This window comes from Streptomyces sp. NPDC054842, assembly GCF_053611025.1.
On sequence record NZ_JBSGZN010000001.1, the window covers coordinates 1 to 57,671 of the forward strand.

Genomic DNA, 57,671 nt, shown 5'->3' on the forward strand with positions numbered 1-57,671 from the left:
CTCCCGCCCGCCCGGACCGCAGGGAACGACGGCCCGCAGCCGCCCTCGCACGGGAGGGGCCGTGCCGGTACATCAGATGGCCGTCGGGTACGGGACCTACGCAACCGAGGAACGCTGGTAGCAGAGGCCGACACCAACTACCGACGGCCGGATGTACCGGCACGGCCCCGACCCATCACCGGCGGAAAGCGCCCGACGCCCACACGCACCCGCCCGCCCGAAGCCCGGCCGCGTCGGCGTACCGGCCCGGCCCGCGCGGACACTAGGGTCCCCGGGTGATCCGACGGAACGTGACCCTCCGCGCACTGGGCGCGAACCCCGCCGTGGCGGGCACGCTGCTCGCCCTGTCCCTCACCGCCTTCGTCGCGCTGTGCGTCCTCCAGCGCGCGCCCATGGCGGACGCCTTCGTCTACCGGGCGGAGGGCGCGGCCGTCGTCACCGGCGGCGACCTGTACGCCTTCACGGTCACCGAGTGGCGGCTGCCCGCCACGTACCCCCCGTTCGCGGCGCTCCTGTTCGTGCCCGCGGCCTGGCTTTCGCCGCTCGCCCTCAAGGCGGCCTTCCTCGCCGGTAACACCGCGCTGCTCGCCCTCCTCGTCCGGCTCTCCCGCCGCTTCGCCGGACTGCCCGCGAGCACCCCCGCGGTGTGCACGGCCACCGCCCTCGCCCTGTGGCTCGAACCCGTCTTCCAGACCGTGCTGTTCGGCCAGATCAACCTGGCGCTCGCCTGCCTCGTCCTGTGGGACCTGTGCCGCCCGCCGGGCGCCCCGGGCCGGGGGATCGCCGTGGGTGTCGCGGCCGGGATCAAACTGACCCCCCTCCTCTTCGTGGCGTACCTGCTGTGCACCCGGCGCCCTCGACCACGGCCGGGGGCGCGGTCCAGGGACGGACTGACGGCGCTGACGTCCTTCGCGGGCACCGTCCTGCTCGGCGCGCTCGCGCTGCCCGCCGCGAGCGTCGACTTCTGGACCCGGCGCCTCTTCGACACCGACCGGGTCGGCAAGGTGTGGATCGTCGACAACCAGTCGCTTCAGGGGCTGCTCGCGCGGGCCCTGGGCGACCCCGCGCCGGGCACGGCCTGGGCGCTGGTGGCGGTACCGGCCGCCTGCGCCGGCCTGCGGCTCGCGTGCCGTGCCGCCGACGCCCGCGTCGGCGTGCTGCTCACGGCGGGCACCGCGCTGCTCGTGTCGCCGGTCAGCTGGTCCCACCACTGGGTGTGGTGCCTACCGCTGCTCGCGGTCCTGCTCGCCGACGGGCGCACCGTCCTCGCGGCGCTGACCGCCGCCGTGTTCACGGCGCGCACCCTGTGGCTGGTCCCGCACCGGGGCGACCTGGACCTGCACCTGCCGTGGTGGCAGCAGCTCCCGGCGTCCCCGTACCCCCTGCTGGCGGTCGGCCTCCTGGCGGCGGCGCACCGCCGCCGACGCCGGCCCCGCGCCCCGGTTGAGTACGCCGACCCGCGTCCCCTGAGTATCCGCACCGGTGTGCCGGTACCGCGCGGGACGATGCAATGCGGGCATGACGACACCGCACCTCGCGTCCCGGCCCACCGCACCGCGGCGGACGACCCCGCCCCCGGCGGATGAACCGCACCGCCGCGCCTGGATCGCGCCCGTCACGGCCTCCGTGCTCCTGCTGCTGCTCGGCCCGGCCGCGCTCGCCCTCGGCGGCCTCTCCTTCATGGCCACGGACAGCTGCGGCCCCGACCACTGCTCCCAGGCGCTCACGGACTCCCTGGCCGTGATCGGGTGGCTCCTCTACTTCGGCGGCCCGATCACCAGCGTGTTCCTGATCGCGTCGTGGGCGCTGCCCTGGAAGCGGCGCTGGGCGGGCACCCGGGCCTGGGCCGCCTGCGGCGCCCTGCTGCCGCCGGTGACGGTGCTGTTCCTGGTGTTCACCCTGCCCGCGCCCTGACCGGCGTCAGCTGTCCGCGAGCAGCTCGTCCGCGTCCACGATCCGGTACGCGTACCCCTGCTCCGCCAGGAACCGCTGGCGGTGCGCCGCGAAGTCCTGGTCGATGGTGTCGCGGGCCACGACCGAGTAGAAGTGGGCCTGGTGGCCGTCGGCCTTCGGCCGCAGGACACGGCCGAGGCGCTGCGCCTCCTCCTGCCGCGACCCGAAGGTGCCCGACACCTGGATGGCGACCGTGGCCTCCGGCAGGTCGATCGAGAAGTTCGCGACCTTCGACACCACCAGGACGCTGATCTCGCCCTGCCGGAACGACTCGAAGAGCTTCTCGCGCTGCGCGTTCGACGTCTCGCCCTTGATGACCGGGGCGTCCAGGTGCTCACCCAGCTCGTCGAGCTGGTCGATGTACTGGCCGATGACGAGGATCTGCTGCCCGGCGAACTTGCGCACCAGCGCCTCCGTGACCTTCCGCTTGGTCGCGGTGGTCGCGCAGAACCGGTACTTCTCCTCGGTCTCCGCGGTGGCGTAGGCGAGCCGCTCGGAGTCGGTCAGGTTGACCCGGACCTCCACGCAGTCGGCGGGCGCGATGTACCCCTGCGCCTCGATCTCCTTCCACGGCGCGTCGAACCGCTTCGGCCCGATCAGCGAGAAGACGTCCGACTCCCGGCCGTCCTCCCGGACCAGGGTGGCGGTCAGGCCGAGCCGGCGCCGCGCCTGGAGATCGGCGGTGAACTTGAAGACGGGCGCGGGCAGCAGGTGCACCTCGTCGTAGACGATGAGCCCCCAGTCCCGCGAGTCGAACAGCTCCAGGTGCGGATAGACACCCTTCCGCCGGGTCGTCAGCACCTGGTACGTCGCGATGGTGACCGGCCGGATCTCCTTGCGCGTACCGCTGTACTCGCCGATCTCCTCCTCCGTCAGCGACGTCCGCTTCACCAGCTCGTGCTTCCACTGCCGGGCCGAGACGGTGTTCGTGACGAGGATCAGCGTGGTCGCCTTGGCCTGCGCCATCGACCCGGCGCCCACCAGCGTCTTGCCCGCCCCGCAGGGCAGCACGACCACACCGGAGCCGCCGTGCCAGAAGTTCTCCACGGCCTGCTTCTGGTACGGGCGCAGCGCCCAGCCGTCCTCCGCCAGCTCGATCGGGTGCGCCTCGCCGTCGACGTACCCGGCGAGGTCCTCCGCCGGCCAGCCCAGCTTCAGCAGCGTCTGCTTGATCTGCCCGCGCTCCGACGGGTGCACGGCGACCGTGTCGGCGTCCAGACGGGCCCCGACCAGCGGCGCGACCCGCTTCGACCGCAGGATCTCCTCCAGCACCGGCCGGTCCGTCGTCGTCAGGACCAGCCCGTGCGCCGGGTGCTTGCTGAGGGTCAGCCGCCCGTAGCGGTCCATCGTCTCCGCGATGTCCACCAGCAGCGCGTGCGGCACCGGATAGCGGCTGTACTGCACGAGCGCGTCCACGACCTGCTCGGCGTCGTGGCCCGCCGCGCGCGCGTTCCACAGCCCCAGCGGCGTCAGCCGGTAGGTGTGGATGTGCTCCGGCGCCCGCTCCAGCTCCGCGAACGGGGCGATCGCCCGACGGCACTCGTCCGCCCGCTCGTGGTCGACCTCGAGGAGCAGGGTCTTGTCCGACTGGACGATGAGGGGTCCGTTCACGCGAGTGCCCTTTCCGGTCCCGGCCCGCATCCGAGGCGTGCGGCCAAACGTCCAGTGTGCCGTACCGGGCTCCGATCAGGTCGAGGCCGCCGTCAGGGCCGCTCGTCGGCCAGCTCCGCGACACCCGTGACCCGGTGCAGCGGATAGGTGCGCACCTCGTCCGCCGTGTGGTCGTACGCCGTCACGAAACCGCCCTCGACACGGACGGGGGCGATGACGCGCTGACTGGCGGCGCCCTCCGCGTTCACGTACCCGATCCACAGGCTCTCGCCGGTCAGGACCGCGGCCTGCATCGTGGCCAGGGTCTCGGCGGGGCTCGTGCGGGGCAGCTCACCGGCGGCGGCCGGGTCGGCGTCCGGAGCCGTCCTGCGGGGCGCGGTCGACGCCAGGTCACCGGCGCGGACGGCCCGGACCGCCGCACCCAGCAGGGTCGCGTCCGGCACCGGGGGACCCTCCGGGACCGGCTCGGGAGCCGACCGCGGCGGCGTCCGGCGGGCATGCGCGCGCGTGATCAGCACATCCCCCTCCGCCGATTCGGCCGCCGGCGCGAACCCCATCGCCCGCAGCCCCTCCAGCAGCGCCGCCGGTTCCGCCTGCGCCGCCAGCACGGTCGGCGCGAGCCGCCGCAGCCGCAGACCGGCCGAGCGCTTGTCGGCGAGGATCTCGTTCAGCATCGCGTCGTCGTCGCACCGCACGTACGCCGACGCCGCGCCGATCCGCAGATGGCCGTGGCGGCGCGCGACGTCGTCGATCAGATAGGCCAGCGGCTGCGGCACCGGCGTACGCGAGTGCTCGGCCAGGAACGCGTGCAGGTCCGACGCCGCCCGGCCCGCGTCCAGCGCCCGCCGCACGGACCCCGGCGTGAACCGGTACACCGTCGCGCCGCCCTTGGACTCGACGTCGGCCAGCACCCCCAGCATGTCGGCCAGCGGACGGCGCAGCGGCCCCGGCGCCACCGCCGTCAGGTCCGCCTGCAACAGCACGTGGTCCAGCGGCTCCGGCAGCAGCGGCGCCAGCAGCCGCGCCGCCCTTTCCGCGTCCGCGGCCCGCTCGGCCGGCGTACGCGACACCGGCACCCCGGCGCCCGCCGGACGGCGCCGGTGGACCGGCAGCCGGTCACCCGGGCCCGACGGCTCACCGTCCCCGGAGTCCCCGGTGCCGCCGGCGTCCCCGGACGGCAGTCCCAGCAGCGCCCGCCCGTGCGACGACAGCGCCCCCCGCCCGGTCACGCCCAGCGACTCGGCCTCCGACAGCGTCCACCGCGCCAGCCGGGTGCGCAGATCGTCGTCCGCCGCCGGCCGGGCACCCCGCAGCGGCCGCTCCCACCGCAGCCGGGCCAGCAGGGAGTCCGGATCGGGCGAGGCGCCCTCGGGCAGCGTGCCGACCAGGGCGAGGACGCGCTGCCGGACCTCGGGCGCCGCCGAGCGGTCCAGACCCGGGCCCAGCGCCGAGAGCGTCCGGTCCTTCGCGTCCCGCCCACCGACCAGTCCGGCCGTCCGGGTCGCCGCCAGCCACGCCGTCGCCAGCCGCGCCCAGCGCTCGGCCGCGGGCAGCTCCAGCCACTCGTCGTACGCCGGCGTGGCCGCGTACCGCTCGTCGGTGTCACCGTCCGAGGCCAGCAGCCCCGCCGCGTAAGCGAGTTCGACCCAGAAGGCCGCGACGGGCTCCGGCACGTCCAGCGCGACGGCCGTCCGCTTCAGGTCCCGCACGCTCAGACCGCCCGCGCGCAGCACGGCCGGGCCTCCCTCGTCCCAGTCCTTCAGCAGCTCCTCCACGGTCGCCAGCGCCGTGTACGCCTGCCCGGCGGCCGTCGCGTCCACCATCTCCGGACGGTGCGTCGCCGCGGGCCCGACCACCGGCGGCAACGGCTGCGTCTCACGGTGCGCGCGGCCCGCCCGCAGGTGCAGGGCGACCTCCCGGGGCAGGACGACCGTGCCGGGCGCCGTCGGCAGCAGCAGCCCGCGGTCCAGCAGCAACCGCAGCCGGGGCGCCGGGTCCGCGGTCACCTGTCCGTACGGCGGGCCCCACACCAGCCGGGACAGCACCTCCAGCGAGTCGGCCGGGACCTCGTCGAGCAGCGCCGACATCCGGCCGCGGTCCGTGAACAGCTCCGTCAGCGCCGCCACCGCCGACACGGAGTCGTGCGTCGTCGGCAGCCCGGCCGCCGTCACGATCTCCTGGATCCGGCCCGGCGACATGCCCGCCGCCGCCTCCGCGACCGTCGGCCCGAGCCCCGTCGGGGACGGATGCTGCGGGGACGGCGCCAGCAGCTCACGGGCGGTGCGGACCAGACGCAGACGGTCGTCGGGGCCCCACACCAGCGCCTGTTCCCGCAGCGTCCCCAGGGCCTGCGGGAGCGCCCCCGCGGTCACCGGGTCCCGGTCGTCGCCCGCCATCAGCCCGAGCAGGTCCTCGTACGCCGCCGGCTCCGGAGCCACCGCCAGGGCCTCCGCCGTCTGCAGCGCGAACCGGTCCAGCCGCTCCAGGGCACGCACGACCGAGGCACGCGTACCCGCCCGCGTCGCCAGCTGCGTGAGGTCGGTGGGCACCGGCGTGATCAGATCCGGGCGGGCGCGCAGCAGCGCGGACAGGGAGGCGTCGCTCCGCGCGCGGAGGGCCTCCGCCAGGGAGCGCGGCGCGTTCCCCGCGGGTGCGGACTCCGTCGTGGGCTGCTCCTCGGTGCTCATCCGGCCAACGGTAGCGGTTGCGCCCCCCGCCGCCCCGTCCCGTCTCGCCCCGGACGACGCCCCGAACCCGCCCACGGCACCCCGAAGCAGCCGTGACCGGGCAGCGAGTGGCGGCCCGGGCGCGTGCGCCGCGCCGCCGTGCCCGCGACGCGGGGACGGGCGCGCCACACGGCCAAGGGGGCCACTGGGAGGACGGGAACCGCCTCCTCCCGGCGGCGGATGGGCCGCCACGGGACGGGAACAGGCGGCCGGGGCGGCCCACCCGGTACCGTCGGGTGGGCGGGGAACACAACGCACGCGCCCCGGAGGGGACTTCGTGGGGATCGAGAGTGACCAGCTCGTCTTCGACTACCTGAGCCGGGTCGGGGACCTGGCCCAGCAGCGGCAACTGCCGTCCGCGACGCGGATGCGGCTGGTGTCCGAACTGCGCGGCGAGATCGACCGGCGCCGGGCCAAGGCGCCCGTCGACAGCCCGGCCTCCGTCCGCCGCATCCTGGCCCGCCTCGGCAGCCCGGACGAGGTCGTCGCCACCGCCGCCGGCACGACACCCGGGGCCGAACCGCCGCCGGACGGCCCCGAGACCCGCGCCGCCGTCCCCGTCCAGCGCACCCGCGACCGCCGCGACCGCCCGGCCGACGACCGCCCCCGGGGCCTGCGCCGCGCCGTCCCGCGCCCCCGCCCCGCGGAACCCGAACCCGCCCCGGAGCCCCGCGACATCCCGTCGCCGCCCCACCTCGCCGGCACCCACGAACTCGGCGACAGCGCCACCCAGCCGGACTGGTGGCGGGTGGACGCGCACACCTTCGGTCCCGGCGAGAGCGTGCCGGGATTCGTCGGCGGAGTCGAGATCCCCGAGATACTCAAGCCGCCGCCGCGCGAACCGGAGACCCCCGCCGGCGACAAGACCCCGGCCGTCCCCGCCCAGGCCCCCGCCCCGGCGACGGAGGAGACCGTGGAGGCCGCCCCCGCCCGCCGCCGACGGCTGCTGCCCCGGCTCGGCGGCGGCAGCCCGACCAACCCGCTGCTGCTGCTCGCCGCCGCCCTCCTCGTCGTCGGCGCCGCCCTCGGCAACTGGGTCGCCCTCGGCCTCGGCTGGCTCATCGCCTACACCTCGCGCCGGCTCACCCCCGCCGAGGCCAAGTGGGCGGCCCTGGTGCTCCCCGGGCTGGCCGCCACCGCCGGACTGGTCTGGCTGTGGGGCCGTACGGAGGGCCGCTGGGGCGACCCCGTCGCCGAGGGCCACCTCAGCGACGCGATGGCCGAGACCTGGCCCTGGGTCGTCCGCGGTGCCGCCGTCGCCTCGGCCCTCTACCTGGCCTGGCGCTCCCAGCGGCGCCGGTAGGCCCTGGACCGTGCCGTTCCGGCCGGACCGGCGTCACGGCGCCCGGCCGAGGCCGCCCGAGGCGCACCCTGCTCACGTCCGGCGCGGTCGCACGGCGGGACCCCCGGTCCACGCGTCGGACGTCCCGGCCGGCCGGTCCGGCCCGCTCGGCACAATGGCCCCCATGACTTCGCGCGCGCCGACCGTCGGCTTCGACCTCGACATGACCCTGATCGACTCCCGCCCCGGCATCCACGCCTGCTACCGGGCGCTCTCCGCGCGGACCGGGGCGTACATCGACTGCGACCTGGTCGTCACCCGGCTCGGACCACCGCTGGAGGACGAGCTCGCCAACTGGTTCCCGGCCGGACAGGTCGCCGCCGTGGCCGACCTCTACCGCGAGATGTACCCCGAACACGCCATCACCGGCTCCCTCGCGATGCCCGGCGCCCGGGAGGCGGTCGAGGCCGTGCGCTCGGCGGGCGGCCGTGCCGTCGTCGTCACCGCGAAGTGGGAGCCCAACGCCAAACTGCACCTGGAGCACCTGCGCATCGACGCCGACGCGGTGGTGGGCAACCTCTGGGCCGAGCAGAAGGCGGCCGCGCTGCGCGAACACGGCGCGAGCGTCTACGTCGGCGACCACACCGGCGACGTCCGGGGCGCCCGCCTGGCGGACGCGTACTCCGTGGCCGTCGCCACCGGCCCCTGCGACGCGGCGGAGTTGACCGCCGCGGGAGCGGACGTCGTCCTCGCGGACCTCACGCGGTTTCCGGCCTGGCTGAGGAGCCACACGGCAGGCTGATCCGGGCGGCACGGGCGACGTGTTCGCGCCGAGCGCCGCCGGCGGTCCGGGGCGCCCCCGCTAGGGCCTGTCCGACCATTCCCGTCTGCCTCGCAACGCCATGCACGCACTCTCGCCGCACCGGGCGCGGACCCGAGTACGTCCAGTACGAGGCTCTGCGCCCGGCACTCCCCCAGCCTCCGGCCGGGGGACCCCCCAGAGCACGCACCTGACGCCGCGAGGCCGCCCTCCGGGCGACGACGGGAAATGGTCAGACAGACCCTAGGAGCGCGAGGCGCGCGAGGCGCGCGCCCGGCGGCGGCCCGCCGCCAGCGACTGGAACACCCCGGCTCCGGCCAGCAGGAAGCCGACGCCCATCAGCATGCTCAGACCGAACATGTACGTCGGAAAGGGCGTCGTGCCGAGCAGCAGCGGGGCCACCGTGACCAGAGTGGCCACGGCGCCGACGAAGAAGACGACGGCACCGGCGCGGATCAGCCAGTCACCGGGCTCCGCGGAATTCGGTTGGGTTTTGTCACGCACTCCACCAGGGTAGTTCCCAGCCCGAAGGAACCATCCGGCGACGTCTTGTCACCGGCCCTCGGACCATTAGCCTTGGTACCGGCGGGTCCGACGACCCGCTGTAGTGCTATCCGGGGCAGTTTCCGGGCAGTTGCCCGCGCCGTTGTCCCGGTCCATTTCCGCGCAGTTCCCGACGAGTACGAGGACGAGGACAGAGTGCCAACGGGCAAGGTCAAGTGGTTCAACAGTGAGAAGGGCTTCGGCTTTCTCTCCCGCGACGACGGCGGCGACGTCTTCGTCCATTCCTCGGTCCTGCCCGCCGGAGTCGATGCTCTCAAGCCGGGTCAGCGGGTGGAGTTCGGCGTCGTCGCCGGCCAGCGCGGCGACCAGGCACTCTCGGTGACGATCCTGGACCCCACCCCCTCGGTCGCCGCGGCGCAGCGCCGCAAGCCCGACGAACTGGCCTCCATCGTCCAGGACCTGACGACCCTCCTGGAGAACATCACGCCGATGCTGGAGAAGGGCCGCTATCCCGACAAGGCCTCCGGTCACAAGATCGCCGGCCTGCTGCGGGCGGTCGCCGACCAGCTCGACGTCTGAACCTCCGCGGGCCGGACGGCCGGGGAGCCGCACGGCGCCCCGGCGGTCCCCCGCCGGCCGGCTCAGGGGAAGTTCAGCGCCTCCGGGCCGAGGGGCGGTACCAGTCCCTCGGCCGCCGCGCGGGTGAGCAGCCCGCGGACCGCGGCGTAGCCGTCCTCGCCCAGATCCGACGTGAACTCGTTGACGTACAGGCCGATGTGCTGGTCCGCGACGGCCGGGTCCATCTCCTGGGCGTGTTCCAGGACGTAGCCGCGGGAGGCCTCCGGGTCGTCCCAGGCGGCGCGGACCGAGGCGCGGGCCGACTCGGCGAGGCGCTTCAGCCGCTCCTCGCCCAGCGACCGCTTGGCGATGATCGCGCCCAGCGGGATGGGCAGGCCCGTGGTCCGCTCCCAGTGCTCGCCCATGTCGGCGAGCTTGTGCAGCCCGTAGTCGCCGTACGTGAACCGCGCCTCGTGGATGACGAGTCCCGCGTCGACCCGCCCGTCCCGTACGGCCGGCATGATCTCGTGGAACGGCATGACGACGACCTCGCCCACCCCGCCGGGCAGCGTGTCCGCCGCCCACAGCCGGAACAGCAGGTACGCCGTCGAGCGCTCGCTGGGCACGGCGACCGTGCGGCCGGTGAGGTCCGCCCCCGGCTCGCGGGTCAGCACCAGCGGGCCGCAGCCCCGTCCGAGCGCGCCGCCGCAGGGCAGCAGCGCGTACGTGTCGAGGACGTAGGGCAGCACGGCGTACGACACCTTCAGCACGTCGGACTCGCCGCGTTCGGCCATGCCGTTGGTGATGTCGATGTCCGCGAAGGTCACGTCGAGCGGCGGCGCGTCGGGGACGCGGCCGTGGGCCCAGGCGTCGAAGACGAACGTGTCGTTCGGGCACGGCGAGTACGCGATGCGGACGGGCGCGGCGGATTCAGTGGCTGCGGTCATGTCGGTTCCAACTCTCCAGTACGGGCGCGAGCTTCCCGAAGGCCTCCGTGAGCGCGGCGAGGGCGTCCCCGATGCGCCAGGCGGCGCGGTCGCGCGGGCCGACGGGATTGGAGACCGCGCGGATCTCCAGCACGGGCACGCCGTGCAGGGCGGCCGCCTCCGCGACGCCGAAGCCCTCCATCGCCTCGGCGAGGGCGCGGGGGTGGCGGGCGCGCAGCTCGGCGGCGCGGGCGGCCGTGCCGGTCACCGTCGAGACGGTCAGGACCGTTCCGAGGGCGGCTCCGGTGGCCGCGGCGAGGTCTCGTACGAGTGATTCCGGGGGGTGGTGGGTGACGGTCCCGAAGCCGAGGGCGGTGACGGGGACGAAGCCGTCCGCGGTGTCCGCGCCGAGGTCCGCGGCGGTGATCTCGTCGGCGACGACGAGCGAGCCGACGGGCGCGCCGGGCTGGAAGCCGCCGCCGATGCCCGCGGAGACGACCAGGTCGTACGGGGCTCCGCCGAGCGCGGCGGCGGTGAGCGCGGTGGCCGTGGCGGCGGCGGCGAGGGCGGGGCCGACGCCCGCGGCGAGCAGGTCGTGCCCCGGCGCCCGGCGCAGGGTCACCCCGGGGAGCGGGACGTCGTGCGGGGCCGTGTCCCGGCCCGGGGGTGCGAACGCCCGGGCCACCGCGTCCCGTTCGGCGGGAACCGCGGTGGCCACGAGGACACGCGTGCGAGCCGTGCCCGGGAGTTCTGCGGCGGACGTGATCAGGCGTCCTTCTTCAGCTTGAACGACCACAGGCCGGTCGCGGCCTTCTCGTCGCCCTGGCGGACGGAGATGAGCGTCGAGTCGCCGCTGGCGCCGTACTCCGCGTTGAAGAACACGCTGCCGGGGATCGTGCGGTACGTCTTCTTGCTGGAGTCGGTCAACGGGCGGCCGTTCATGAGGATCGTCCAGCCCTCGTCGGCGACGTCCGGGTCGACACCGAACCGGACGGTCTCGTCGGGGTCGACCTTGATGGACTTGATGTCCTTGGACTTCAGGCAGTCCGCCAGCTCGGAGGTCTTGAGGGCCTTGCCGTCGTCGTAGCAGTCGGTCTCGGAACTCACCGAGTTCTTGCCCACCGTGACGGTGGCCAGCGGCGTCGGCTTGTCACAGGCGGACAGGGCGAGAAGCCCGGCGGAAACGGCGCCGACAGCGGCGACGGCGCGACGGCGGCGCGCAGAGGAACGCAGGGAGGTCATGGCGGAAGGCTATCGGGCAGGTCCACCGGTCCCCCCACGTGGGGTGCGGCGTGCCGCGGGGTGCGGCCAGGCGGCGGTGCGGGCCTCTCCCGGGGGTGGCGGCGGAGCCGCCGGGTGGGGCGAGGGGCGGGGGCGGGCTGGTCGTGGGGTGCGGGGGGTGTTGGGGCCGGGGTGGTGACGGCGTACGGGGGTGTCGGGTTCGGGGTGGGCGTGGCGGGCGCGCGTTGCGGCCGGCGTGTCGGCGGTGGTGGGGCGTGGGTGGGGTGGGGCGTGGGTGGGGTGGGCCGGGCCGTCCTGTGCGGAGGCGCGTGAGTGTGGCGGCGTGGGGTCAGGAGAGGCCCTGGCGGGGGCCCGGGTGCCGGGCCGTGCGGAGCAGGCCCCGCACCGTGGTGAGCCAGCCGACGGCCACGATCGCGGCCGCCACGCTGAGGCCGAGGGTGCCGTTCAGCGGCAGCATGATCCCGATCGCCCCGCCGATCACCCACGCCACCTGGAGCAGCGTCTCGGAGCGCGCGAACGCCGACGTGCGGACCAGTTCCGGGACGTCCCGCTGGATCAGCGCGTCCAGGGACAGCTTCGCGAGTGCCTGCGCGAACCCGGCCACCGCGGCCAGACAGGCCACCAGGACCGCCCCGAAGAACACCGCCGCGGTGATCGCCGCCGCCAGCACGAACGCGACGACCGTCACGATGATGATCTCGGGGGCGCGTGATTTCAGCCAGGCCCCGACGGCCGTGCCCAGCGCGTTGCCGGCGCCCGCCGACACGCCCACGATGCCCAGCGAGACGGCCGCGCTCTCGCCGGTCAGCGGATGCTCGCGCAGCAGGAACGCCAGGAAGAAGATCAGGAACCCGGACAGGCAGCGCAGGGACGCGTTGGCGGCGAGCGCGTGCGTGACGGCCGTACCGACCGTGCGCAGCCCCGGGCGCCGGGCGCCCTTGCGCAGGTGCGGTCCGTGCAGGTGCTGCTCGTCCGCCGCCAGCAGCGCCTTGTCCTCGCCTCTCGCCGAGTCCACCTTGGGCGGCAGCGAGAACGACAGGAACATCCCCGCCATGAAGATCACGAAGGCTCCGTAGAGCGGCCATCGCGCCCCCACCGCCTGAAGGCCCGCCCCGATCGGCGCGGCGACACCGGTGGCGAGGAGCCCGCCCAGGGTGACCCGGGAGTTCGCCTTCACCAGCGAGAAGCCGGGTGGCAGGAGCCGTGGCACCACGGCGCTGCGCACCACGCCGTACGCCTTCGAGGAGACCAGCACCCCGAGCGCCGCCGGGTACAGCTCGATACCGCCCGTCACCACCGCGCCGGACAGCAGCAGCGCCAGCAGCGCCCGGGCCAGCATCGCGCCCGCCATCGCCGCCCGGCGCCCGTGCGGCAGCCGGTCCAGGAGCGGGCCGATCACCGGCGCGAGGAGCGTGAAGGGCGCCATCGTGATGGCGAGGTAGAGGGCGACGCGGCCGCGGGCCTCGTCCGTGGGGACCGAGAAGAACACCGTCGAGGCCAGCGCGACGGTGATCATGACGTCGCCGGCGCCGTTCACCGCGTGCAGTTCGATCAGCTTGCCGAGGCCCGACTCGCCCGCGCCGTGCGCGTGGGTCGCCTTGCGGATCCCCCGTGCCGTACCGGTCACCGGGAAGTGCAGGGCACGGCCGACCGCGCGGACGGAACCGCTCATCCGGCCCGATCCGCCACTTCGGATGCTGCCCCTGGAACCACCGGTACCGGTGGTGCCCTGGGGCGACCTCGCGGCTGCCACCCCGTCATAGTGCCCCGAGAACGGCGAAGGTAGTGCGGTTACCGCGCGTATGGGCCTGTACGGCGGTGTGCGGGTGGCTCCGTGCGGGGGTGAAATGCCGGGGATGTGCGGTGCGGGAGGGCGGGGGAGCGGGGCCCGGACGCGCGCCGGGGGCGGCCCGCGGCCAACCCGGCCGCACGCCGGTGTGGGCCCAGAGCCCAGGAGAAGGTAGCGTGCGTAGCGCGCCTGCGGCGGTTGTTCTCGGCCGCGCGCCTCTCGGCCATCCCGCAGAATGGATGGCGTAGGTGCGCCCGAGCGTGATCGGGCGCGGACGTCGACGCGGCCCTTCGGTCCGCTCCGTCCGCTCCCTCGCCGGGTACCGGCGCACCCGTGAGACGGCGTAGGAGAGAAGCGATACCTGTGAGCGCGACAACGCGAAGCCGCACCCCCGACCGTCTGTGCGCCGAGGCCGTGAGTCTCGCCCGTGCCGCCGCCGAGGAGGCCGCCGCACCCGGCGTCGTCGGTGAGCACGTGGGGCTGGTCTCCGAAGGGGACCGCGTTGTCACGCACTTCTTCGAGTGCAAGGACTTCGGCTACCGGGGCTGGCGCTGGGCCGTCACCGTCGCCCGGGCCTCCCGCGCCAAGGTCGTGACCCTCGACGAGACGGTGCTGCTGCCCGGGGCGGACGCGCTGCTCGCGCCCGAGTGGGTGCCGTGGAGCGAGCGCCTGCGGCCCGGGGACATGGGCCCCGGGGACCTCCTGCCGACCGAGGCCGACGATCTGCGTCTTGAGCCCGGGTTCTCCGGCGAGGACGAGCCGCTGCCGAACTCGGCCGTGTCGGACGAGATGGCCGAGCTGGTCGAGGCGGAGGACGCGGAGGTGACCGGCGGGGGGCCCGCGAGCCTGCCGGTGGCTCCCACCCGCGGTTCCATCGCCTCCGTGGCGGAGGAGCTGGGGCTGCGGCGGGCGCGGGTGCTGTCGCGCTACGGGCTGCACACCGCGGCGGACCGCTGGGAGGAGGCCTACGGGCCCAAGACCGCGATGGCGCAGGCGGCACCGGCGGCGTGCGTCAGCTGTGGCTTCCTGAACCGGGTCGGGGGCTCGCTCGGTCAGGCGTTCGGGGTGTGTGCCAATGAGTTCTCGCCGGCGGACGGGCGGGTCGTGTCGCTGGCGTACGGGTGCGGGGGGCACTCGGAGGCGGCGGTCATGCCGAAGCCGCCGCGGCCGGCTCCGCCGGTGATCGACGAGACGAGGGTGGACCCCTTCCCGCTGCGGCCCGCCCCGGACTCCGGGTCCGTCCCGGTAACGGAGGACGAGACCTCGGCGGAGCTGGGGCACTCGTAGGTTTCTGGCGGTGCGGTGCGCTGTGGTGCCTTGCGGTGCCCTAGACGCCTTGCGGGGTGCTGCGGGGGCGTGCGGTGCCTTTCGGGTGCGGCGGTGCCTTGCGGGGAACTGTGGTGCGCTTCGGTGGGCGTCGGGCGCTTTCCGCCGGTGGTGGGTCGGGGCCGTGCCGGTACATCCGGCCGTCGGTAGTTGTCGTCGGCCCTCGTCACCAGCCTCGGTTGCTTACCTCCCGTACCCGACGGCCATTTGATGTACCGGCACGGCCCCTTCCGCCGGATCGCGGCTGCGGGTCGTCTTCGCCCCGGTTACGGGTAAGCCGGCGGCGCCCGACCGGCTGTGGCCGTGCCTTCGTTCCGGCTGCGGGCTTGTGTGCGGGGACGTCCAGCTCCCTGGTGGTCCTGGCTCGGTTGCCCGGCTGCGGGTGATCGTGTCCCCTTGGCGCCGCGCGGCGGCGCTCCCCGCCGAGGTTCTGGCGGCGTGAGGCCGGTCGCGGTGGGCTTTCGGTGTCGGGGGCGCTCAGTGGCTGGGGGGGCGGCTCGGGGTGTTGGTTGCGGGGGGAATGTGGGTGCCGTGTGTGGTGGGGGCGGGGCGTCGCATGGGGGGCGTGGGGCCGGGCAGGGGGCCTGGGGCGGCGGGCCGGGGAAAGCCGCGGTCACGGTACCTTCGTGCCGTGGCCGGCCTAGGGCCTGTCTGACCATGCCCGTCGTCGCCCGGAGGGCAGACGGGAATGGTCAGACAGGCCCTAGCGCTCGCGGCCGCGCCACACGAGAGGGAGAGTGAACCGTGAGCAAGTTCGTGCGGCCGGCTGCCGAGGGCGCGGACCCGTTCGGGACGGCGCGCCTGCGGCGCGGAGTGCTGGATGCCTGGGCGACCAGCCCGGCCCGGTTCCGGGAGGACGCCAACGCCGAGGAGGACCTGGCCCTCGGCGGCTACCGCGACAGACTCGTCGTCGAACTCGCGCAGAACGCCGCCGACGCCGCGGCCAGGGCCGGAGTGCCGGGCCGCCTGCGGCTCACCCTGCGGGACGGCGTGCTCGCCGCCGCGAACACCGGCGCCCCGCTCGACGCGACCGGCGTCGAATCGCTCTCCACGCTGCGCGCCTCCGCCAAGCGGGACGCCCACGACACGGCCGTCGGGCGATTCGGCGTCGGCTTCGCGGCCGTGCTCACGGTGACCGACGAGCCCGCCGTCCTCGGCCGCCACGGCGGGGTCCGCTGGTCCCTCGCCGAGGCCCGCGAGCTGGCGGACGAGACCGCCCGGCACAGCCCCGGGCTCGGCGACGAGATCCGCCGCCGGGACGGCCATGTGCCGCTCCTGCGGCTCCCGTTCGCCGCCGAGGGCTCGGCCCCCGACCCCTACGACACCGTCGTCGTGCTGCCGCTGCGGGACGCCGCCGCCGCGGACCTCGCCGAGCGGCTCCTGCGGGACGTCGACGACGCGCTGCTGCTGGCCCTGCCGGGCCTGGCGGAGGTCGTCGTCGAGACCGGCGACGGGGACGTCCGCACGCTGCGGCGCCACCCCGACGACGACGGCGTCACCGTCGAGGACTCCCGCGACGGCACCACCCGCTGGCGTACCGTCTCCCGCCACGGCGACCTGGACCCCGCGCTCCTCGCGGACCGCCCCGTCGAGGAGCGGCTGCGCCCGTTCTGGTCGGTGACCTGGGCCGTTCCGGTCGGCTCCGACGGCGGCCCGGCCCGCCCCCGGACCAGTCCCGTCGTGCACGCGCCCACGCCCAGCGACGAGCCCCTCGGGGTGCCCGCGCTGCTCATCGCCTCCCTGCCGCTCGACACCACCCGGCGGCACGCCGCGCCCGGTCCGCTGACCGGGTTCCTGGTGGAGCGGGCGGCGGACGCCTACGCCGAACTCCTCGCCGCCTGGCGCCCGGTGGGCGCCGGCATCATCGACCTGGTGCCGGGTCCGCTCGGCAAGGGCGAGCTGGACGGGGCCCTGCGTCAGGCGATCCTCGACCGGCTGCCGCGTACCCCCTTCCTGCCGCCCGCGGCCGAGGCGGAGGTCGCCGACGTTCCCGTCGACTGGGCCGGCGCCGAGGAGATCGCCGCGCCGGCCGTCGCGCTGCGCCCCCGGGACGCCGAGGTCGTGGAGGGCGCGGGCGCCGACACCGTCCGCGTGCTCGCGGAGGTGCTGCCCAGCCTGCTGCCGGCCGGACTCGAACGGCGGGTGGAGCTGCGCACGCTGGGCGTGGCCCGGGTGCCGCTCACCGAGGCGGTGGACCGGCTGGCCGGTCTGGAGAAGGAGCCGGGCTGGTGGCGGCGGCTCTACGACAGCCTGGCGGGCGTCGACCCGGACCGCCTCTCGGGACTTCCCGTGCCGCTCGCGGACGGCCGGACGACCATCGGGCCCCGCCAGGTGCTCCTGCCCTCCGGCGACGGTCCGCAGGCGGCGCCGGAGGCGCTGGCCCGGCTCGGGCTGAAGGTCGCCCACCCCGAGGCCGCGCACCCGCTGCTGGAGAAGCTCGGCGCCCTGCCCGCCACGCCCCGCGCCGTCCTCACCACCCCGCAGGTGCGGGCCGCCGTGGCCGCCTCGCTGGACGACGAGGGAGGCTGGGACCAGGAGGGCCCGGACGCCGAGGAGCTCGCCGAGACGGTGCTCGCGCTGGTGCGCGACGCCGCCCTCGATCCCGGCGAGGAGCCGTGGCTGGGCGCTCTCGCCCTCACCGACGAGGACGGCGAACTCGCCCCCGCCGGTGAACTGGTGCTGCCCGGCAGCCCGTTCGCGCAGGTCATGCGTGAGGGGGAACTCGCCCACGTGGACGCCGGGTTCGCCGAGCGCTGGGGTGAGCAGCCGCTGGCCGCGTGCGGTGTCCTCGCCGATTTCGCCCTGGTGCGCGCCACCGACGTGGTCCTGGACCCGGACGAACTGGACCCGCGCGAGGGCGACTTCGCGGAGCCGGACGACGCCGGTCTGCTGGACGCCGTGGACGTGTGGTGCGAGGACGTCCTCGACGGCTTGCCGGACACGCCCGTGCCGCCCGTCGCCACGGAGATCGTCGCCGTACGGGACCTCGACCTGGTGGACGACGAGCGCTGGCCGCAGGCGCTGACGCTGCTGTCCCGGCCGCCGTTGCGGGACGCGCTCACCCAGCCGGTGCGCGTCCTGCTGCCGGACGGCACCCACGAGATCGTCCGGCCGTACACCGCCTGGTGGCTGCGCGGGCACCCGGTGCTCGACGGGCGGCGCCCCGCGGGACTGCGGGCGGCGGGCGGCGACCCGCTGCTGCACGGGCTGTACGACGAGGCGGACGCGAGCGGGTTCGGGGACGAGCAGGTCCTGCGGGCCCTGGGCGTACGGACGTCGGTGGCCGCCCTGCTGGACGAGCCCGGCGGCGCGGCCGAGCTGCTCGACCGGCTGGCCGATCCCGGACGCGAGGTGTCGGCGGCCCAGCTGCACGCCCTGTACGGCGCGCTGGCCGAGCTGGAACCGGAGAAGGTGACGCTTCCGGAGGAGCTGCGGGCCGTGGTCGACGGGCGGGTGACGGTCGTGGACGCGGCGGACGCCGTGGTCGTCGACTCGCCCGATCTGCTGCCGTTCACTTCCGGCATGCCGCTGCTTCCGGTGCGGCCCTCGCGGGCCGCCGAGCTCGCCGAGCTTTTCCAGGTACGGCGGTTGAGCGAGTCGGTGACCGGCGAGGTGACGTCGGAGGGCGTCGAGCACGACGTGCCGGAGCCGGTACGGGTGCTGCTGGGTCCTTCGGTCCCGGCGACGTACGTCGAGCACGAGGAGCTGGTGGTCGACGGCACCGAGCTGGACTGGCGCCGCACCCGGGACGGGGTGCTGCACGCGTCCACCCTGGAGGGTGTCGCCGCCGGACTCGCCTGGGCGGCCCGCCAGTGGCCGCGCCGCTTCGAGGTGGCCGCGCTGCTCGAAGACCCGTCCCGCACCGACGAGTTGGCGCGGGACCGCTGGTTCGACTGAGGGGGAGCGGGGTCGCGTGCCGGCGGTGCGCGGCCCACCTTCTGTGATCTTGGTCATGCGTGCACAAAAACTTCACGTGGCGTACAACCATTCGCCGCCCCCGCGAATCTGATCACCCGAGTCAACAGACTCTCACCGACGTGGACCCCGCGTGATGACGACAACCGCGGGGTCCCTTTCTCCACATGGGGAACGCATGCGCATACGAGCCACCGTGGCCGCCGTCTCCGGCGCCCTGGCCCTCTCCGCCCTCGCCGTGCCCGCCGCGCAGGCGAGCGGACCCTCGTTCGACCACGACGACCTGCTGAAGGCCACGCAGGTCGCGCGCCAGGCCGAGTCCGGCCGGACCGCCTTCACCGGGTCGACGGGCGAGGACGGCGAGCCGTACCTCCTCGACCTCTCGTTCTCCGCCGTGAAGGTCAACGGCGGCAAGCCGATCGTCGCCGGCACCAGCAAGCAGGTCACCGCCCCGGTCACCTACACCGTCACGCACGGCGCCGACGTCGACATCACCGCCGACGACTTCCTGATGGACGTCGAGATCTACCGCGGCTCCTACGACGACCCGGCCAACGTCCTGATCGGCGACGACTGGCCGATCTGCACCGCGACCTCCGCCACCGTCGCCACCTGCAAGGGCACCATCGACATCTACCCGGACGTCGAGCTGACCAATTCCGACGCCACCACCTGGAAGGCCATCGGCTACGCCGTCGCCTTCAACGGCGTGAACCCGGACGACGAGAGCGCCGACTGGAGCAAGGTCGGCTACGTGGACCAGGACGCCCTGACCACGACGAAGCTCCAGCGCTACTCCAAGCTCACCGTCAACGCCTCCCCGGAGCCGGTCAAGAAGGGCCGGACCATCACGGTCACCGGTGCCCTGACCCGCGCCAACTGGGAGACGCACACGTACAAGGGCTACACCAGCCAGTCCGTGCAGCTGCAGTTCCGCAAGAAGGGCACGGACACCTACAGCACCGTCAAGTCGGTGACCTCGTCCTCCACGGGCAGCCTGAAGACGACCGTCACCGCCGCCACCGACGGCTACTTCCGCTACAGCTTCGCGGGCACCTCGACCACCCCGGCCGTCAAGGCCACCGGTGACTTCGTCGACGTGCAGTAATTCCCGGCTCCCGTAGGGGATCACGCGGGGAAGCGGCGGTCGACCCACTTCCACAGGAGTTCCAGGACGACCGCCGCCACCGCCGCGACCCCCACGGCGAACCACGGCATCACCGAGCCCACCAGCTTCAGCGCGAAGAAGTGCTGGAGCGCGGGCACGATCAGCACCAGCACGAACGCCCCCGCCATCGCCGCCACCAGACAGACCCGCCACCAGGTGTACGGCCGGGCGATGATCACGAGCACCCACATCGAGATCAGGAAGAGCGTCAGGGTCGCCACGCTCGTCTCGGCGTCCAGCGCCCCCTCCCCGCGGTAGTAGTGCCGGGCCATCAGGTATGTGACGAAGGTGGCCACGCCGGCCAGCACCCCGCCCGGGACCGAGTAGCGCATCACGCGCCGGACGAAGTGGGGTCTGGCCCGCTCCGTGTTCGGGGCGAGGGCGAGGAAGAACGCCGGGACGCCGATCGTCAGCGTGGAGAGCAGGGTCAGATGGCGCGGCAGGAACGGGTACTCCACCTGCCAGCACACCACCAGCACCGCCAGCAGCACCGAGTAGACCGTCTTCACCAGGAACAGGGTGGCGACGCGGGTGATGTTGCCGATGACCCGGCGGCCCTCCGCGACCACCGAGGGCAGCGTCGCGAAGCTGTTGTTCAGCAGCACGATCTGCGCCACCGCCCGGGTCGCCTCCGACCCCGAGCCCATGCTCACCCCGATGTCGGCGTCCTTGAGGGCCAGCACGTCGTTCACGCCGTCCCCGGTCATCGCCACCGTGTGGCCGCGTGACTGCAGCGCGCCCACCATCTCGCGCTTCTGCCGCGGGGTGACCCGCCCGAACACCGTCGCCTCGTCCAGCGCCTTCGCCATCGCGTCCCGGCCCTCGGGGAGCCGGCGCGCGTCCACGGTCTCGCCGTCGAGCCCCAGCTTGGCGGCCACCGCGCCGACCGCCACCGCGTTGTCGCCCGAGATCACCTTGGCGCGCACGTCCTGCCGCTCGAAGTACCGCAGGGTGTCCGCCGCGTCCGGGCGCAGCCGCTGCTCCAGGACGACCAGGGCGGTGGGCCGTACGCCCTCGGTGACCCGGGGGTCCTCCAGGTCCCGGGAGGCGCGTACGAGGAGCAGCACCCGCAGCCCCTGCTCGTTCAGCCGGTCGGTCTCGCCGAGCGCCGGGTCGCCGGGGGAGAGCAGCACGTCGGGGGCGCCGAGCAGCCAGGTGCTGCTCTCGCCGTCGCCCTCGCTGAAGGCGGCCCCGCTGTACTTGCGGGCGGAGGAGAACGGCAGCGACTCGGTGCAGCGCCAGTCGTCGCTGTCCGGATAGGCGGCCGCGATCGCCCGGAGGGAGGCGTTGGGACGCGGGTCGGACTCGCCGAGCGCGCCGAGCACCTTGCGTACGTGGGTCTCGTCGCTGCCGTCCAGGGGGCGCAGCTCGGTGACGTCCATGCCGCCCTCGGTGAGGGTGCCCGTCTTGTCCAGGCAGACCGTGTCGACGCGCGCGAGGCCCTCGATGGCGGGGAGTTCCTGCACGAGGCACTGCTTGCGGCCGAGCCGGATGACGCCGATCGCGAAGGCGACGGAGGTGAGCAGGACGAGTCCCTCCGGGACCATCGGCACGATGCCGCCGACCGTGCGCGCGACGGAGTCCTTGAAGTCGTTCTGCTTGACCACGAGCTGGCTGACGACGAGCCCGAGCGCCGTCGGGACCATCATCCAGGTGACGTACTTGAGGATGGTGGAGATGCCGGAGCGCAGCTCGGAGTGGACGAGCGTGAAGCGGGACGCCTCCTCGGCGAGCTGGGCCGCGTAGGCCTCCCGGCCGACCTTGGTCGCGGTGAACGCGCCGCCGCCGGCGACCACGAAGCTGCCGGACATCACCTCGTCGCCCGGGTGCTTGACCACGGGGTCGGCCTCGCCGGTGAGCAGCGACTCGTCGATCTCCAGGCCCTCGGCCTCGGCGCAGGTGCCGTCCACGACGATCTTGTCGCCGGGGCCGATCTCGATGACGTCGCCCAGCACGATCCGCGAGGTGCCGAGCGGGGTGGCCACGCCGTCGCGGCGGACCGTCGGTCTCGCCTCGCCGATCACGGCGAGGGAGTCCAGGGTCTTCTTCGCCCGCCACTCCTGGACGATGCCGATCCCGGTGTTGGCGAGGATCACGTAGCCGAAGAGGCTGTCCTGGAACGGTGCCACGAACAGCATGACGAGCCAGAGCACGCCGATGATCGCGTTGAACCGGGTGAAGACGTTGGCCCGGACGATCTCCCGCAGGGAGCGGCTGCTGCGGACGGGGACGTCGTTGACCTGGCCGCGCGCGACCCGCTGGGCCACCTCGGCGGCGGTGAGCCCGCGGGCCCGTCCGGGCAGGGGCACGGGATGCACAGGATCGAGTTCGGCGCCCGCGTCGATGTGCGTCATGGATTCGACGGTACGTGCGGACATACGGCTTCACCCGCCGAGTGCGCCAAAGATCCGACCAGGGGAGGACGGGGACGGCGCCAAGTGATGCCCTGGGTGTAGGGGGTCCCCGGTCACTCCGCGGGGGCGGCGGTCACTCCGCGGGGGCGGCGCCGCGGGCGGCGTCCTCCCGCTTGATCGCCGCGTCGCGCTTGCGGACGTACCAGATGCCGATGAGTCCGAGGCCGGCGCCGGCCAGGCAGGTCCACACCCACCAGGTGTGCCCGTGGTCGTCGAACCAGCCGTAGAAGGGGAGCTGCACCAGGAAGAGGACGAACCAGAGGATCGTGCCGCCCGTGATGGTGGCGACGACGGGGCCCTCCAGGGGCTCCGGCGCCTCGTGCTTGGGGGTCCACTTCGCCATGGGCACAGCTTACGAGCACGGCGGGCGGGCTCGTCCGGCGCGGTCCGCGGGCGGTGGCGGAGGGACCGCTTCCCCCGTATACCAAGGGTCTACGCGCGGAGATAGCGATTTGGGCCTCATATGTTCATACTGAAACGGCTTGATGCTGGCTCTTTCTGTTCGTACGAAACTCCAACAGAAACGTCGATGAAACCTCCCGGTGATCATCTGACGGCCAGACTCGATCATGTTCCGCCGCGCACCTCTCCAGGCTCGGCCCCGCCCGAGCGGGGCCCGCTCACCGCCCGGCGCCCGTCCTGGCCCCTCCGGGCCCCGCACGTATGAGGTTCCGCATGTCCACCTCGGCCACCTCGGCCCCCGCTCCGGAAAAGCAGCCGTCCCCGCGGCCCGCGAACGGCGCCCTCGACCGCTACTTCAAGATCTCCGAACGGGGCTCGACGACGGGACGCGAGGTCCGCGGCGGACTCGCCACCTTCTTCGCGATGGCCTACATCATCGTGCTGAACCCGATCATCCTGGGCAGCGCGAAGGACATGTACGGGCACCAGCTCGACAACGGCCAGCTGGTCACCGCGACCGCCCTGACCGCGGCCTTCACCACGCTGCTCATGGGCGTCATCGGCAACGTGCCGATCGCGCTCGCCGCCGGACTCGGGGTCAACACGGTCGTCGCCCTCCAGCTCGCGCCCCGCATGTCGTGGCCGGACGCCATGGGCATGGTGGTCCTGGCCGGCTTCATCGTGATGCTGCTGGTGGCCACCGGTCTGCGGGAGCGCGTGATGAGCGCGGTGCCGCTCGGCCTGCGCAAGGGCATCTCGATCGGCATCGGCCTGTTCATCATGCTGATCGGCCTGGTGGACTCCGGCTTCGTCTCGCGCATCCCCGACGTCGCGCAGACCACCGTGCCGCTCCAGCTCGGCGCCGACGGCCACCTCAACGGCTGGCCCGTCCTGGTCTTCGTCCTCGGCGCGCTGCTCACCCTCGCGCTGATCGTGCGCAAGGTGCCGGGCGCGATCCTCATCTCGATCGTCGCCATGACCGTCTTCGCCGTCGTCGTCGAGGCCGTCGCCAAGGTCCCGTCCTGGGGCCTGACCACCCCGAAGTGGCCCGGCAACCCCGTCGCCACCCCGGACTTCGGCCTGGTCGGCGAGGTCAGCCTCTTCGGCGGCTTCGGCAAGGTCGGCGTGCTGACCGGCGTGCTGTTCGTCTTCACGGTCCTGCTGTCGTGCTTCTTCGACGCGATGGGCACGATCATGGGCGTCAGCGACGAGGCCAAACTGACCGACGCCCAGGGCAACATGCCGGGCATCAACAAGGTCCTGTTCGTGGACGGCATCGCGGTCGCCGCCGGCGGCGCCAGCTCCTCCTCGGCCACCACCTGCTTCGTGGAGTCCACGGCGGGCGTCGGCGAGGGCGCGCGCACCGGCTTCGCGAACGTCGTCACCGGCGCGCTCTTCGCCGTGGCGCTCTTCCTCACCCCGATCGCCACGATGGTCCCCTCCCAGGCGGCGACCCCGGCGCTGCTCGCGGTCGGCTTCCTGATCATGTCCCACTCGGTCAAGGACATCGACTGGGCGGACTACACGATCGCGATCCCGGCGTTCGTGACGATGCTGATGATGCCGTTCACGTACTCGATCACCAACGGCATCGGCATGGGCTTCATCACCTTCGTGGTGCTGCGCCTCGCGGTCGGCCGGGCCCGGGAGATCCCGGTGGCGATGTACGTCGTGGCGGCGGTCTTCGGCTTCTACTACCTGATGCCGGCGCTGGGCCTGACCTGATCCGTCTCCCGCCGTACGGGTACGGGGTCACGTGACTCCGTACCCGTACGGCCACGGGGTCACGTGACCCCGTAGAACTTCTCGGTCTCCTCGACCGCGGTCTGGAACCGCTCGTCGAAGTCATCGCGAACGAGCGTCCGGACGACATAGTCCTGGACGCTCATTCCTCTTCTGGCGGCGTGCTGGCGGAGCCGGTTGAGCAGCTCCCCGTCCATGCGCAGGCTGAGCACACTGGTCCCCATGCCGACGAGGGTCGCGGGACTCCGGGCGGCCGCGGGTGTCTTTCCGTGCCCGGCTCACTCGAATGAGTGACTCATGGGTTCAGTGGTCCGTTTCACGGGCACCCGGGTGGTCTTTAGTCAGGGTAATGAGTTAGGCTAAAGAACATGCCTGACCTCACCCATGGCGACGACGCTGCCGCCGTGAACTCCCTGCGCTCCGCCGTGATGCGCCTGTCCCGCCGGCTCAAGCACCAGCGGGTCGACGAGTCGCTGAGCCCCACCGAGATGTCGGTGCTCGGCACCCTCGCCCGCTGCGGCTCGGCCACCCCGGGCGAACTGGCCCGCAAGGAGCACGTCCAGCCGCCCTCGATGACCCGCATCGTGGCGCTGCTGGAGTCCAAGGGCCTGGTCAGGCTGGAGCCCCACCCCGAGGACCGGCGCCAGAAGGTCGTCACGCAGACCGAGCAGGCCGAGGCCATGCTCGAGGAGAGCCGCCGCCGGCGGAACGCGTGGCTGGCCGGGCTGGTCGCCGCCCTCGACGAGGACGAGCGCGCGAAGCTCCGTGCCGCCGCCCCCGTGCTGGAGAAGCTCGCGCACCTGTGACCGGCGGCGCACCGCCGGACGACACCGAGACCGTACGAACCCGCTTAGGAGGCGAACGCTGTTGAGTTCGGGACCCGGAGCAGACTCCGCCCCCGCACCAGCCACCCCCGACACCCCGCACGACCCCCCGACCGCCAGGTCGTCGATGTTCAGCTCGCTGAGGATCCGCAACTACCGCCTGTTCTTCACCGGCCAGGTCGTCTCCAACACCGGCACCTGGATGCAGCGCATCGCCCAGGACTGGCTCGTGCTCAGCCTCACCGGTTCCTCCGCCGCGGTCGGCATCACCACCGCGCTCCAGTTCCTGCCGATGCTCCTCTTCGGGCTGTACGGCGGTGTCCTGGTCGACCGGCTGCCCAAGCGGCCGACGCTGCTGGCCACCCAGACGGCCATGGGCCTCACCGGCCTCGCCCTCGCCTTCCTGACCCTCTCCGGACACGTCCAGGTCTGGCACGTCTACGTCGCGGCCTTCGCCGTCGGCCTCGCGACCGTCGTCGACAACCCCGCCCGCCAGTCCTTCGTCGCCGAGATGGTCGGCCCCGGCCAGCTCCAGAACGCGGTCAGCCTGAACTCCGCGAACTTCCAGTCCGCGCGGCTGGTCGGCCCCGCCGTCGCGGGCCTCATGATCACCGGGGTCGGCACCGGCTGGGCGTTCCTCTGCAACGGCCTGTCCTTCGTGGCGCCGATCGCCAGTCTGCTGCTGATGCGCGGCCGCGACCTCCACCAGGCCCGCCGCACCCCGCGCGGCAAGGGCCAGCTCCGCGAGGGCCTGCACTACGTGGCGAGCCGCCCCGAGCTGATCTGGCCCATCGTCCTCGTCGGCTTCATCGGCACCTTCGGCTTCAACTTCCCGGTCTGGCTCTCCGCCTACGCCGACGACGTCTTCCACGCGGGCGCCGGCGCGTACAGCCTCTTCAACACGCTGATGGCCCTCGGCTCGCTGGCCGGCGCGCTGCTCGCCGCCCGCCGCGGCACGGCCCGGCTGCGCGTCCTGATCGGCGCGGCCCTGGCCTTCGGGCTGCTGGAGGTGGTGGCGGCCCTCGCGCCGTCCCTGTGGCTGTTCTCGCTGCTCATGGTGCCGATCGGCGTCTTCGGCCTGACCGTCAACGTCACCGCGAACACCTCGGTCCAGATGGCCACCGACCCCGCCATGCGCGGCCGGGTCATGGCGCTGTTCATGATGGTCTTCATGGGCGGTACGCCGCTGGGCGCGCCCCTCGTCGGCTGGGTCACCGACGCCTACGGGCCGCGGGTCGGCTTCGCGCTCGGCGGTCTGGTCTCGGCGCTCGCCGCGGCCACCGTCGGACTGGTGCTGGCCCGGGTCGGCGGCCTGCGCCTGGCCGTCGGCTGGCACCGCGGCCACCCCCAGGTCCGCTTCGTGCCCAGAGAGCGGCTGACTGCGGCCGCGTGACCTCTCCGCCGCCTCGGCCTTCCGGGCGCCGGGGGGCTGGCGGCGGTGACGCCGCCTCCAGCTTGCGGGGCGTCGGAGGGAAGGCCGTGGCACCTCCGCCTCCCTCCGGGGCGTCGGAGGGCCGGGGCCGTGGGCCCTCGCCTCCACCGTCCCCCCGGCGCCGGGCGCTTGCCCCTTTGCCACCGGCGCCCAAGGGCGCCGGACCGGGGCCGCCGTGACCTCCCCTCCGCCGACGCACTCCGCGCCGGAGGGAGGCCGCTCGTCGGGCCGCCGTCGGGGCGGTGGGGGCCGCTCGCCCGGCGGGCCGTTCCCTGGAAGGGTGACGGCATGAGACTCTTCGCCGCCGTGCTGCCGCCCGAGGAAGCGGTCCGTGAACTCGCCGCGGCCGTGGACGGCCTGCGGCGGCTGCCCGGCGCGGACGCGCTGCGCTGGACCGGCCGCCCCGGCTGGCACTTCACCCTCGCCTTCTACGGCGAGGTGGCGGACGACGTGCTGCCCGAGCTGTCCGCGCGGCTGGCGCGGGCCGCCCGGCGCAGCACGCCCTTCCCCCTGGCCCTGCGCGGCGGCGGCCACTTCGGCGGGCGGGCCCTGTGGGCGGGCGCCGCGGGCGACGTCGGCGCGCTGCGGCTGCTGGCCGAGCGCGCCGAGGCGGCGGCCAGGAAGGCGGGCCTGCCGACGGAGGAGCACCGCAGGTACCGGCCGCACCTGACGGTGGCCCGCAGCCGCGGCGGCGCCGACCTGAGCCCCTCGGTGCGCGCCTTGGACGGGTTCACCGGGCGGGAGTGGACGGTCGGCGAGCTGAGCCTCGTCCGCAGCAACCTGCCGGTCTCGGGCGTCGCGGGGGAGCAGCCGCGCTACGAGACCGTGGAGCGGTGGCCGCTGGGGGCGGACGGCCCGTCCGCGTGAGGTGCGGCGGCCCCGCCTCGACGGCCGGCTGGGGCGCGCGCCGGGCGGCCGGATAACCTCGACCCCGTGGACCCGAAGACCCGAAACCGGATCATGGCCGGTGTGCTCGTGCTGATGTTCGTCGTCGTGGCTCTGGCGGCGGCGGTCGGATAGACCGCCGCCGCCGGACGCGCCGTGCCCGCGGCAGCCCCTGGTCAGGCTCCCGAGGGGCCCCGGACTACCAGGCGAACGCCTCCGGAGAGGGGCCCGGGCCCGGGAAGATCTCGTCCAGGGACGCCAGCACCTCCTCGGACAGCTCCAGCTCGACGGCACGCAGCGCCGACTCGAGCTGCCCGGCCGTCCGCGGACCGACGATCGGCCCGGTGACGCCGGGACGGCTCAGCAGCCAGGCCAGCGCCGTCTCGCCCGGCTCCAGGCCGTGCTTGTCGAGCAGGTCCTCGTACGACTGGATCTGGGCGCGCTGCGCGGTATTGGCGAGGGCGTCGGCGGCCCGGCCGCTCGCCCGGCGCCCGCCCTCCGTCTCCTTCTTGATGACGCCGCCGAGCAGTCCGCCGTGCAGCGGCGACCAGGGGATGACCCCGAGCCCGTACTCCTGCGCCGCCGGGATGACCTCCATCTCGGCCCGGCGCTCGGCCAGGTTGTAGAGGCACTGCTCGCTGACCAGTCCGTAGCCGCCGCGGCGGGCGGCGGTCTCGTTGGCCTGGGCGATCTTGTAGCCGGGGAAGTTCGAGGAGCCGGCGTACAGGATCTTGCCCTGCGCCACGAGGGTGTCGATCGCCTGCCAGATCTCCTCGAAGGGAGTGCTGCGGTCGATGTGGTGGAACTGGTAGATGTCGATGTAGTCGGTCCGGAGCCGCTTGAGGCTGGCGTCGACGGCCCGGCGGATGTTCACCGCGGAGAGCTTGTCGTGGTTGGGCCAGGCGTCGCCGTCCGCCGCCATGTTCCCGTACACCTTGGTGGCGAGCACGACCTTGTCGCGCCGCTCGCCGCCCCGGTCGAACCAGTTGCCGATGATCTCCTCGGTGCGGCCCTTGTTCTCGCCCCACCCGTAGACGTTGGCGGTGTCGAAGTAGTTGATCCCCGCGTCCAGGGCCGCGTCCATGATGGCGTGACTGTCGGCCTCGTCGGTCTGCGGGCCGAAGTTCATGGTGCCGAGGACGAGCCGGCTGACCTTGAGTCCCGTGCGTCCGAGCTGCGTGTACTCCATGGGTCCCAAGCCAACGCGCTGGAGTGCGCTCCAGGCAAGGGGGCGGCCGGGCGGGCGGTGCCCTCAGTCGCGGGGGAAGTCACCGGTCGCGAGGGTGAGCCGGACGCCGCCGACGGTCAGCTCCACGTCCCCGCCGAAGGCGACGGTGGTCTCCGTGACGTAGTCGCCGTTCTTGGGCTGGGTGTGGACGTGGCACTTGCCGACGTACGGATCCACGATGAGGTAGACGGGGACCTCGGCGGCGGCGTAGGCGCTCTTCTTGGGCCCGTAGTCGTTCGGGGCCGTCGCCTTGGAGAGCACTTCGGCGACGAACTCGATGTCCTGGGTGAGCCAGTGCCCCGACGCGTCCTGCCGCGCTCCGTCGCGCAGCTTCGCCACGTCGGGGCAGAAGCCGTTCCGGTGGCCCGGGAAGTCGATCCGGACGTCGGACAGGACCAGGGCGTCCATGCCGAACGTGTCGTCCAGGGCGCGGACGATCCTCCGGATGATCATCCAGTGGGTGCTTCGCTGCGGCACCATGAAGACGGCCCCCTCGACGACCTCTGCCTTGAATCCCTCGGGGGCGACTCGCTCGATGGAGTCGAACAGCGCGTCCAGAGTCGGCTCGCCGTTGTCGTCGGCCATCTCGATCCTGTCGTCAAGGACGGTCATCGTGGCGCTCCTCCCCGGTCGCGGCTCGGGCGAGCGCGGCCGGGAGGTACCCAACGATACCCACGGTCGCCAGGTCACCACCGGTCCGCGCCCTGCCCGGCCGGGCGTCCGGTCAGGCGGTGACCGCGTAGGGCCCGCCGAGGCCCCAGGCCTGGTGCATCGCCTCCGCGAAGCCCTCCGCGATCTTGTGCTCGCCGCTCGCGTTCGGATGGGTGCCGTCGTACGTGTCGCGGTGGATGTCGTACGACGCGGGCGGGGACGCCAGCAGCAGCGGGGAGCCGGGCTCGCCGAGGTCGGCGACGGCCTTGGCGAGCAGCTCGTTGAAGGCGGCGACCTCGGCGGCGAACGGCGCGTCCGACTCGGCGCGCACGTTGGGTATCACCGGCAGGAGCGCCATGCGTATGCGCGGGTTGGCCGCCCGCGCCTCGGCGACGAAGCGCCGCACGTTCCCGGCCGTCTGCTCCGCGTTCGTGTAGAAGCCGAGGTCGATCAGGCCGAGGGAGACCAGCAGGACGTCGGCCCGGTGCCTGCTCACCGCGTCCCGGATGAGCGGGGCCATGTGCAGCCAGCCCTCGCCCCAGCCGGCCAGGTGGGCGCGGGGGAAGCCGGGGTCCGCGTACGCGTAGGAGCCGGGCGTGCCGGTCGCCGGGTCGTACAGCGCCTCGCGCGGGCCGACGATCTGGAACGGCTCCCGGTGCGCCGCGCGCAGGTGCTGCCACATCCGGTAGCGCCACGTGTGTTCGCCCGGGCTTCCGATCGTCATCGAATCGCCGACGGGCATGAACCTGAGCATCCGCTCATCATGGTGGATCACCGCGGCGGGCGGGGTGTGAGGATGGCCACCCGGACCGAACGGCGGGCGCGGATGGCAGGCTTGGCGCATGCGCCGACCCTTCGCCTTCCTCGCCGCGGCCCTGCTCGCCGCCTCCGGAGCCCTGCTCGCCGTGGCGCCGGCCGCACCGGCGGCCGCCGACGACGACGGGGGGTTCACCATCGAGGACCCGCGGATCACCGAGTCGAGCGGGCTCGCCGCCTCGCGTCAGCACCCCGGCGTCTACTGGACCCACAACGACAGCGACGACGGCCCGTACCTGTACGCCGTCGACAGCCGGACCGGGAAGACGGTCGCCACTCTCACACTGACCGGCATCGGCTCGCCCCGCGACGTCGAGGCCGTCTCCATCGGGCCCGGCAACGAGATCTGGGTCGGCGACATCGGCGACAACTTCGGCGGCCGGTGGGACCACGTGTGGCTCTACAAGCTGCCCGAGCCGAAGAAGCTGGCGGACACGACAGTCCGCGCCACCCAGTACGTCGTGAAGTACGCCGACGGCCCCCGGGACGCCGAGGCGATGATGGTGCACCCCAAGACCGGGCGGGTCTACATCGTCTCGAAGAACGAGGACGGGGGCGGCCTGTACGAGGCGCCGGCGCAGCTCTCGGCCTCCGGGACGAACGTCTTCCGGCGCGTCGCCGACATCGACCTGTGGACCACCGACGGGGCGTTCTCCCCGGACGGCCGGCAGCTCGCCGTCCGCGGCTACCTCGGCGGCATCGCCTATCGCTGGAACGGGGGGAAGCCCGAGCGGCAGGCCCGGCTCGACGTGCCGCTCCAGGGGCAGGGCGAGTCCGTCACCTACACCGCCGACGGGTCCCGTCTGATGTACGGGACCGAGGGCGAGCGGAGCACGGTCCAGCCGGGCGGCGTACCGGGGTCCGGCGACGGCAAGTCCCCGTCAGGAGGCGGCGGTTCGGCGAGCGGCGAGAGCGACGGGGACGGAAGCGCGGCGGGCGGCACGAAGGTCGGTACCGGCGCCCTCGTCGTCGTGGCGATCGCGGCGGTCGCCGTCTTCGGCGGCCTCCGGCTGCGCCGACGGGGGTGAGCGCCCCGCCGCACGGGCGAGGCGCGGGCGGTGCGTGAGAGGACCCGCGAGGCGGGGGAGTGAGCGCGCCTCGGGAAGACCGGTGCCGGTTCCGGTGAGCACGGCGTGCCCGGAAGCGCCGGTGGGCGGCCCCAGTCCCGCTCCCACGGCGTCGACGGCCGGTGCGGCGGCCCGGAAGGCACCGGCCGGTACGGCGGACCCAAGGCACCGGTCGTACGGCGAACCCCGGAGGTACCGGTCGTACGGCGGACCCAAGGCACCGGTCGTACGGCGAACCCCGGAGGTACCGGTCGTACGGCGGACGCGGAGGCGACGTCGTGCGGCGGACCTGGAGGTGGCGCTCGGCAGGGCGAACCCCGAGGCACCCGTCGTACGGCGAACCCGAAGGCACAGGCCGGTATGGCGGACCCGGGGGCGCCCGCCGGTACGGCGGGACGCTTCCGCACGCTGCACGGCCCCGCACGGGCCGACGGGCCGTCAGGCCGGGGTGCCGCCGCGCCGGGCGTAGGCGCGGGCGGCGCGGGCGCGGTCGCCGCAGCGCGTGGAGCACCAGTGGCGCCGGCCGTGGGTCCGCAGGAGGAAGCGGTCGCAGGGGGGCGAGCCGCAGGCGGCCAGCAGGTCCGCGTCCGGGCCGGTGAGCAGGTCGGCGGCGTCGGCGGCCAGGGTCGCCAGCGCGTGGTTGACGGCCTGGTCGGTGGGATGGGCCCGGACGCGGCGCAGTCCCCGGGCCCCGTCCCGGGCGAGCAGCGGCGCGGTGGGCAGCGCCGTGAGGGCCTCGTTCACCGCCACCAGGGACTCCTCGGGCGGAGGGGCGTCGCCGACGCGGGCCGCGAAGAGGGTCCGTACGTGTACCCGCAGGGTGCGCATGCGCTGGGCGCACATCTCGTACAGCCGCACGTCCGGCGTGGCCAGGCCGCCGTCGACGAGCCAGCGCCTCGCGGACTCGGGGGTGGCGAGCAGGTCGTAGCCCTGGTCGCCGGGCAGGTTCGCCGTGGTGTCGGCGAAGTCCAGGCTGCGGTACCGATCGGTGCCCGGAGCAGGGGGCAGGGTCGCCTGCGGGATCTCGGGCGCCGGGGGTTTCTGCATGGTTCTCATGGTAGTGCTTGTGTTTTTCCGTGACACCGGCCTAGTCTTCATCACGGAAACCATTGAAGTTATCCGTGAGAAACGAGGGTGTGGACATGTCCCGGCAGAACACCGCGCAGTTCCCGGTCCGTACGTTCGGCGGCCCGACCGCCCTGTTCGAGTACGGCGGCCTGCGCTTCCTGACCGACCCGACCTTCGACGGCGCCGGTGACCACCCCTCCCAGGGGCCGACCCTGGTGAAGACGGCCCCCTCCACCGCCGACCCCGCCGACCTGGGCCCCGTCGACGTGGTCCTGCTCTCGCACGACGAGCACGCCGACAACCTGGACAGGTCCGGCCGGGCCTTCCTCGCCGAGGTCCCCCTCACGCTCACCACGACCGGTGGCGGCGAGCGCCTCGGGGACGGGGCCAGGGGCCTGGCCGACTTCGAGTCGGTCGAGCTGGAGCGGCCGGGTGGCGGCACGGTCACCGTCACGGGTGTCCCGGCGATCCACGGCCCCGGCAAGCGCGAGGACGTCGAACCCCTCAGCGGCCAGGTCATCGGCTTCGTGCTGACCGGCGAGGGCCTGCCGACCGTCTACGTGAGCGGCGACAACGCCTCGCTCGACGCCGTCCGGGACATCGCCGAGCGCTTCGCCCCGGTCGACACCGCCATCCTGTTCGCCGGCGCCCCGCGCCTCCCCATGCTCTACGGCGGCGGGCTGCTCGTCCTGGACAGCGTGCAGGCCGCCGAGGCCGCCCGCATGCTCGACGCCGGGCGCGTCGTGCCCGTCCACCACGACAGCTGGGCGCACTTCACCGAGGGCCGCGAGGAACTGGAGGCCGCCTTCGCCGCCGCGGGCCTGGCCGACCGCCTGGACGCGGACTGGACGCAGCGCGCCTGACCTACGGGCGAGGCGGGGCCGGTGCGCGGGCGCAGGGCGCCGGTCCCGGAACGACCGGCGGCGGTCCGGCCGCCCCGGAAAGGCGAAGGGCGCCCGGTGACCACCGGGCGCCCTTCGTCGTCGTACGGAGAACGGTTACAGCTTCTCGATGACGTAGTCGACGCACTTCGTCAGCGCCTCGACGTCCGCCGGGTCGATCGCCGGGAACATGGCGACGCGCAGCTGGTTGCGGCCGAGCTTGCGGTAGGGCTCGGTGTCCACGATGCCGTTGGCGCGCAGCACCTTGGCGACGGCGGCCGCGTCGATCTCGTCCACGAAGTCGATCGTGCCGATGACCTGCGAGCGCTTGGCCGGGTCGGTGACGAACGGCGTGGCGTACTTGGAGTCGTCGGCCCAGCCGTACAGCCGGCCGGAGGAGTCCTTCGTACGGGCCGTCGACCAGTCCAGGCCGCCCTGGCCGTTGATCCACTCGAGCTGCTCGTTCAGCAGGAACAGGGTGGTCAGCGCCGGGGTGTTGTACGTCTGGTTCTTGCGGGAGTTGTCGATCGCGGTGGGCAGGGAGAAGAACTCCGGCACGTGCCGCCCGCTCGCGTGGACGCGCTCGGCGCGCTCGATCGCGGCGGGGGAGAAGACGCCGATCCACAGGCCGCCGTCGGAGGCGAAGGACTTCTGCGGGGCGAAGTAGTAGACGTCGGTCTCGGTGATGTCGACGGGCAGGCCGCCGGCGCCGCTCGTCGCGTCCACCAGCACCAGGGAGCCCTCGTCGGCGCCGGCGACCCGCTTGACGGGCGCGGCGACACCGGTGGAGGTCTCGTTGTGGGTGAACGCGTAGACGTCCACGCCCGCTTCGGCGGACGGCTCGGGGTGCGTGCCCGGGTCGCTCGTGATCACGGTGGGCTCGGCCAGCCAGGGGGCGAGCTTCGCGGCCTTGGCGAACTTCGACGAGAACTCGCCGAAGCTCAGGTGCTGCGACTTGTTCTCGATCAGGCCGTGCGTCGCGACGTCCCAGAACGCGGTGGAGCCGCCGTTGCCGAGGACGACCTCGTAGCCCTCGGGCAGCGAGAACAGCGCGCTCACGCCCTCGCGGACCTTGCCGACCAGGTTCTTGACCGGAGCCTGGCGGTGGGAGGTGCCCAGCAGGGAGCTGCCGGTGGCGGCCAGGGCGTCCAGCGCCTCTGTCCGCACCTTGGAGGGACCCGCGCCGAAACGGCCGTCGGCGGGCTTGATGTCGGAAGGAATCTGGATCTCAGCCACGACGGGGAGCCTAGCGTTCACGGAAACCCGGGTGAAACGTCGTCCGTCGGGTGAGACGCGGGCCGAACCGCCGGATCCCCGCCCCCTCCGCCCCTTCCCGTCCCGCCTCGCGGGGGCCGCGCCCGCGTGTCCCCGTGTCCCGGGTCCCCATGTCCCCGCGTGTCGCGCTGAGGCGCTCGCCGTCGTACGCCGGACGGGGTGGAGCGCCCGTCCGGCGTACGGCAGGAGGCGGTGTCAGTGCGCGCGCAGGCGCACCGGCAGGGCGAACAGGTCGTTCTGCGTGACCACCGGCTTGTTGCGGAGTTCGCCCGCCGGGACCGCCAGGTCCAGGTCGGGGAACCGCTCGTACAGGGCTGGCAGCGCGACGCCCGCCTCCAGGCGGGAGAGCGCGGCGCCCGGGCACACGTGCGGACCGTGCCCGAAGGAGATGTGCCGGTTCGCGGACGTGCGGGTGATGTCGAACTCGCCCGCGGTGGGCCCGTGCGCCCGCTCGTCGCGGCCGATGGCGCCGTAGGACACGATGAGCGCGTCGCCCGCCGGGATCACCTTGTCGCCCACCGGCACGTCCTCCGTCGCGAACCGGATCAGGACGTGCGAGGTCGGCGTCGAGTGGCGCAGGGTCTCCTCGACCACGGCGGACCAGTCGGCCTCACCGGACAGGACGAGCGCGCGCTGCTCCGGGTGGGCGGACAGGTTCACCACCGCGTTGACGATCAGGGAGATCGTCGTCTCGTGACCGGCGGCGACCATCAGCTGGAGGGTGGAGACGATCTCCTCGTCGGTGAGGTGGTCGCCGTCCTCCGAGGCGAGGATCAGCGCGCTGGTCAGGTCGTCGCCCGGGTCGGCCCGCTTCGCGGCGACGGTCTGCGCCATGATCCCGGCCAGCTCGGTCAGCGTGGCGATGACCTCGGCCGGCGGGGTCTGCGTGGAGAAGAACTTCTCGAACAGCACCTTCAGCCGCGGCAGTTCGGCCTCGTCGATGCCCATCAGGTCGGCGATCACGTACATGGGCAGCGGGTAGGCGAACGCGGCCTTCAGGTCGACGGTCCCGTCGCCGGCGGCGGCCAGTCCGTCGAGGAGCCCCTCCGTCAGCTCGGCGATCCGCCCGCGCATCCGCTCCACCCGGCGGGGCGTCAGGGCCTGCGCGACCAGCGTGCGCATCCGCCGGTGCTCGGCGCCGTCCACGGTGAGCATGGAGCGGCCGGGGTTGGCGAGCCCGATGAGCGGCCAGTCCGGGGCTATCTCGCCGCGCTGCCAGGCACCCCAGACGTTGATGTCCTTCACCAGCCGCGGGTCCGTGAGCAGCGCGCGGGCCTCGGCGTGGTGGGTGACCGCCCACACCGGGACGCCGCCGGGCAGCTCCACGGCGGCCAGCGGCCCCGCCTCGCGCAGCCGGGCGCTCTCCGCGTCGAGGTCGGTGACGAAGGGGTCCAGGGCGATCCGCGTGGTCTCGGCGTCGGCCGGACTCGTCTGGGTGGTCATGCGGGCGTGCCTCCAAGGGCCGGGGTCGGGGTGAACCGCACGGGCAGCTCGGTGAGACCGCGCAGCCAGGGCGAGGGGCGGCGCGCGAGCGCGTCGGCGGGGACGGCGAGGTCGATGTCCGGCAGCCGGTCCAGGACGACCTCGATGCCGGTCCGCGCGATGACCTCGGCGACCTCCTGGGCCGGGAACGGACAGCGGTGCTCGCCGTGGCCGAAGGAGAAGTGGGCGTTGTTGCCGCCGGTCAGCGCGGAACCGTCGGTGCGCACCTGCGGGTCGGAGTTGGCGCCCTGAAGGCCGAGCAGCAGCAGGTCGCCGGCGCGGACGCGCCGCCCGCCGAGCTGGGTGTCGCGCGACGCCCAGCGGCCCGCCACGTTCTGGGTGGGCGTGTCCTCCCACAGGACCTCGTTCATGGCCTCGGCGACGCTGTTGCGGCCGCCGAAGAGGGAGGCGGCGAAGCGCTCGTCGGTCAGCATCAGGCGCAGCGAGTTGCCGATCCAGTCCGCGGTCGGCTGGTGGCCCGCGGCCATCATGACCATCAGGTCCTGCATGATCTCCTCGTCCGTGAACCCGGAGGGGTCCGCGAGCATGCGGGAGACCACGTCGTGCGCGGGCTCGGCCTTGCGCTCGGCGAGCAGCCGGGCCATGGAGGAGGCGAGGTGCCGCTGTCCCTCCAGCGCGCCCTCCCGTCCGTTGATCATGTCGTTGAGGGCGGTGACCAGGCCCGGGCCCTCCTCGTCGGAGAAGCCGTACAGCCGGGCCAGTACGCGCACCGGCAGCAGGGCCGCGTAGTCGCCGATGATGTCCGTCTCGCCCTTGGCGCAGACCGCGTCGATCAGTTCGTCGGCGAACTTCTCGGCGTGGGCGCGCAGTTCGAAGGGGTCGACGCCCTCCAGCGCGTTGCTGATCATCGCGGCGCGCTCGCGGTGGCGCTCGCCGACGGTGTAGAGGATCGAGGGCTGCTTGCGCCCGATCATCGGCAGCAGCGGCCAGTCGTCGGGGACGCGGTCCCACTGGTTCCACAGGTCGGAGTCCCGGCTGAACAGCGCCGGATCGCCGGTGACCTGGTGCAGTTCGCGGTAGCCGAGCACCAGCCACGCCGGTATGTCCCCGTCGAGGACCACCGGGGTCACGGCGCCGTGCTCGCGCCGCATCTCCCGGTACAGCGCCGCGGGGTCGGTCTGGAACCTGGGCCCGCTCAGGGGCACGGGGGCGGAGGTCACAGGGCCAACTCCGGGGATTGCAGGGTGTCGCCGGGGGTCCGGGCGGCGGGGACGGTGCCGCCGGCCGGCCGGGACGCGTACAGGGTCTGGACGTGCTCGACGAGGGTGATCAGCACGTGCTTGCTGGACGCGCGGGAGCGGGCGTCGCAGTCGAGCAGCGGGACGTGCGGGTCGAGGTCGAGGGCCTCGCGGATCTGGGCGGGGGTGTGGGCCGGGCCGCCGAAGTCGTTGCAGGCGACGATGAACGGCGTGCCGTGGTGCTCCAGGCGGTCGATGGCGTACCAGGAGTCGTCGATGCGCCGCGTGTCGACGAGGACGACCGCGCCGAGGGTGCCGGCGAACAGCCGGTCCCACAGGAACCAGAAGCGCTCCTGGCCGGGCGCGCCGAACAGGTAGAGCACGTTGTGCGCGTCCAGGGTGATCCGGCCGAAGTCGAAGGCGACGGTGGTCGCGGTCTTGCCGCGCACCTCGCTGATGTCGTCGACGGCCTCGCCGGCCTGGGTCATCGTCTCCTCGGTGTTGAGGGGACGGATCTCGCTGACCGAGCGGACCAGGGTCGTCTTGCCGACGCCGAAGCCGCCCACGACCACGATCTTGAGGCCGTTGTCGGCGGTGGCCCCGAGGGGGGTCCGCGCGTCAGAGGTTACGGAGTCCAACGAGCACCTGCTCCAGGATGTCGGGATCGGGAAGAGCGTCCTTCTGCGGGTGGCGGGCGCTGATGCGGCCCGCCGCGAGGAGGTCGGAGAGCAGGATGCGGGTGATGCTCACCGGCAGCCGCAGCTCGGCCGCGACCTCCACGACCGCCGTGGGGCTTCCGGTCAGCCGCAGGATCGCGGCGTGCTCGGACTGCATGCCCGGCACCGGATCGCACTCGGCGACCACCAGCGTCACCAGGTCGAACGGGGTGTCGGGCCCGGACCGGGTGCGCCCTCCGGTGAGGGTGTAGAGCCGGTCGGGGGCGTCGTCCCTGCCGGGGCGGCTCATGACGTACGCGGCTGCGCGCTCAGGTGTTCGCCGAGTTGCTCCACGAGTTCGCTCATGTTGTGCCCGACGAGCCCGGCGTCGGCGTCCTCACCGGTGACCACGGCGAGGTGGGCGCCCTCGCCGGCCTCCACGATGAACAGGACGCCGCCGTAGAACTCGGCCATGGCCGAGCGCACGCCGCCGCTGCCGTCGCCGAACTCGACAGAGGCGCCGTGGGACAGCGACTGGATGCCCGCGGCGATCGCGGCGAGCTGGTCGGCCTGGTCGACGGAGAGCTCCGGCGTACGGCACAGCTTCAGGCCGTCGCGGGAGAGCACGAGCGCGTGCCGGGTGCCCGGGGTGCGCTCCAGCAGGCCCTCGATGAGCCAGGTGAGCTTCTCGTCGGCGGTGGTGGTGCCGGTCATGGGGTGGTGTCGCCTTCCGGGTGCGAGGGGGAGTGCGCGTGTGAGGGGCTGGCGGGGGCGTCGGCCGGTGCGGGCGCGGAGTCCCGTACGGCCTCGTCGGGGGCGGTGGGGGCGGAGCCGGCCGGGTCGGGGCGGGTGGTCGCGGTGGTGTCCCCGCGGTCGTTCCGGGCGCGGTCGGCGTCCTCGGCGTTGTGTCCGGCGCGTGCGGTGTCCGGCGCGGTCTCCGGGGCTGCGGCCGTGCCGCGGACGGCCTGGCGGAAGCTGCCGAAGCGGGCGACGCGCGCCCTGGTGTCGTCGGCGGACGGGGTCTCGCGGTCGGTCCTGCCGTGGCCGTGGGCACCCTGGGCGCGGCGCTCGGCGGCGGCGAGGGTGCGGCCCCGGCGGCGCTTGGGCAGTCCCCCGGTGGCGCTCGCGCCGGTGTCCTGTCCGGCCCGGGGCGACTCGTGGGTGGGCAGCGGGTCCGGGTCGAGGTCGGCGCCGGCGCGGGCGGCGGCGTACGACACCGGGGGCCGGGCCGCTGTGGGCTGCTCCGGGGACCCGGGGCCGGTGGCGGTCTCGGGGGCGGTGGCGGACGCGGCCGGCGTGGCGGACGGGGTGAGGGCCGGGGCCGTCGCCGGGGCGTCCTGCGCGGGGGACCCGGCGAGGGGGGCGGGGCGGGTGGCGGCGGGGGCCGCCTGGGGCGTCAGGAGGTCCTGGGGGACGAGCACCAGGACGCCGGTGCCGCCGCGCGCGGACGGCCGGAAGGACACCTTGAGGCCGTGCTTGCGGGCCAGCCGGCCGACCACCGCGAGTCCGAGCCGGGTGCCGGTGAGCCCGCCCAGTCCGGCGATCTCGCCGGACACGGCGCTCTCGGCGCGGCGCAGCTGGACGTCGCCCATCACCAGGCCGCTGTCCTCGACGGAGACGATGACCCCGGCGGGCACCTCTTCGACGTAGACGTGCACCTCGGCGGTCGGCGGCGAGAAGTTGGCCGCGTTGTCGAGGAGTTCGGCGAGCGCGTGCATCACGCCCTCGGCGGCGTGCCCGGAGACGGCGGCCTCGCTTGCGGAGTGCACGCGCACGCGCTGGTAGCCGCTGATGCGGCCCATCGCGCCGCGCAGGATGGACTCCATCGGGATCGGGCGGGCCCAGCGGCGGCCGGAGCGGGCGCCCGCGAGGACCGCGACGGAGTCGGCGAGACGGCCCGCCTGCGCGGTGCGGTGGTCGAGGTGCAGCAGGTCGGTGAGGACCTCCTCGTCGGAGTGCCGCTCCTCCATGGCCCGCAGGTCGGCGAGCATGCCGGTGGCCAGGGCCTGCATCCGCCCGGCCGCGTTGGCGGTGGCGGAGACGGCGGCGTCCCGGGCGTTCTCGGCCTGCCGGGCGCGCTCCGCCAGCCGGGCGTTCTCGTCGGCGAGCCGGGCCCGGTCCTCGGTGAGCCGCCGGCGCTCGCGGTCGGACTCCTCGGTGAGCCGCGCGCGTTCCTGCGCGAACTCCTCGGTCAGGCGTACCCGTTCGCGTGCCGCGTCCTCGGCGAGCCGGGCCCGGTCCTGGGCGAGTTCGCCGGCCAGTCGTCCGCGCTCCCGCGCGAACTCCTCGGCCTGCCGGGCCCGTTCGTGCAGCAGCCGGCCGGTGTCCGCCGTCACGGCGTCGAGCCGGCGGCGCAGCACCTTGGCCGTCTGCGCGGCGCGGGTGGCCACGGTGACGGCCGCGCACAGCAGGACGGCGCCCGCGCCGGCGCCCCAGGCGAGGGGCGCGCGCACGGACTGCGGGGCGAGGACGACCGAGCCGACGACCACGAGGGCGGCCAGCGCGGCGGTGAGCAGCGGGGCGGGCGCGACCGTGCGGAAGGTGGGCCGATCGCCTGGGGGGAGGGGCGCGGTCATGAATCGTGTCCTCGGTCGGGGCCTCGGTCGTGTTCTGGGCGAGAGTCTTGTTCTGCGCGTGAAGCGACACCTGATGCCCAACAGCCGGTCACTATATGAGAGTTCGTGATCGAATTGGGAAGGTTCCGTTTCTGGTCTCGGAATCCGGCCGCATTTCGCCGTGTTCGTGGCATGCGCGTACGGGCACGCGGCGCGCGAGGGCGGCCCCACGGCGCGCGGCGGCGGGCCGGCGGCCGTGTCCGGAGGCATCCTGGAGGCATGACGGAGCTCGGGCGGCAGGGCGCGAAGGGTCCCGCGGGACCGGGGACGGACGGCCCCGGCGGACCGGACGCGGCGGACCCCGGAGAACTGCGGCAGGCGCTGGCCTCGGCCGTGCGCGGCGAGGTCTCCTTCGACACCACGGCACGCGCGCTGAACACGATGGACGCGTCCAACTACCGGCGCGTACCGCTCGGCGTCGTCGCCCCCAGGGACGCCGACGACGTGGCGGCGGCCCTGGCCGTGTGCCGGGCGCACGGCGTGCCCGTCGTGCCCCGGGGCGGCGGCACGTCGATCGCCGGGCAGGCGACCGGCACCGGCGTCGTCCTCGACTTCACCCGGCACATGAACCGCCTCCTCGCCCTGGACCCCGGGGCCCGCACGGCCGTGGTCCAGCCGGGCCTGGTCCTCGACCGGCTCCAGGCGGCGGCGGCCCCGCACGGCCTCCGCTTCGGCCCGGACCCCTCGACCCACAGCCGGTGCACGCTCGGCGGCATGATCGGGAACAACTCGTGCGGCGCGCACTCGGTCGCCTGGGGCACGACGGCGGACAACGTGCGCGAACTGTCCGTCCTCACGGCCCGCGGCCTGGCGCTGCGCCCCGCCGGGGACTGGGCGGGCGCTCCCGACGGACTGCGCCCGCTCGTGGAGGCGGAGCCGGCGCGGCTGCGCACCGGCTTCCCGGACCTGCCGCGCCGCATCTCCGGCTACGCGCTGGACGCGCTGCTCCCCGAGCGGGGCGCGGACGTCGCCCGCTCCTTCTGCGGCTCCGAGGGCACGCTCGGCGTCCTGACGGAAGCGGTCGTCGGCCTGGTGGAGGCCCCGCGCTTCCGTGCCCTCGCCGTCCTGGCGTACACGGACGAGAGCGCGGCCGCGGAGGCCGCCGCGGGCCTGCTGCCGTACGGGCCGCTGACCGTGGAGGGCATGGCGGCGGACCTGGTGCCGTCCGCCGCGGGGCTGCCCCGCGGCGGGGCCTGGCTGTTCGTCGAGACCGGCGGCGACGACCCGCGCGAGGCCCGCTCGCGCGCCGACGCGATCGTGCGGGCCGCGGACGTCCTGGACGCCCTCGTGGTCACCGACCCGGCCGGGCAGCGCGCCCTCTGGCGCATCCGTGAGGACGCGAGCGGCACGGCCACCCGGACGGCGGGCGGCGGCGAGGCCTGGCCCGGCTGGGAGGACTGCGCGGTGCCGCCGGCCCGGCTCGGCGCGTACCTGCGGGACTTCCGCGGCCTGCTCGCGGCCCACGGTCTGCGGGGCACGCCCTACGGCCACTTCGGCGACGGCTGCATCCACGTCCGCGTCGACTTCGACCTGTTGACGAGCGCCGGGGTGGCCCGCTTCCGGCGCTTCTCCGAGGAGGTGGCGGAGCTGGTCGTGTCCCACGGCGGCTCGCTGTCGGGCGAGCACGGGGACGGGCAGGCGCGGGCGGAGCTGCTGCCCAGGATGTACGGCCACGAGATGGTCGCCCTGTTCGAGCGGACCAAGGCGGTCTGGGACCCGGACGGCCTGCTCAACCCGGGGATGCTGGTGCGCCCCCGCCCGCTGGACGGCAACCTGCGCTTCGCGGTGCTGCCGCGCGAGCCGGTGGACGTGGCCTTCGGGTACCCGGCGGACGGCGGAGACTTCCGGGCGGCCGTGCGGCGCTGCGTGGGCGTCGCCAAGTGCCGCGCGCAGGAACCCGGCCCGGGGGTGATGTGCCCCTCGTACCGGGTGACCGGCCAGGAGGAGCACTCCACGCGCGGGCGGGCCAGGCTGCTGCACGAGATGCTGGCCGGCGAGGTCGTGACGGACGGCTGGCGCTCGACGGAGGTCAGGGACGCGCTGGACCTCTGCCTGTCCTGCCGCGGATGCCGGAGCGACTGCCCCGTCGGCGTCGACATGGCCACGTACAAGGCGGAGTTCCTCCACCACCACTACGAGGGGCGCAGGCGTCCCGCCGCGCACTACACGATGGGCCGGCTGCCGGTATGGCTGGAACTCGTCGCCCGGACCCGCACGGCCCGCCTGGTCAACTTCCTCGCCGCCGTACGCCCGTTCGCGGCCCTGGCCAAGCGGCTCGCCGGCATCGCGTCCGAACGGCGGCTGCCGCGACTGGCCCCCGTGCCGTTCAGCCGGTGGTGGTCACGCCGCCTCCGGGACCGGGCGCGGCGTCTCGTCCGTGGGGGGCGCGAGCCGCTGCCCGGCGCCGGGCGGGACACCGTCGTCCTGTGGCCCGACACCTTCACCGAGCACCTCTCGCCCGCCGTGGGCCGGGCCGCCGTACGCGTCCTGGAGGCGGCCGGACTCACCGTCCTGCTGCCGCCCGGGTCCAGACCGAAGGCGTCACCGGTCGGGGACGGGACGACACGGGGGCCGATCCGCCCCGGCACCCTCGCCGGGCGCCGCCGGGCACGGGTGTGCTGCGGCCTGACCTACGTCTCCACCGGCCAGCTCGACCGCGCCAGGGCGGTGCAGCGCCACACCCTGGACCTGATGGAGCCGCTCCTGGACAGCGGGCTGCCCGTCGTCGTCCTGGAACCGAGCTGCGCCGCCGCCCTGCGCACCGATTTGCCGGAGCTGCTGCACGACGACCCCCGCGCCCCGCGGCTGGCGGCGGCCGTGGTCACCTTCGCCGAGGCCCTGGAACGGCACGCGCCGCACTGGACCCCGCCCCGCGTCGGCCGTCCGGCCGTCGGCCAGACCCACTGCCACCAGCACGCCGTCCTGGGCGACGCGGCGGAGCGGCGGCTGCGCGAGGCGGCCGGGCTGACCGGCGCCCTGACGGGCGGCTGCTGCGGCCTGGCCGGCAACTTCGGCTTCGAGAAGGGCCACTACGAGGTGTCGGCGGCCTGTGCGGAGGAGCGGCTGCTGCCCGCCGTGCGGTCGGCTCCCGAGGACGCGGTGGTCCTCGCGGACGGCTACTCCTGCCGCACCCAGCTCGACCAGCTCGCGGGGCGCCGGGGCCGGCACCTGGCGGAGGTGCTGGCCGAGGCCCTGGACGCCGCACCGGACACCCCGGACGCCGCACCGGACACACCGGACGCCGACCCGAACACCCCGGACGACCGGCCGGAGGCGCCACCCATGACCCGCTGACCGACTCGCCGGAGGCGCCACCCGGGACCCGCTGACCGACGCGCCGGACGCGCCACCCGGGGCCCGCTCACGTGCGCGCGGGGGGACGCGCCGGACGCCGGGCCGGGGCCGGGCCGGGCCGCCGGGACTGGACCCGCCGGCCCACGGGTGCCGTCGCCCCGGGGGGCCGTCCGACGGTCGGTCTCCGGTGGTGCCGCTTCCGCGGGGTCACCCCGGTCGTCCGACCGCCGGTCCATCGGTGCCGGCGCCCCCGGGCAGCCGCTGACCGTCCCGGCTCCTGGACGGTGGCCACCTCCGCGTTGTACGGAGGTGACGTGTCGCAGGGCGTCGTAAGCTGCAAAAGAGGTTCACAACCCTGACGGAGTCCATTACTCTGGACTTGAAAGTTCAGCGTGATGCACGCTCATCGATCGACCCCCTTGGACGGCCCCCGTGACTCTCCCCAGCGCCGACCGGCCTCCCGTGGTCGCCGCAGCCGCGACGGCGAGCGAGCCGTCCCTGGCCGCGGCGGCCGGGTCCGCGACCGAGGGCGGCAGCCGGGGCCGCGGCGCCCTCGGTCCCGTCGGCCTGGTCCTCGCGGGCGGGATCTCCGTCCAGTTCGGCGGCGCCCTCGCGGTGAGCCTGATGCCGCGCGTCGGCGCGCTCGGTGTCGTGACCCTGAGGCTGGTCGTGGCCGCGATCGTGCTGCTCGCGGTGTGCCGGCCGAAACTGCGCGGGCACTCGCGCGCGGACTGGGGCACCGTCGCGGTCTTCGGCGTCGCCATGGCCGCCATGAACGGGCTGTTCTACCAGTCGGTCGCCCGCATCCCGCTCGGCCCCGCCGTGACCCTGGAGGTGCTCGGCCCGCTCGCCCTGTCCGTGATCACCTCCCGCCGCGCGGTGAACCTGGTCTGGGCCGGTCTCGCCCTCGCCGGCGTCTTCCTGCTCGGCGGCGGAGGCTTCACCAGCCTGGACCCGGTCGGCGTCGCCTTCGCGCTGGGCGCGGGCGCCATGTGGGCCGCGTACATCGTCTTCAGCGCGCGCACCGGCCGCCGCTTCCCGCAGGCCGACGGGCTGGCGCTCGCCATGGTCGTCGCGGCGGTGCTGTTCCTGCCGCTGGGCGTCGCCGAGTCCGGCGCCGACCTGCTGGTGCCGTCCACCGTCGCGCTGGGCGCGGCCGTGGCGATGCTGTCCTCCGTCCTGCCGTACACCCTCGAACTGCTCGCGCTGCGCCGCCTGCCCGCCTCCACCTTCGCGATCCTGATGAGCCTCGAACCGGCCATCGCGGCCACCGCCGGGTTCCTCGTCCTGGACCAGGCGCTCTCCCTCTTCGAGACACTCGCCATCGCCCTCGTCATCGCCGCGAGCATGGGCGCGGTACGGACCCAGGTGGGCCGGGGCAGGGCCAAGGGCCTGGATTCCTGACCGCCCCCTGTGGCCGCTGGGCCCTGGGCCCTGAGCCCTGAATCGCCGCACGCCCGCGCCCCCGCCGCTCCTCCCCGCCACGGAGGGGAGGCGGGGGCGCAACCGTTCCCGAGCCGCCGCCGCGCACGCACCGCATGAATTAATGCAAGCACGCTTGATTGTTTCTGGCGCCGCTGCCATGCTCCCTGCACGCCGTCGTCCCCGAGGGGAGCGCATCGTGTCCGATCCGTCGTCCGTGATTGACGATCTGCACCGGGAGAGCGAGGAACTCGACCGGCTGGTGGGGGAGTTGGACGCGGGCCAGTGGGCCCTGGCCACGCCCGCCGCCGGCTGGAGCGTCGCCCACCAGATCGCGCATCTCTCCTGGACGGACCACTCCGCCCTGCTGGCCGTGACCGACGCGACGGCCTTCGCGGCCGAGGTCGAGAAGGCGCTGGCCGCCCCCGCCGGCTTCGTGGACGAGGGCGCGGACGCGGGAGCCGCACTGCCGCCCGGCCGGCTGCTCGCCCAGTGGCGGCAAGGACGCGCGGCGCTCGAAGAGGCGCTGCGCGCGGCGCCCGCCGGCACCCGCTTCCCCTGGTACGGGCCCCCGATGTCGGCCGCGTCCATGGCCACCGGCCGCCTCATGGAGACCTGGGCGCACGGACAGGACGTCGCGGACGCGCTGGGCGTGGTCCGCGCCCCCACGGACCGGCTGCGTCACGTGGTCCGGATCGGCGTGCGGGCGCGGGACTTCGCCTTCGGGGTCCGCGGACTGGCCGTGCCGCCTGAGGAGTTCCGCGTCGAGGTCGTCGCGCCGTCCGGGGAGCTGTGGACGTACGGGCCGCAGGACGCCCGCCAGCGGGTGACCGGGCCCGCGCTCGACTTCTGCCTGCTGGTGACCCAGCGGGCCCACCGCGCCGACCTCGCCGTACGCGCCGAGGGCGCCGACGCCGAGCGCTGGCTCGACATCGCGCAGGCCTTCGCGGGACCGCCCGGCGGCGGACGCCCGGCCAGGGGCGCGACCCCGTGACCGCACCGCCCGCCCCCCTGCGGATCGGCAACGCCTCCGGCTTCTACGGCGACCGCTTCGGCGCCCTGCGCGAGATGCTCACCGGCGGCCCGCTGGACGTCCTGACCGGCGACTACCTCGCCGAGCTGACCATGCTCATCCTGGGCCGCGACCGGCTGCGCGACCCCTCGCTCGGGTACGCCAGGACGTTCCTGCGGCAGCTGGAGGAGTGCCTGGGACTGGCGCACGACAAGGGCGTACGGATCGTCGCCAACGCGGGCGGCCTGAACCCGGCCGGGCTCGCCTCCGCCGTACGGGAGCTGGCCGCGCGGCTCGGCGTCCCCGTCCGGGTCGCGCACGTCGAGGGCGACGACCTCGCCGCGAGCCACCCGGGGAGCCTGGCCGCGCACGCCTACCTCGGCGGCGCCGGGATCGCCGTCTGCCTGCGCGAGGGCGCCGACGTCGTGGTCACCGGCCGGGTGACCGACGCGGCGCTCGTCACCGGGCCCGCCGTCGCGCACTTCGGATGGGCGCAGGACGACCACGACCGGCTCGCGGGCGCCGTCGTCGCCGGGCACGTCCTGGAGTGCGGCGCGCAGGCGACCGGCGGCAACTACGCGTTCTTCACCGACCACGACCCGGCCGAGCTCCGCCACCCCGGCTTCCCGCTCGCCGAGCTGCACGCGGACGGCACCGCCGTGATCACCAAGCACGACGGCACCGGCGGGGTCGTGGACGTCGGCACGGTCACCGCGCAGCTGCTCTACGAGACCTCCGGCGCCCGGTACGCGGGACCCGACGTCACCGCCCGGCTCGACACCGTCCGGCTGACCCAGGACGGCCCGGACCGGGTGCGGATCGACGGCGTGCGCGGAGAGGCGCCGCCGCCCGATCTCAAGGTCGGACTGAACCGGCTCGGCGGGTTCCGCAACGAGGTGGTGTTCGTGCTGACCGGCCTCGACGTCGAGCGGAAGGCGGCGCTCGTCCGGGACCAGCTGGAGGCCGCGCTGGACGCCGCGAAGTCCCGTCCCGCCGAGGTCCGCTGGGACCTGGCCCGGACCGACCGCCCCGACGCGGCGACCGAGGAGACCGCGAGCGCCCTGCTCCGGCTCGTCGTACGGGACCCGGGACAGGACGCCGTGGGACGGACGCTCGGCGCGGCGGCCGTGGAACTGGCACTGGCCAGCTACCCCGGCTTCCACGTCCTGGCCCCGCCGGGAAAGGGCGCGCCGTACGGGGTCTTCGAGGACGTGTACGTCGACCGGGCGGCCGTGGACCACGTGGCCGTCCTCGACGACGGACGCCGGATCCCGGTGGCGCCGCCCGCGGCCACCCGCCCCCTGGAGACACCGCCCGAGCCGCCCCTGCCGGACCCGCCCCCGGCGGGCGCCCCGAGCCGCCGCGCCCCGCTCGGCCTGGTCGCCGGAGCCCGCAGCGGGGACAAGGGGGCGCACGCCAACATCGGGGTGTGGGCGCGCGACGAGGCCGCCTGGCCGTGGCTCGCGCACACCCTCACCGCCGGCCGGCTGCGCGCACTCCTGCCGGAGACAGCGCCGTTGACCGTCGTACGCCACGTACTGCCGAACCTGCGCGCCCTCAACTTCGTCGTCGAGGGGATCCTCGGCGAGGGCGTCGCCTCGCAGGCCCGCTTCGACCCGCAGGCCAAGGGCCTCGGCGAATGGCTGCGCGCCCGCCACCTGGACATACCGGAGGCCCTGCTGTGACGGTCATCCCGTCCGCCCTGGACAGCACCGACCCCGACCACCGGGCGAACCGCGCGGCCATGCTCGCCCGGCTCGCCGCACTGGACACCGAGCACGCCAAGGCCCTCGCGGGCGGCGGCGAGAAGTACGTGGCCCGGCACCGGGGACGCGGCAAGCTGCTCGCCCGGGAGCGCATCGAGCTGCTGATCGACCCGGACACGCCGTTCCTGGAGCTGTCGCCGCTGGCGGCCTGGGGCAGCGACTACGCGGTGGGCGCCTCGCTCGTCACCGGGATCGGGGTCGTCGAGGGCGTCGAGTGCCTGATCACCGCGAACGACCCGACCGTGCGCGGCGGGGCCAGCAACCCGTGGAGCCTGAAGAAGGCGCTGCGGGCGAACGACATCGCGCTCGCCAACCGGCTGCCCTGCGTCAGCCTGGTGGAGTCCGGCGGCGCCGACCTGCCGTCGCAGAAGGAGATCTTCATCCCCGGAGGTGCGATCTTCCGCGACCTCACGCGGCTCTCCGCGGCCGGCATCCCGACGGTCGCCGTCGTCTTCGGCAACTCCACCGCGGGCGGCGCGTACGTCCCGGGCATGTCCGACCACGTGATCATGGTCAAGGAGCGGGCGAAGGTGTTCCTCGGCGGGCCGCCCCTGGTCAAGATGGCCACCGGCGAGGAGAGCGACGACGAGTCGCTCGGGGGCGCCGAGATGCACGCGCGCGTGTCCGGCCTCGCGGACCACTTCGCCGTCGACGAGCGGGACGCGCTGCGGCAGGCCCGGCGCGTGGTCGCCCGCCTCAACCACCGCAAGGCGTACCCCGATCCGGGCCCGGCCGCCCCGCCGAAGTACGACCCGGAGGAGCTGCTCGGCATCGTCCCCGGCGACCTCAGGCACCCCTTCGACCCGCGCGAGGTCATCGCCCGTGTCGTCGACGGCTCCGACTTCGACGAGTTCAAGCCGCTGTACGGGACCAGCCTGACGACCGGCTGGGCGAGCCTGCACGGCTATCCCGTCGGGGTGCTGGCCAACGCCCAGGGAGTGCTGTTCAGCGCCGAGTCGCAGAAGGCCGCCCAGTTCATCCAGCTCGCCAACCAGCGCGACATCCCGCTGCTGTTCCTGCACAACACCACCGGCTACATGGTCGGCAAGGAGTACGAGCAGGGCGGCATCATCAAGCACGGCGCGATGATGATCAACGCCGTCTCCAACAGCCGCGTCCCGCACCTGTCCGTGCTGATGGGCGCCTCGTACGGGGCCGGGCACTACGGGATGTGCGGGCGGGCGTACGACCCGCGCTTCCTGTTCGCCTGGCCCAGCGCCAAGTCCGCCGTCATGGGCCCCCAGCAGCTCGCCGGCGTGCTGTCGATCGTCGCCCGGCAGTCGGCGGCGGCGAAGGGGCAGCCGTACGACGACGACGCGGACGCGGCGCTGCGCGCGATGGTGGAGCAGCAGATCGAGTCGGAGTCCCTGCCGATGTTCCTGTCCGGGCGGCTGTACGACGACGGGGTCATCGACCCACGCGACACCCGCACCGTGCTCGGCCTGTGCCTGTCCGCGATCCACACGGCGCCCTACGAGGGCGCGCGCGGCGGCTTCGGCGTCTTCCGGATGTGACGGCCATGACGGATGTGAGGTCCCCCCGAGTGATCACTTCAGTCCTCGTCGCCAACCGCGGCGAGATCGCCTGCCGGGTCTTCCGCACCTGCCGGGAGCTGGGCGTCCGGACCGTCGCGGTGCACTCCGACGCCGACGCGGACGCCCTGCACGTACGCGTGGCGGACGCCGCGGTACGGCTGCCGGGCGCGGCGCCCGCGGACACGTACCTGCGCGGCGACCTGATCGTGAAGGCCGCCCTGGACGCCGGTGCGGACGCCGTGCACCCCGGATACGGCTTCCTGTCCGAGAACGCGGACTTCGCGCGGGCGGTGACCGGCGCGGGTCTGGTGTGGATCGGCCCACCGCCCGGGGCGATCGAGGCGATGGCGTCCAAGACGCGCGCCAGGAAGCTGATGGGCCTCGAACCCCTGGAGCGGGTCACCGAGGACGACCTGCCGGTGCTCGTGAAGGCTGCGGCGGGCGGCGGCGGACGCGGCATGCGCGTCGTCCGCGAACTCGCGCACCTGGACGCCGAGCTGACGGCCGCGCGCGCCGAGGCCCTGAGCGCCTTCGGGGACGGCGAGGTGTTCGTGGAGCCGTACCTGGAGGGCGGCCGCCACGTCGAGGTGCAGATCCTGGCCGACACGCACGGCACGGTGTGGGCGCTGGGCACCCGGGACTGCTCCCTCCAGCGGCGCCACCAGAAGGTCGTCGAGGAGGCCCCCGCTCCCGGGCTGAGCGCCGAACTCGTCTCCGAACTAAACGAGTCGGCCGTACGCGCGGCCCGCGCGGTCGACTACACCGGCGCCGGCACGGTCGAGTTCCTGGTCGCGGACGGCCGGGCGCACTTCCTGGAGATGAACACCCGCCTCCAGGTCGAACACCCGGTGACCGAGGCCGTGTTCGGCGTCGACCTGGTCGCCCTGCAGATCCAGGTCGCCGAGGGCGCCGCCCTGGACGGCGACCCGCCCGCCGCCCGCGGCCACGCCGTCGAGGCGCGCCTCTACGCCGAGGACCCGGCCCGCGACTGGGCCCCGCAGACCGGCACCCTGCACCGCCTCGCCGTCCCGGACGGCGTCCGCCTGGACACCGGCTACACCGACGGCGACGCGATCGGCGTCCACTACGACTCGATGCTCGCCAAGGTGATCGCCCACGCGCCCACCCGCGCGGAGGCGGTCCGCAGGCTCGCCGGCGCGCTGGAACGGGCCGTGGTGCACGGCCCGGTCACCAACCGCGACCTGCTCGTCCGGTCCCTGCGGCACCCCGAGTTCACCGGCGCGCGCATGGACACCGGGTTCTTCGGGCGGCACCTCGACGGCCTCACCGCGGCCGTCCCGGACCCGTACGCGCCGCTGGCCGCCGCGCTCGCCGACGCCCACGGCCGCTCCCGCTTCGGCGGCTGGCGCAACCTCCCCTCGCAGCCGCAGACCAGGCGGTACCTCATGGAGGGCGCCGAGCACGAGGTCCGCTACCGGCACACCCGCGACGGCCTGACCGCCGAGGGCGTGCGCGTCGTCCACGCCGACGCCGCCCTCGTCGTCCTGGAGATCGACGGCGTACGGCGCAAGTTCCCCGTCGCCCGGTACGGCGACCGCGTCCACGTCGGCGCCACCGCGCTCACCGCCCTGCCCCGCTTCCCCGACCCGGTCGCGGACCGCGCACCCGGGTCCCTGCTGGCCCCGATGCCCGGGACCGTCGTCCGCGTGGCCGAGGGCCTCGCGGAGGGCTCCGCCGTCGAGGCCGGACAGCCGCTGCTGTGGCTGGAGGCGATGAAGATGGAGCACCGCGTCTCGGCACCCGTCTCGGGCACGCTCACCGCCCTGCACGCCGTCCCCGGCCGCCAGGTCGAGGTCGGCGCCCTGCTCGCCGTCGTCCAGGAGGAACAGACCGCATGAGCGTCACCCTCGAAACCGATGAGCACCGTGCCCTGCGCTCCGCCGTCGCCGCCCTCGGGAGGCGCTACGGCCGCGCGTACCTCACCCGCACCCTCGCCGAGGGGAACCACCCCGTCGAACTCTGGGCCGAGGCGGGCAAACTCGGCTACCTCGGCGTCAACCTCCCCGAGGAGTACGGCGGCGGAGGGGGCGGCATGGCCGAACTCTCCATCGTCCTGGAAGAACTCGGCGCGGCGGGCTGCCCGTTGCTGATGCTGGTCGTCTCGCCCGCCATCTGCGGCACGGTGATCGCCCGCTTCGGCACCGACGCGCAGAAGCGGGAATGGCTCCCCGGCCTGGCGGACGGCACCCGCACGATGGCGTTCGGCATCACCGAGCCCGACGCCGGCTCCAACTCGCACCGGATCACCACCACCGCCCGCCGGGACGGTGCCGACTGGCTCCTGACCGGCCGCAAGGTGTTCATCTCCGGCGTCGACATCGCCGACGCCACGCTCATCGTCGGGCGCACCGAGGACTCCCGCACCGGCCGCCTCAAGCCCTGCCTGTTCATCGTCCCGCGGGACGCCGAGGGCTTCGGGCGGCGGCGCATCGACATGGAACTCCAGAGCGCGGAGAAGCAGTTCGAGCTGACCCTCGACGACGTGCGGCTGCCGGCCGAGGCGCTGGTCGGCGATGAGGACGCCGGGCTGCTCCAGCTCTTCGCCGGGCTCAACCCCGAACGCGTCATGACGGCCGCCTTCGCGCTCGGCATGGGCCGCTTCGCGCTGACCCGGGCCGTCGAGTACGCCCGCGAGCGCACCGTCTGGAAGCAGCCCATCGGCGCCCACCAGGCCGTCGCCCACCCCCTCGCGCAGGCCCACATCGAGATCGAGCTCGCCCGCCTGATGATGCAGAAGGCGGCCCGGCTGTACGACGCCGGGGACGACATCGGCGCCGGGGAGGCCGCCAACATGGCCAAGTACGCGGCGGCCGAAGCGTGTGTGAAGGCCGTCGACCAGGCCGTGCACACCCTCGGCGGCAACGGCCTCACACGCGAGTTCGGCCTCGCCTCGCTCATCACGGCCTCACGCGTGGCACGTATCGCGCCGGTCAGCAGGGAGATGATCCTGAACTACGTCTCGCACCAGACCCTCGGCCTGCCCAAGTCGTACTAGGAGGAACCATGTTCCGCAGCGAGTACGCAGACGTCCCGGCCGTCGAACTCCCCATCCACGACGCCGTACTGGGCCGGGCCGCCGAGCGCGGTGACACCCCCGCACTCGTCGACGGCGTGGACGGCACCACCCTCACCTACGAGCAGGTCGACCGCCTCCACCGCAGGCTCGCCGCGGCGTTCGCCGAGGCGGGCGTCACCAAGGGCGACGTGCTGGCCCTGCACAGCCCGAACACCGTCGCCTTCCCGACCGCCTTCTACGCCGCCACGCGCGCCGGCGCCTCGGTCACCACCGTCCACCCGCTCGCCACGGCGGGGGAGTTCGCCAAGCAGCTGCGGGACTGCGGGGCCCGCTGGATCGTCACCGTGTCGCCCCTCCTGGAGACGGCCCGCGCGGCGGCCGCGGAGGCGGGCGGGGTGCGCGAGATCTTCGTCTGCGACAGCGCGCCCGGCCACCGCTCGCTGATCGACATGCTCGGCACCGCCGCGCCGGAACCACGGATCGGCATCGACCCGGCCGAGGACGTCGCGGCGCTCCCGTACTCCTCGGGCACCACCGGCGTCCCCAAGGGCGTGATGCTCACCCACCGGTCCATCGCCACCAACCTCGCGCAGCTCGCGCCGACCCTGCCGATGGGCCCCGGCGACCGCATCCTCGCCGTGCTGCCGTTCTTCCACATCTACGGGCTGACCGCGCTCATGAACGCGCCGCTGCGGCAGGGCGCCACCGTCGTCGTGCTGCCCCGCTTCGAGCTCGACACCTTCCTCGCGGCCATCCAGGAGCACCGCATCACCGGCCTGTACGTGGCCCCGCCGATCGTCCTCGCCCTGGCCAAGCACCCGGCGGTCGCCCGGTACGACCTGTCGTCGCTGCGCTACGTCATCTGCTCGGCGGCGCCCCTGGACGCCGCCCTCGCGGCCGCCTGCTCCCGGCGCCTCGGACTCCCGCCGGTCGGCCAGGCCTACGGCATGACGGAGCTGTCGCCCGGCACCCACGTCGTCCCCCTGGACGCCGCTGACCCGCCCCCGGGGACGGTCGGCAAGCTCATCGCCGGCACCGAGATGCGGATCCTGTCCCTGGACGACCCGGGCAAGGACCTCGGCGTCGGCGAAGCGGGCGAGATCGCCATCCGCGGCCCCCAGGTGATGAAGGGCTACCTCGGTCAACCCGACGCCACCGCCGCGATGATCGACGCGGACGGCTGGCTGCACACCGGCGACGTGGGCCGCGTGGACGGCGACGGCTGGCTGTTCGTCGTGGACCGGGTCAAGGAACTCATCAAGTACAAGGGCTTCCAGGTCGCCCCCGCCGAACTGGAGGCGCTGCTGCTGACCCACCCCGGCATAGCCGACGCCGCCGTCATCGGGGTCTACGACGACGACCACAACGAGGTCCCGCACGCTCACGTGGTGCGCCAGCCCACCGCCGCGGACCTCTCCGCGGGCGAGGTCATGATGTACGTCGCCGAGCGCGTCGCCCCCTACAAGCGGGTGCGCGGGGTGACCTTCGTCGAGGCCGTGCCGCGGGCCGCCTCCGGCAAGATCCTGCGCCGGGAACTGCGGGCGATGCGGGGAGAGTCGTGACGCCGGTCGTCCGCACCGACGAGCGGGGCGTCGCGACCCTCGCCCTGGACTCGCCGGGCAACCGCAACGCGCTGTCCGCCGCCCTGGTCGCCGGCCTCGCCGACGCCCTGACCGCCTGCGGCGAGGACCCCGCCGTACGGGCCGTCGTCCTCACCCACACCGGGAACACCTTCAGCGCCGGCGCCGACCTCAGGCAGCCGCCGGACCCCGCCGCGTTCGTCGCGCTGCTGCGGCGGATCGTGGAGCTGCCCAGGCCCGTCGTCGCCCGCGTCACCGGCCACGTACGCGCCGGCGGGCTCGGCCTGGTGGGCGCCTGCGACATCGCGGTCGCCGGACCCGAGGCGAGCTTCGCCTTCTCGGAGGTGCGCATCGGGGTCGCGCCCGCCGTCATCTCCATGCCGCTGCTGCCCCGCCTGGACCCGCGCGCCGCCGCCCGCCACTACCTCACCGGCGAGCGGTTCGGCGCGGCCGAGGCGGCGCGCGGCGGCCTGCTCACGGAGGCCGCGCAGGACGTCGACGAGGCCCTCGCACCGATCCTGGACGGTCTGCGCAGGGCGTCGCCCGAGGCCCTGGCCGAGACGAAACGGCTGCTCACGGCTAGGGTGCTGGAGACCTTCGACCGGGACACCGCCGCGCTCACCGCGCTCTCGGCACGGCTGTTCGCCTCCGCCGGCGCCCGCGAGGGGATGACGGCCTTTCTGGAACGACGGGATCCCGCATGGGTGCTGTGACCGCGACGACCGGCGCCGACCGCGCCCCGAGGCGGGCGCCGTGACCGCGACCGGCGTCGACCGCGCCCCCAAGCAGGACCGCAGCCGCGCCACCCGGCAGCGGCTCCTGGCGGCCGCCGTGGCCTGCCTCGCCGAACGCGGCTGGGCGGGCTCCACGGTCTCCGTCGTCGCCGAGCGCGCCGGTGTCTCCCGCGGCGCGGCCCAGCACCACTTCCCCACCCGCGAGGACCTGTTCACCGCCGCCGTCGAGTACGTCGCCGAGGAGCGCTCCACGGCTCTGCGCGCCCTCTTCCCGGAGGGCGCCGCCGACCGCCGTGCCGTCGTCTCGGCCCTCGTCGACCTCTACACCGGCCCCCTCTTCCGCGCCGCCCTGCACCTGTGGGTCGCCGCCTCCGACGAGGAGCAGCTGCGCCCCCGCGTCACCGAGCTGGAGGGCCGCGTCGGCCGCGAGACCCACCGCATCGCCGTCGACCTGCTCGGCGCGGACGAGTCCCGCCCCGGCGTCCGCGAGACCGTCCAGGGACTGCTCGACATGGCCCGCGGACTGGGCCTCGCGAACCTGCTCACGGACGACGGAGCGCGCCGCGAGCGGGTCGTCGCGCAGTGGGCGGCGCTCCTCGACGAGGCACTCGGCTGACGGCGCGGACGGCCCCGCCCCGCCCGGGCCGGGTCACGGGCTGAGCCGCTCCACCCGCCAGCCGCCGTCCGGCTCCGCCACGTACCGCAGCCGGTCGTGCAGCCGGTTCTCCCGGCCCTGCCAGAACTCCACCGACTGCGGGGCGACCCGGAAACCGCCCCAGTGCGGTGGCACCGGCACCCGCTCGCCCTCCGGATAGCGGGCGCTCAACTCCTCGTACGAGGCGTCGAGTTCCTCCCGCGAGGCGATCACCGAGGACTGCGCGCTGGCCCAGGCGCCGAGCTGGGAGCCGTGCGGGCGGGTGCGGAAGTACGCCGCCGTCTCGTCGCGCCCGGTGCGCCGCGCCACGCCCCGCACGATCACCTGGCGGGCCATCGGATGCCAGGGGAACAGCAGCGAGACGTAGGGGTTCTCGGCCAGCTCGCGCGCCTTGCGGGAGTCGTAGTTGGTGTAGAAGACGAAGCCCTGCTCGTCGTACTGCTTCAGCAGCACCGTGCGCGAACTGGGGCGGCCCTCCGCGTCGGCCGTGGAGACGACCATCGCGTTCGGCTCGTACACCATGCCCTGGACGGCGGCCTGGGCCGCCTGCCCGAACCAGCGGGCGAACTGGTCCATCGGGTGGGGCGCGAGGTCCGGCTCGGCGAGGCCCTCCGCGCGGTAGTGCGCGCGCATCGCGGCCGGGTCGGGGGCCGGGTCCCCGGCGACGGGCTCGGCGGCCCGTGCCGCGCGCTGGACGAGGGGCTCGGCGGCGGATTCATCCGGGAGGCGGTCGGTCACGCGGCCATCCTGCCGTATGCGCCCGCGCTCACGGCGGGGTGCGCTTCGTCACTGTGTGGCACTGAGTGCCGCACACCCTCCCCAAAGGTGGCACCCGGGGATATCGTGCTGCTGCCGTTCCGGTTGGATGACCGCCGACCGCACGGGGCATCACCGGGGTGACCGCTTCGGACCGCGAGCCGCCGCAGACTTTCGGGCAGTCCTGCACGAGTCTTCGGTACACGGACGTGGAACCGGACCGGACGCACCCCGCCGTCCGGCACCCGGTCGCCGAACCCCGCACACCGTCTGTCGCACCCATCACGAGGAGCCGCCTGATGTCCGACTTCGTACCCGGGCTCGAGGGAGTCGTCGCTTTCGAGACGGAGATCGCCGAACCGGACAAGGAGGGCGGCGCACTCCGGTACCGGGGCGTCGACATCGAGGACCTGGTCGGGCACGTCTCCTTCGGGAACGTCTGGGGCCTCCTCGTCGACGGCGCCTTCAACCCCGGACTGCCGCCCGCCGAGCCCTTCCCGATCCCCGTCCACTCCGGCGACATCCGCGTCGACGTGCAGTCCGCGCTCGCCATGCTCGCCCCCGTCTGGGGCCTCAAACCGCTCCTGGACATCGACGAGCGGCAGGCCCGCGACGACCTCGCGCGGGCCGCCGTGATGGCCCTGTCGTACGTCGCCCAGTCCGCCCGCGGCCAGGGCCTGCCGATGGTTCCGCAGAGCGAGATCGACAAGGCCGGGTCCGTGGTCGAGCGGTTCATGATCCGCTGGCGCGGCGAGCCCGACCCCAAGCACGTGGCCGCCGTCGACGCCTACTGGACCTCCGCCGCCGAGCACGGCATGAACGCCTCCACCTTCACCGCCCGCGTCATCGCCTCCACCGGCGCGGACGTCGCCGCGGCGCTCTCCGGCGCGGTCGGCGCGATGTCGGGACCGCTGCACGGCGGCGCCCCCTCCCGCGTCCTCGGCATGATCGAGGAGATCGAGCGCACCGGCGACGCCGAGGCCTTCGTCAAGCGGTCCCTCGACAAGGGCGAGCGCCTGATGGGCTTCGGCCACCGCGTCTACCGCGCCGAGGACCCCCGCGCCCGCGTCCTGCGCCGCACCGCCCGCGAACTGGGCGCCCCCCGCTTCGAGATCGCCGAGGCCCTGGAGAAGGCCGCCCTCGCCGAGCTGCACGCCCGCCGCCCCGACCGGGTGCTGGCCACCAACGTCGAGTTCTGGGCGGCCATCGTCCTGGACTTCGCCGAGGTGCCGGCGCACATGTTCACCTCGATGTTCACGTGCGCCCGCACCGCGGGCTGGTCGGCGCACATCCTGGAGCAGAAGCGCACCGGACGCCTCGTCCGCCCGTCGGCGCGCTACGTGGGCCCCGGCTCGCGCGGCCCGCAGGAGATCGCCGGCTACGGGGACATCGGGTCCTGACCGGGGCCGTGGACGCCGGCCG

47 protein-coding genes are annotated in these 57,671 nt (G+C 74.3%); 25 read left to right on the forward strand and 22 right to left on the reverse strand.

Features of this window, described 5'->3' with window-relative positions; genetic code table 11:
• Positions 1-275: 275 nt before the first annotated feature.
• Entirely contained in the window at positions 276-1,586 is a 1,311-nt protein-coding gene (locus ACWGIS_RS00005; RefSeq protein WP_453360106.1) for a glycosyltransferase 87 family protein, read from the forward strand.
• Positions 1,519-1,914: a hypothetical protein gene (locus ACWGIS_RS00010; RefSeq protein ID WP_453360107.1), complete on the forward strand. Its 396-nt coding sequence runs from the start codon at positions 1,519-1,521 to the stop codon at positions 1,912-1,914. Before ACWGIS_RS00005 ends, ACWGIS_RS00010 begins: the two co-directional genes overlap by 68 nt.
• Positions 1,915-1,920: 6 nt before the next feature.
• On the opposite strand, the gene ACWGIS_RS00015 is transcribed toward ACWGIS_RS00010, so the two are convergent.
• A complete protein-coding gene (locus ACWGIS_RS00015) occupies positions 1,921-3,564 on the reverse strand; it encodes a DNA repair helicase XPB (protein WP_453360108.1) in 1,644 nt (547 codons plus the stop codon).
• A gap of 92 nt (positions 3,565-3,656) precedes the next feature.
• Positions 3,657-6,251, reverse strand: a complete 2,595-nt coding sequence (locus tag ACWGIS_RS00020; protein WP_453360109.1) for a helicase-associated domain-containing protein — start codon at positions 6,249-6,251, stop codon at positions 3,657-3,659.
• A 316-nt stretch (positions 6,252-6,567) separates the two neighbouring features.
• On the opposite strand from ACWGIS_RS00020, the gene ACWGIS_RS00025 reads away from it, so the two are divergent.
• Positions 6,568-7,593, forward strand: a complete 1,026-nt coding sequence (locus tag ACWGIS_RS00025) for a hypothetical protein (protein WP_453360110.1) — start codon at positions 6,568-6,570, stop codon at positions 7,591-7,593.
• 154 nt (positions 7,594-7,747) lie between these two features.
• Positions 7,748-8,374 (forward strand): HAD family hydrolase, encoded by a 627-nt coding sequence (locus ACWGIS_RS00030; RefSeq protein WP_453360111.1) that lies wholly within the window; start codon positions 7,748-7,750, stop codon positions 8,372-8,374.
• Positions 8,375-8,635: 261 nt separating this feature from the next.
• On the opposite strand, the gene ACWGIS_RS00035 is transcribed toward ACWGIS_RS00030, so the two are convergent.
• Positions 8,636-8,896 carry a hypothetical protein gene (locus ACWGIS_RS00035; protein WP_453360112.1) on the reverse strand — a complete coding sequence of 87 codons (261 nt, stop codon included), beginning with the start codon at positions 8,894-8,896 and terminating at the stop codon, positions 8,636-8,638.
• A gap of 195 nt (positions 8,897-9,091) precedes the next feature.
• Here ACWGIS_RS00035 and ACWGIS_RS00040 point away from each other — a divergent pair, with 195 nt between their 5' ends.
• A complete protein-coding gene (locus tag ACWGIS_RS00040) occupies positions 9,092-9,475 on the forward strand; it encodes a cold-shock protein (RefSeq protein WP_121402260.1) in 384 nt (127 codons plus the stop codon).
• A 62-nt stretch (positions 9,476-9,537) separates the two neighbouring features.
• On the opposite strand, the gene ACWGIS_RS00045 is transcribed toward ACWGIS_RS00040, so the two are convergent.
• The 4 genes from ACWGIS_RS00045 to ACWGIS_RS00060 form a co-directional block, all read right to left on the reverse strand.
• Positions 9,538-10,401 carry a 1,4-dihydroxy-6-naphthoate synthase gene (locus tag ACWGIS_RS00045; RefSeq protein WP_453360113.1) on the reverse strand — a complete coding sequence of 288 codons (864 nt, stop codon included), beginning with the start codon at positions 10,399-10,401 and terminating at the stop codon, positions 9,538-9,540.
• Positions 10,385-11,176, reverse strand: coding sequence for a futalosine hydrolase (locus ACWGIS_RS00050; RefSeq protein WP_453360114.1), 792 nt, complete (start codon positions 11,174-11,176; stop codon positions 10,385-10,387). Before ACWGIS_RS00050 ends, ACWGIS_RS00045 begins: the two co-directional genes overlap by 17 nt.
• Positions 11,146-11,622, reverse strand: a complete 477-nt coding sequence (locus ACWGIS_RS00055) for a DUF2771 domain-containing protein (RefSeq protein ID WP_453360115.1) — start codon at positions 11,620-11,622, stop codon at positions 11,146-11,148. Before ACWGIS_RS00055 ends, ACWGIS_RS00050 begins: the two co-directional genes overlap by 31 nt.
• 328 nt (positions 11,623-11,950) lie before the next feature.
• Positions 11,951-13,375 carry an MFS transporter gene (locus tag ACWGIS_RS00060; RefSeq protein WP_453360116.1) on the reverse strand — a complete coding sequence of 475 codons (1,425 nt, stop codon included), beginning with the start codon at positions 13,373-13,375 and terminating at the stop codon, positions 11,951-11,953.
• Between the two features lie 399 nt (positions 13,376-13,774).
• Here ACWGIS_RS00060 and ACWGIS_RS00065 point away from each other — a divergent pair, with 399 nt between their 5' ends.
• From ACWGIS_RS00065 to ACWGIS_RS00075, 3 genes are all read left to right on the forward strand, one after another.
• The gene (locus ACWGIS_RS00065) at positions 13,775-14,698 is read left to right on the forward strand and encodes a DUF3027 domain-containing protein (protein ID WP_453360117.1); all 924 of its coding nucleotides are present in this window, start codon (positions 13,775-13,777) and stop codon (positions 14,696-14,698) included.
• 783 nt (positions 14,699-15,481) lie between these two features.
• Complete coding sequence (locus tag ACWGIS_RS00070; RefSeq protein ID WP_453360118.1) at positions 15,482-18,634, forward strand: sacsin N-terminal ATP-binding-like domain-containing protein; 3,153 nt, start codon at positions 15,482-15,484, stop codon at positions 18,632-18,634.
• Between the two features lie 196 nt (positions 18,635-18,830).
• A complete protein-coding gene (locus ACWGIS_RS00075; protein ID WP_453360119.1) occupies positions 18,831-19,760 on the forward strand; it encodes a hypothetical protein in 930 nt (309 codons plus the stop codon).
• Positions 19,761-19,780: 20 nt separating this feature from the next.
• Here the strand turns inward: ACWGIS_RS00075 and ACWGIS_RS00080 are convergent, their stop codons facing one another.
• On the reverse strand, positions 19,781-22,174 hold the full coding sequence (locus ACWGIS_RS00080; protein WP_453360120.1) for an HAD-IC family P-type ATPase: 2,394 nt from the start codon (positions 22,172-22,174) through the stop codon (positions 19,781-19,783).
• A 133-nt stretch (positions 22,175-22,307) separates the two neighbouring features.
• Entirely contained in the window at positions 22,308-22,577 is a 270-nt protein-coding gene (locus ACWGIS_RS00085; protein WP_453360121.1) for a DUF2530 domain-containing protein, read from the reverse strand.
• Positions 22,578-22,909: 332 nt separating this feature from the next.
• Here ACWGIS_RS00085 and ACWGIS_RS00090 point away from each other — a divergent pair, with 332 nt between their 5' ends.
• On the forward strand, positions 22,910-24,361 hold the full coding sequence (locus tag ACWGIS_RS00090; protein WP_453360122.1) for an NCS2 family permease: 1,452 nt from the start codon (positions 22,910-22,912) through the stop codon (positions 24,359-24,361).
• A 59-nt stretch (positions 24,362-24,420) separates the two neighbouring features.
• On the opposite strand, the gene ACWGIS_RS00095 is transcribed toward ACWGIS_RS00090, so the two are convergent.
• On the reverse strand, positions 24,421-24,603 hold the full coding sequence (locus tag ACWGIS_RS00095) for a ribbon-helix-helix protein, CopG family (RefSeq protein ID WP_453360123.1): 183 nt from the start codon (positions 24,601-24,603) through the stop codon (positions 24,421-24,423).
• Positions 24,604-24,747: 144 nt separating this feature from the next.
• Here ACWGIS_RS00095 and ACWGIS_RS00100 point away from each other — a divergent pair, with 144 nt between their 5' ends.
• The 3 genes from ACWGIS_RS00100 (at position 24,748) to thpR (ending at position 27,502) form a co-directional block, all read left to right on the forward strand.
• Positions 24,748-25,185, forward strand: a complete 438-nt coding sequence (locus tag ACWGIS_RS00100) for a MarR family winged helix-turn-helix transcriptional regulator (protein WP_453360124.1) — start codon at positions 24,748-24,750, stop codon at positions 25,183-25,185.
• A gap of 61 nt (positions 25,186-25,246) precedes the next feature.
• Positions 25,247-26,596 (forward strand): MFS transporter, encoded by a 1,350-nt coding sequence (locus ACWGIS_RS00105; protein ID WP_453360125.1) that lies wholly within the window; start codon positions 25,247-25,249, stop codon positions 26,594-26,596.
• A 327-nt stretch (positions 26,597-26,923) separates the two neighbouring features.
• Positions 26,924-27,502, forward strand: coding sequence for an RNA 2',3'-cyclic phosphodiesterase (gene thpR / locus ACWGIS_RS00110; protein ID WP_453360126.1), 579 nt, complete (start codon positions 26,924-26,926; stop codon positions 27,500-27,502).
• Positions 27,503-27,719: 217 nt separating this feature from the next.
• Here the strand turns inward: thpR and ACWGIS_RS00115 are convergent, their stop codons facing one another.
• The 3 genes from ACWGIS_RS00115 to ACWGIS_RS00125 all read right to left on the reverse strand — a co-directional run bounded on the left by ACWGIS_RS00115 (position 27,720) and on the right by ACWGIS_RS00125 (position 30,153).
• Positions 27,720-28,709, reverse strand: coding sequence for an aldo/keto reductase (locus ACWGIS_RS00115; protein WP_453360127.1), 990 nt, complete (start codon positions 28,707-28,709; stop codon positions 27,720-27,722).
• Positions 28,710-28,772: 63 nt separating this feature from the next.
• Complete coding sequence (locus tag ACWGIS_RS00120; protein WP_453360128.1) at positions 28,773-29,360, reverse strand: Uma2 family endonuclease; 588 nt, start codon at positions 29,358-29,360, stop codon at positions 28,773-28,775.
• Positions 29,361-29,472: 112 nt separating this feature from the next.
• A complete protein-coding gene (locus tag ACWGIS_RS00125; RefSeq protein ID WP_453360129.1) occupies positions 29,473-30,153 on the reverse strand; it encodes an SGNH/GDSL hydrolase family protein in 681 nt (226 codons plus the stop codon).
• Between the two features lie 88 nt (positions 30,154-30,241).
• On the opposite strand from ACWGIS_RS00125, the gene ACWGIS_RS00130 reads away from it, so the two are divergent.
• Complete coding sequence (locus ACWGIS_RS00130; protein WP_453360130.1) at positions 30,242-31,243, forward strand: WD40 repeat domain-containing protein; 1,002 nt, start codon at positions 30,242-30,244, stop codon at positions 31,241-31,243.
• 477 nt (positions 31,244-31,720) lie between these two features.
• Here ACWGIS_RS00130 and ACWGIS_RS00135 read toward each other — a convergent pair whose 3' ends face one another.
• Positions 31,721-32,338 carry an ABATE domain-containing protein gene (locus ACWGIS_RS00135; protein WP_453360131.1) on the reverse strand — a complete coding sequence of 206 codons (618 nt, stop codon included), beginning with the start codon at positions 32,336-32,338 and terminating at the stop codon, positions 31,721-31,723.
• Positions 32,339-32,424: 86 nt separating this feature from the next.
• On the opposite strand from ACWGIS_RS00135, the gene ACWGIS_RS00140 reads away from it, so the two are divergent.
• Complete coding sequence (locus tag ACWGIS_RS00140; RefSeq protein WP_453360132.1) at positions 32,425-33,213, forward strand: MBL fold metallo-hydrolase; 789 nt, start codon at positions 32,425-32,427, stop codon at positions 33,211-33,213.
• 135 nt (positions 33,214-33,348) lie between these two features.
• On the opposite strand, the gene serC is transcribed toward ACWGIS_RS00140, so the two are convergent.
• The 7 genes from serC to ACWGIS_RS00175 all read right to left on the reverse strand — a co-directional run bounded on the left by serC (position 33,349) and on the right by ACWGIS_RS00175 (position 40,419).
• A complete protein-coding gene (gene serC, locus ACWGIS_RS00145) occupies positions 33,349-34,467 on the reverse strand; it encodes a phosphoserine transaminase (RefSeq protein ID WP_453360133.1) in 1,119 nt (372 codons plus the stop codon).
• 234 nt (positions 34,468-34,701) lie between these two features.
• Entirely contained in the window at positions 34,702-35,949 is a 1,248-nt protein-coding gene (locus ACWGIS_RS00150; protein WP_453360134.1) for a cytochrome P450 family protein, read from the reverse strand.
• The gene (locus ACWGIS_RS00155) at positions 35,946-37,169 is read right to left on the reverse strand and encodes a cytochrome P450 (protein WP_453360135.1); all 1,224 of its coding nucleotides are present in this window, start codon (positions 37,167-37,169) and stop codon (positions 35,946-35,948) included. The genes ACWGIS_RS00150 and ACWGIS_RS00155 overlap by 4 nt, the downstream gene beginning before the upstream one ends.
• Positions 37,166-37,825, reverse strand: coding sequence for a GTP-binding protein (locus ACWGIS_RS00160; RefSeq protein ID WP_453360136.1), 660 nt, complete (start codon positions 37,823-37,825; stop codon positions 37,166-37,168). The genes ACWGIS_RS00155 and ACWGIS_RS00160 overlap by 4 nt, the downstream gene beginning before the upstream one ends.
• Positions 37,806-38,153, reverse strand: coding sequence for a DUF742 domain-containing protein (locus ACWGIS_RS00165; RefSeq protein ID WP_453360137.1), 348 nt, complete (start codon positions 38,151-38,153; stop codon positions 37,806-37,808). The genes ACWGIS_RS00160 and ACWGIS_RS00165 overlap by 20 nt, the downstream gene beginning before the upstream one ends.
• The gene (locus ACWGIS_RS00170) at positions 38,150-38,557 is read right to left on the reverse strand and encodes a roadblock/LC7 domain-containing protein (protein ID WP_453360138.1); all 408 of its coding nucleotides are present in this window, start codon (positions 38,555-38,557) and stop codon (positions 38,150-38,152) included. Before ACWGIS_RS00170 ends, ACWGIS_RS00165 begins: the two co-directional genes overlap by 4 nt.
• On the reverse strand, positions 38,554-40,419 hold the full coding sequence (locus ACWGIS_RS00175; protein WP_453360139.1) for an ATP-binding protein: 1,866 nt from the start codon (positions 40,417-40,419) through the stop codon (positions 38,554-38,556). The genes ACWGIS_RS00170 and ACWGIS_RS00175 overlap by 4 nt, the downstream gene beginning before the upstream one ends.
• A gap of 258 nt (positions 40,420-40,677) precedes the next feature.
• Between ACWGIS_RS00175 and ACWGIS_RS00180 the strand changes: the two genes are divergently transcribed.
• The 10 genes from ACWGIS_RS00180 (at position 40,678) to ACWGIS_RS00225 (ending at position 55,454) form a co-directional block, all read left to right on the forward strand.
• The gene (locus ACWGIS_RS00180) at positions 40,678-43,752 is read left to right on the forward strand and encodes an FAD-binding and (Fe-S)-binding domain-containing protein (protein WP_453360140.1); all 3,075 of its coding nucleotides are present in this window, start codon (positions 40,678-40,680) and stop codon (positions 43,750-43,752) included.
• A 432-nt stretch (positions 43,753-44,184) separates the two neighbouring features.
• The gene (locus ACWGIS_RS00185; protein ID WP_453360141.1) at positions 44,185-45,156 is read left to right on the forward strand and encodes an EamA family transporter; all 972 of its coding nucleotides are present in this window, start codon (positions 44,185-44,187) and stop codon (positions 45,154-45,156) included.
• Positions 45,157-45,373: 217 nt separating this feature from the next.
• Positions 45,374-46,168, forward strand: a complete 795-nt coding sequence (locus ACWGIS_RS00190; protein ID WP_453360142.1) for a TIGR03084 family metal-binding protein — start codon at positions 45,374-45,376, stop codon at positions 46,166-46,168.
• On the forward strand, positions 46,165-47,871 hold the full coding sequence (locus ACWGIS_RS00195) for an acyclic terpene utilization AtuA family protein (RefSeq protein ID WP_453360143.1): 1,707 nt from the start codon (positions 46,165-46,167) through the stop codon (positions 47,869-47,871). The genes ACWGIS_RS00190 and ACWGIS_RS00195 overlap by 4 nt, the downstream gene beginning before the upstream one ends.
• Positions 47,868-49,466, forward strand: coding sequence for an acyl-CoA carboxylase subunit beta (locus tag ACWGIS_RS00200; protein WP_453360144.1), 1,599 nt, complete (start codon positions 47,868-47,870; stop codon positions 49,464-49,466). The genes ACWGIS_RS00195 and ACWGIS_RS00200 overlap by 4 nt, the downstream gene beginning before the upstream one ends.
• Positions 49,467-49,495: 29 nt before the next feature.
• The gene (locus ACWGIS_RS00205) at positions 49,496-51,346 is read left to right on the forward strand and encodes an acetyl/propionyl/methylcrotonyl-CoA carboxylase subunit alpha (RefSeq protein ID WP_453360145.1); all 1,851 of its coding nucleotides are present in this window, start codon (positions 49,496-49,498) and stop codon (positions 51,344-51,346) included.
• Positions 51,343-52,503 (forward strand): acyl-CoA dehydrogenase family protein, encoded by a 1,161-nt coding sequence (locus tag ACWGIS_RS00210; RefSeq protein ID WP_453360146.1) that lies wholly within the window; start codon positions 51,343-51,345, stop codon positions 52,501-52,503. The genes ACWGIS_RS00205 and ACWGIS_RS00210 overlap by 4 nt, the downstream gene beginning before the upstream one ends.
• Before the next feature lie 8 nt (positions 52,504-52,511).
• Entirely contained in the window at positions 52,512-54,086 is a 1,575-nt protein-coding gene (locus ACWGIS_RS00215; protein WP_453360147.1) for a 4-coumarate--CoA ligase family protein, read from the forward strand.
• Positions 54,083-54,817 (forward strand): enoyl-CoA hydratase family protein, encoded by a 735-nt coding sequence (locus ACWGIS_RS00220; RefSeq protein WP_453360148.1) that lies wholly within the window; start codon positions 54,083-54,085, stop codon positions 54,815-54,817. Before ACWGIS_RS00215 ends, ACWGIS_RS00220 begins: the two co-directional genes overlap by 4 nt.
• Positions 54,818-54,857: 40 nt before the next feature.
• Complete coding sequence (locus ACWGIS_RS00225; RefSeq protein WP_453360149.1) at positions 54,858-55,454, forward strand: TetR/AcrR family transcriptional regulator; 597 nt, start codon at positions 54,858-54,860, stop codon at positions 55,452-55,454.
• Positions 55,455-55,487: 33 nt separating this feature from the next.
• Here ACWGIS_RS00225 and pdxH read toward each other — a convergent pair whose 3' ends face one another.
• Positions 55,488-56,126: a pyridoxamine 5'-phosphate oxidase gene (gene pdxH / locus ACWGIS_RS00230; protein ID WP_453360405.1), complete on the reverse strand. Its 639-nt coding sequence runs from the start codon at positions 56,124-56,126 to the stop codon at positions 55,488-55,490.
• Between the two features lie 422 nt (positions 56,127-56,548).
• On the opposite strand from pdxH, the gene ACWGIS_RS00235 reads away from it, so the two are divergent.
• Entirely contained in the window at positions 56,549-57,649 is a 1,101-nt protein-coding gene (locus ACWGIS_RS00235; RefSeq protein ID WP_453360150.1) for a citrate synthase 2, read from the forward strand.
• Positions 57,650-57,671 lie beyond the last annotated feature (22 nt).

What these genes read in the sequence shown, in the direction of transcription:
- thpR (WP_453360126.1), top strand. Translation starts at nt 26,924, where the DNA reads ATGAGACTCTTCGCCGCCGTGCTGCCGCCCGAGGAAGCGGTCCGTGAA.
- ACWGIS_RS00055 (WP_453360115.1), bottom strand. Translation starts at nt 11,622, where the DNA reads ATGACCTCCCTGCGTTCCTCTGCGCGCCGCCGTCGCGCCGTCGCCGCT.
- ACWGIS_RS00010 (WP_453360107.1), top strand. Translation starts at nt 1,519, where the DNA reads ATGACGACACCGCACCTCGCGTCCCGGCCCACCGCACCGCGGCGGACG.
- pdxH (WP_453360405.1), bottom strand. Translation starts at nt 56,126, where the DNA reads ATGCGCGCGCACTACCGCGCGGAGGGCCTCGCCGAGCCGGACCTCGCG.
- ACWGIS_RS00125 (WP_453360129.1), bottom strand. Translation starts at nt 30,153, where the DNA reads ATGCTCAGGTTCATGCCCGTCGGCGATTCGATGACGATCGGAAGCCCG.
- ACWGIS_RS00075 (WP_453360119.1), top strand. Translation starts at nt 18,831, where the DNA reads ATGCGCATACGAGCCACCGTGGCCGCCGTCTCCGGCGCCCTGGCCCTC.
- ACWGIS_RS00180 (WP_453360140.1), top strand. Translation starts at nt 40,678, where the DNA reads ATGACGGAGCTCGGGCGGCAGGGCGCGAAGGGTCCCGCGGGACCGGGG.
- ACWGIS_RS00140 (WP_453360132.1), top strand. Translation starts at nt 32,425, where the DNA reads ATGTCCCGGCAGAACACCGCGCAGTTCCCGGTCCGTACGTTCGGCGGC.
- ACWGIS_RS00215 (WP_453360147.1), top strand. Translation starts at nt 52,512, where the DNA reads ATGTTCCGCAGCGAGTACGCAGACGTCCCGGCCGTCGAACTCCCCATC.
- ACWGIS_RS00115 (WP_453360127.1), bottom strand. Translation starts at nt 28,709, where the DNA reads ATGGAGTACACGCAGCTCGGACGCACGGGACTCAAGGTCAGCCGGCTC.
- ACWGIS_RS00020 (WP_453360109.1), bottom strand. Translation starts at nt 6,251, where the DNA reads ATGAGCACCGAGGAGCAGCCCACGACGGAGTCCGCACCCGCGGGGAAC.
- ACWGIS_RS00120 (WP_453360128.1), bottom strand. Translation starts at nt 29,360, where the DNA reads ATGACCGTCCTTGACGACAGGATCGAGATGGCCGACGACAACGGCGAG.
- ACWGIS_RS00030 (WP_453360111.1), top strand. Translation starts at nt 7,748, where the DNA reads ATGGCCCCCATGACTTCGCGCGCGCCGACCGTCGGCTTCGACCTCGAC.
- ACWGIS_RS00235 (WP_453360150.1), top strand. Translation starts at nt 56,549, where the DNA reads ATGTCCGACTTCGTACCCGGGCTCGAGGGAGTCGTCGCTTTCGAGACG.
- ACWGIS_RS00175 (WP_453360139.1), bottom strand. Translation starts at nt 40,419, where the DNA reads ATGACCGCGCCCCTCCCCCCAGGCGATCGGCCCACCTTCCGCACGGTC.
- ACWGIS_RS00100 (WP_453360124.1), top strand. Translation starts at nt 24,748, where the DNA reads ATGCCTGACCTCACCCATGGCGACGACGCTGCCGCCGTGAACTCCCTG.
- ACWGIS_RS00135 (WP_453360131.1), bottom strand. Translation starts at nt 32,338, where the DNA reads ATGAGAACCATGCAGAAACCCCCGGCGCCCGAGATCCCGCAGGCGACC.
- ACWGIS_RS00085 (WP_453360121.1), bottom strand. Translation starts at nt 22,577, where the DNA reads ATGGCGAAGTGGACCCCCAAGCACGAGGCGCCGGAGCCCCTGGAGGGC.
- ACWGIS_RS00095 (WP_453360123.1), bottom strand. Translation starts at nt 24,603, where the DNA reads ATGGGGACCAGTGTGCTCAGCCTGCGCATGGACGGGGAGCTGCTCAAC.
- ACWGIS_RS00130 (WP_453360130.1), top strand. Translation starts at nt 30,242, where the DNA reads ATGCGCCGACCCTTCGCCTTCCTCGCCGCGGCCCTGCTCGCCGCCTCC.
- ACWGIS_RS00080 (WP_453360120.1), bottom strand. Translation starts at nt 22,174, where the DNA reads ATGACGCACATCGACGCGGGCGCCGAACTCGATCCTGTGCATCCCGTG.
- ACWGIS_RS00170 (WP_453360138.1), bottom strand. Translation starts at nt 38,557, where the DNA reads ATGACCGGCACCACCACCGCCGACGAGAAGCTCACCTGGCTCATCGAG.
- ACWGIS_RS00090 (WP_453360122.1), top strand. Translation starts at nt 22,910, where the DNA reads ATGTCCACCTCGGCCACCTCGGCCCCCGCTCCGGAAAAGCAGCCGTCC.
- ACWGIS_RS00165 (WP_453360137.1), bottom strand. Translation starts at nt 38,153, where the DNA reads ATGAGCCGCCCCGGCAGGGACGACGCCCCCGACCGGCTCTACACCCTC.
- ACWGIS_RS00150 (WP_453360134.1), bottom strand. Translation starts at nt 35,949, where the DNA reads ATGACCACCCAGACGAGTCCGGCCGACGCCGAGACCACGCGGATCGCC.
- ACWGIS_RS00210 (WP_453360146.1), top strand. Translation starts at nt 51,343, where the DNA reads ATGAGCGTCACCCTCGAAACCGATGAGCACCGTGCCCTGCGCTCCGCC.
- ACWGIS_RS00045 (WP_453360113.1), bottom strand. Translation starts at nt 10,401, where the DNA reads ATGACCGCAGCCACTGAATCCGCCGCGCCCGTCCGCATCGCGTACTCG.